We start from the raw sequence: 56,154 nt of genomic DNA, 5'->3' as shown, positions 1-56,154 counted from the left end.
AACAGGCCGCCTACGTTAAACAGCAGGCGCACATCCAACACCTCCAATCCTTTATCGACCGCTTCAAAGCCAAAGCCACCAAAGCCAAACAAGCCCAAAGCCGCGTAAAAGCCCTGGCCAAGCTCGAGCTCGTCGCCCCTGCCCACCTCGACAGCAGCTTCAGCTTCTCCTTTCCCCCGCCCGAACACCTGCCCAACCCTCTGCTCAAGCTCGAACAAGTCGATCTCGGCTACAGCGGCCACACCGTCCTGCACCAAATCACCCTCTCGCTCGAGAGCGGCGCCAGCCTCGGCCTGCTCGGCGTAAACGGCAGCGGCAAATCCACCTTGATCAAAGCCCTTTCAGGTAGCCTTGAGCCCCAAAGCGGCCAAATTATCCGCGCCGACAAACTGAAAATCGGCTATTTTGCCCAACACCAGCTCGACACCCTGCGCGCCGACCAAAGCCCACTCTGGCACATTCAGCGCCTCAGCCCCGAAGCCAAAGAGCAAGACATCCGCAACTTCCTCGGCGGCTTTGACTTCGCCGGCGACATGGCCATCCAGCCCATCACCGGCTTTTCCGGCGGTGAGAAAGCCCGTCTCGCGCTAGCCGTTATCGTGTGGCAGCAGCCCAACCTGCTCCTGCTCGACGAGCCCACCAACCACCTCGACCTCGATATGCGCCACGCCCTCACCGTGGCCCTGCAAAGTTTCCAAGGCGCGCTCATCGTCGTTTCGCACGACCGCAGCCTGCTCGAAGCCACTACCGACAGCTTCCTCCTCATCGACCAAGGCTACCTGAAAACTTTCGAAGGCGACCTCAACGACTACCGCCGCCTGCGCCTGGCCCAAAGTAACCCAGAAGCCGCCCCGCCTCCTTCTGCTGCCGGCCAAAACCGCAAAGACGAAAAACGTCTCGCCGCGCAAATCCGACAGCAACGCGCCCAGCGCGGCAAACCCCTTCAGCAGAAAATCGAGAAAGCCGAACAGCTCATGGCCAAACTCAGCGCCGAGCAAGCCGAATGCGAAGCCTTCCTCGCCGACGAAGAAGCATATAAGGAACACAATAAAGCCAAATTGCACCAATACTTAGCCAAAACAGCCGAAGTCAAAGTACAATTAGCACAAATAGAAGAAGACTGGCTCGCCCTGCAAGAGCAACTTGAAGCCGTGTATCAAGCCGTCGAACAGGAATTTTCCAGCCAGCAATCGTTAGAAAAGGGAAAATAAAATGCAGAAAACTACGCTACTTACCATTTTCGCCCTAAGCTGCCTCAGCGCAGCCGCCGGTCCCGTTTATTCCTGCGGCAACGGCAGCTACAGCAGTAAACCAGGCCCTGGCTGCCACCGCGCCGACCTGCCGACCATCGGCCGCTATAGTGCCGCCCGCCCGCGCCCCACTCCCGCACCCGTTCCGCAGCGTACTGCCTCCGCCAGCAGCCAGCAGGCGGCTGTATATCGTGCTCCCGCCCCGCAGCCTGTGGCCGCAGCCGCCTCTTCTAGCCGCACCAACAGCGGCCGGCGCATGATTCTCGAGCAAGAGCTGGCCAACGAACGCCGTGCCCTGGCCACCGCGCAAAGAGCCCTCACCGAAAGCCGCACCATGCCTAAAGGCGACGGTGCGGCCTACCAGGCGCACCAAGCCCGAGTGAGCAGCCTGCAAAGCGACGTGCTCGACCGCCAGCAAAACATCCAAGCCCTGCAGCGCGAACTCAGCCGCATGTAGGCACAGCGGCAATCCCAGCCGCATTTGCTATAATCCTTTTCAGGTAGCCTCTATCGCTTGAGGCTACCTGAAAATTATAGTGGATCAAAATAAGAATGGGACAAGGTGGCGAGCCGCAGACAGTACACATGTACAGCAAGGCCAGCCAACGCTGTAGCATTCTTAATTTTAATTCGCTATATTTGAAAGAGCCCACATGAAACCATCAGTTCTAGACAAACTTCAATCCCTCTCCGAGCGGCTCGAAGAAGTAACCGCCCTGCTCAGCACCCCCGAGGCCACGGCTGACATCAACCGCTTCCGCCAGCTCAACCAAGAGCACGCCGAGCTCACCCCGGTAGTGGAAACCTACCGCCAATACCGCCAAGCCGAAAGTGACCTTGCCGACGCTGAAGACATGCTTGCCGACCCCGAAATGAAAGACTTCGCTGCCGAAGAAATCGAGGCCGCCAAAGCCAAAATCGAAACGCTGGATACCGAGCTGCAAAAACTCCTGTTACCCAAAGACGAAGACGACGGCAAAAACATCTTCCTCGAAGTCCGTGCCGGCACCGGCGGCGACGAAGCCGCCCTGTTTGCCGCCGATTTGCTGCGCATGTACACCCGCTATGCCGAGCGCAACCGCTGGCAGGTCGAAATCGTTTCCGCCAACGAAAGCGATTTGGGCGGCTACAAAGAAGTCATCGCCCGCATCGCCGGCATCGGCGCCTATGGCCGGCTCAAATTTGAGAGCGGCGGCCACCGAGTGCAACGCGTGCCCACCACCGAAAGCCAAGGCCGCATCCACACCTCCGCCTGTACCGTGGCCGTGATGCCCGAAGCCGATGAGCTCGAAGAAATCCAGCTCAACCCCGCCGAACTGCGTATCGACACCTTCCGCGCATCCGGCGCCGGCGGCCAGCACATCAATAAAACCGATTCCGCCATCCGCATCACCCACCTGCCCACCGGCATAGTGGTGGAATGCCAAGACGGCCGCAGCCAGCACGCCAACAAAGCCCAAGCCATGAAAGTGCTCGCCGCCCGCCTGAATGACAAACAAAAACGCGAAGCCCAGGCTAAAGAAGCCGCTGAACGCAAATCCCTCATCGGCAGCGGCGACCGCAGCGAACGCATCCGCACCTACAACTACCCGCAAGGCCGCGTCACCGACCACCGCATCAACCTCACCCTGCACAAGCTCGACTTCGTGATGGACGGCGACATGGAAGAAATCACCAACGCCCTCATCGCTGAGCATCAGGCCGAACTCTTGGCCGCCATGGGCGAATAGGGTTCCGCTCCACTGAAGATTAAATTTTCAGGTAGCCTTAAACACCAAACAGGCTACCTAAAGCCGATATACAGCTTTTCAAGCAGCCTCTGCATACCGCCCCAAAGGTCACCTGAATCTCACCAAAAGAAAGCCCACATGAACACACTCGGTATCATCGGCGGCATGTCGCCCGAAAGCACCGCCACCTACTACACCCAAATCAACCGCCTTATCAACCGGCAAAAAGGCGGCAACCACAGCGCACCCATCCTGCTCGCCAGCGTGGAATTTCAAGAAATCGTGGATTGCCAGCAGTGCGGCGATTGGCATAAAGCCGGCGAAATCCTTGCCCAAGGCGCCCGCACTCTGGAGCAGGCCGGCGCAAATGCCGTCCTCCTGGCCACCAACACCATGCACAAAGTTGCCGCCCCGATACAGGCCGCCATCGGTGTGCCCTTCCTGCATATTTTAGACAGCGTGGCCGAACGCATCCGCGCCCAAGGCATCCGCACTGTCGGCCTGCTCGGCACACGCTTTACCATGCAGGACGCGTTCTACCGCGAAGGTCTGACCGAACGCGGCATCCAAACCATCGTGCCGGACGAGGACACGCAGGCCGAAATACACCGCATCATTTTTGAAGAGCTCTGCGTGGGCAAGTTTGCTGAAGGCAGCCACCGCTTTTATGTGCAAACTATCGGGCAGCTGGCTGCCCAAGGCGCACAGGGCATCATCCTCGGCTGCACTGAAATCGGCCTGCTGGTGCGCCCCGAAGACACTGCCGTGCCGTTGTTCGACACCACCGAAATCCATGTGCAGTCCGCCACCAAATTTATCTTGCAAACAGCCTGAAGCGGATACTGATTTTCAGGTAGCCTGTTACAGAAATATATCCTTCATACGAGGCCAAACAACTGTGCGAATTGCTTGCATAAGAACGCCCGTCCATCTTACCAACATCGGAGATTAGCCATGATCCTCCCTTCTCTCACCACTCTCCCCCAGCAGTTCCAATCCGCCCGCGTGCTGGTGGTGGGCGACACCATGCTCGACCGCTACTGGTTTGGCGAGGTAGAGCGCATTTCCCCCGAAGCCCCTGTGCCTGTAGCCAAAATCGAGCGCATGGATCAGCGGGCCGGCGGCGCCGGCAACGTGGCGCGCAACATCGCAGCCCTAGGCGGACAGGTAGCCCTGCTGTCGGTAGTTGGCCAGGACGAAGCTGCCAATGAGCTAGAAAAAATCGTTCAAAGCAACGGTGTACAAACCTTTTTAGAACACGATGAAACCATCGCCACCACCGTGAAATTGCGCGTACTCTCGCGCAATCAGCAGCTTTTACGTATTGATTTTGAAGAAAAACCCAGCCAAGATGTGCTGGACCGGCTCAACCATCGTTTCCGCAGCCTGCTGCCAGACTATGATGCCGTTATCCTTTCCGACTACGGCAAAGGCTGCCTGTTTCAGGTAGCCGATATGATTAATTTCGCCCGAGAGCACAACAAACCCGTGCTGATCGATCCCAAAGGCGACGACTACGAAAAATACGCCGGTGCCTACCTCATCACCCCCAACCGCAACGAACTGCGCCAAGTGGTCGGCTCGTGGGGCAACGAAGTTGAGCTCACCGAAAAAGCCGAAGCCCTGCGCCGCCACCTGCAATTAAACGCCATTCTGCTCACCCGCAGCGAAGAAGGCATGAGCCTGTATGAGCCCGACCACATCAGCCATCAGCCCACTCGCGCCCAAGAGGTGTTCGACGTATCCGGCGCCGGCGATACAGTAATCGCTACCGTAGGCCTCGGCCTGGCCGCCAAACTGGATTTGCGCCAAGCCATGCACATCGCCAATGCCGCCGCCGGCGTGGTGGTGGCCAAACTGGGCACCGCTGTGTGCAGCCAGGCCGAACTGCTCGCCGCTTTGCAGCAAGATGTCGAGGCAAGCTAAAGCCCAGCCCCATTCCCAACACAGGCTACCTGAAATTTTGTTCCACTCGTTTTCAGGTAGCCTGTTTCTTGTAGGTTGGGAACAGGTTGATAGCCATAAATCGCCAATCCCGATATGTTAAAATAATCTGGATTTAAAACGTGAACACACCCATGACCAAGCAATACTCAGAAAGCAGCATCAAAGTCCTCAAAGGCCTGGAGCCGGTTAAAGAACGCCCCGGCATGTACACCCGTACCGACAGCCCCACCCACATCTGCCAGGAAGCCATCGACAACGCTGCCGACGAAGCCCTCGGCGGCTTCGCCAGCCGCATCGATGTGGAAATCCACGAAGACGGCTCGCTTTCCGTGTCCGACAACGGGCGCGGCATCCCCGTGGGGCTGCATCCCGAAGAAAACGTGCCTGTAGTCGAGCTGGTGTTCACCCGCCTGCATGCCGGCGGCAAATTCAACAAAACCAGCGGCGACGGCGCTTATGCCTTCTCCGGCGGCCTGCACGGCGTGGGCGTATCAGTAACCAACGCCCTCTCCCGCCGCCTCGAAGTGGCCGTGCGCCGTGAAGGGCGCGAATACCGCATCGCCTTTGCCGGCGGCGACGTGGTTGAGCCTTTGGCTGAAACCGGCAAATGCCCCGCCAAAGACAGCGGCACCACCCTGCGCATCTGGCCCGATGCCCGATACTTCGAAAGCCCCAACTACGACATCGCCGAAATCGAACGCCTGCTGCGCGCCAAAGCCGTGCTGCTGCCCGGCGTAACCGTTACCCTCACCCGCCGGCGCAACGGCCTGCCCGAAACCCAAACCTGGCACTACCCCGACGGCCTAGAAGGCTACCTGAAAACCCTGCTGGCCGAGCAGGAAAACACCCTGCCCCTGCTTACGTTGCAAAACCATGTTTCAGGTAGCCACCATGGCGATTTTGCCGACGGCGAAGGCGTATCCTGCGCCCTCACCTGGCTGGAAGAAGGCCGCATCACCACCGAAAGCTATGTCAACCTCATCCCCACCCCCGCCGGCGGCACCCACGAAGCCGGGCTCAAACAAGCCCTGTTCAACGCCGTATCCAACTTCATCACCCACCACAATCTTTTGCCGCGCGGCGTGAAAATCCAAAGTGACGACGTATTCAACCGCGTTGCCTTCGTGCTTTCCGTGCGCATGCTCGACCCGCAATTCCAAGGCCAAACCAAAGACAAACTTACCAACCGCGACGCGCTCAAACTCGTGGCCGCCCTCGCCGGCGACCCCGTCGAATTGTGGCTCAACCAAAACCTCGAAGCCGGCAAGAAAATTGCCGAGCTCGCCATCAAACAAGCCCAAGAACGCATGCGTTCGGTGAAGAAAATCGAAAAACGCAAAGGCAGTGGCATTTCCGTGCTGCCCGGCAAGCTCACCGACTGCGAAAGCGAAGACATCCGCGAAAACGAGCTTTTCCTTGTGGAAGGCGATTCCGCCGGCGGCTCCGCCAAACTCGCCCGCGACCGCAACACTCAAGCCATCCTGCCCCTGCGCGGCAAAGTGCTCAACAGCTTCGAAGTGCACCGCGACCAACTCTTCGCCAACACCGAAATCCACGATATTTCCGTGGCCATCGGCGTAGACCCACATGGCGAAGGCGATAATCCCGACCTCTCCGGCCTGCGCTACGGCAAAATCGCCATCCTCTCCGATGCCGACGTTGACGGCTCGCACATCCAAGTGCTGCTGCTTACCCTTTTCTACCGCCACTTCCCCGAACTCATCCGGCGCGGCCACATCTACGTTGCCCAGCCGCCGCTGTTCCGCGTGGACGTCGCCGCCCAAGGCAGGAAAAAAACCGCCCGCAAATTCTACGCCCTAGATCAAGCCGAGCTTGAAGGCATTCTGGAGAAGCTGCGCAAAGAAGGCCTGCGCGAAAACCAATATTCCATCAGCCGCTTCAAAGGCCTAGGCGAGATGAACCCCGACCAGCTCAAAGACACCACCATGCACCCCGACACCCGCCGCCTGCTACGCGTGCACATCCCAGAACACAGCAGCGAACCCACCCGTGAAGTGTTCGTCAAACTCATGGGCAAAGGCGAATCCGCCCAGCGCCGCAGCTGGATGGAAGCCGAGGGCGACAAAGCCGAGCTGGATATTTAGAACCATAAGTAAAGGCTACCTGAAACATTACTTGCTTTTCAGGTAGCCTTCATTCTTGCCGTCAATTTGAATAAATATATAAATATCATTAAGTTACACAGATTTCCTAGCCATAAAACCGCCGGCAGGCTATAATTACGCTACCAGCATATGCCGGCAGCCTTGCCAAGCCGGCGAAACCATTTAGGGAGAATACAGTTATGATGGTCTTATACTCAGGCATCACCTGCCCGTTCAGCCACCGCTGCCGCTTCGTGCTATATGAAAAAGGCATGGATTTCGAAATCAAAGACGTAGATATCTTCAATAAACCCGAAGACCTCTCCGTGATGAACCCCTACAACCAAGTTCCCGTATTGGTTGAACGCGACCTCATCTTGTTTGAGTCCAACATCATCAACGAATACATCGACGAACGCTTTCCCCACCCGCAGCTCATGCCTGGCGATCCCGTGATGCGCGGCCGTGGCCGCTTAGTCTTGTTCCGCATGGAAAAAGAGCTGTTCAGCCACGTGCAGAAACTCGAAAACCCTGATACATCAGCCAAAGAGCAGGCCAAAGCGCGCGAAGCCATCAGCCAAGGCCTTACCCTGCTCGCTCCCGCCTTCTCTAAAAACAAATATGTACTGGGCGACGACTTCTCCGTGATCGACGTGGCCATCGCCCCCCTGCTGTGGCGGCTCGACCACTACGGCATCAAACTGGGCAAATCTGCCGCCCCCATCCTGAAATACGCCGAGCGCATTTTCCAGCGTGAATCCTTTATCGCCGCGCTCACTGCCGCCGAAAAAGCCATGCGCCGCTAGGCATATAGCTGAAATAATTATTTTTTCATACAAGGCGGCAAGCCGCAGACGGTACAGGTAGTATGGCAAGGCGAGCCAACGCAGTAGGAAGAAATAAGTATTTTAGCTATATGTTTTTCAGGTAGCCCTTCGCCACACAGGAATCTTGCTCATGAACCCCACCCTTAAACCCTACCTTGTCCGCGCCCTGCATGAATGGTGCAGCGACCAAGGACACACTCCCTACATACAAGTATGGGTGAACGAACACACCCGTGTGCCCATGCAGTTTGTGAAAGACAACCAAATCATCCTCAATATCGGCGCCACCGCCTGTGCCGGCCTCTCCATCGATAACGACTGGGTCAGCTTCACCGCCCGCTTCGGCGGCGTGGCGCATGACATTTGGATTCCAGTCAGCCATATCGGCACCCTCTATGCCCGCGAAACCGGCGAAGGCATGAATTTCGATATCACTCCCTACGAACCCGGCACTCCACCCGAACCCGAAGCTGGCGGCAGCAGAAAAGACAGCAAACCCACCGGCAAACACAAAGGCCTGAAGCTGGTGAAATAACGCCATCACGGTCAAACTAAAGGCTACCTGAAAACTGAAAATCGGTTTTCAGGTAGCCTTTAGTATATATCGCCTATTTCCCTTTACGCCGTTCAGCCTGCCGCTGGGCACGTTTGGCTTGCAGGTGAGCTTCTTCTTCGCGGGCGGCAGCGAGCCAGGCTTGCCATTGCTCAGGGGTTTCGAGGGTAATGCGGCCGATTTGGCCGTCGCGAAAATCGGTGAGGGTGTTTTCGGCGGCTTTTTGGTAGTTGATGCGACCGCCACCAAGCAGGGCGCCGCGCCGACGGCCGATCCATTCGAGCCAGTCGGTGTCTGGCCAGCTTTGGCTTTCTTCCGGGTCGGCTTGATAACGTGCTTGCAGTTGGGGCAGGTAGTGTTGGCGCAGATAATTGAGCAGCTCGAGGGCAACGGTTTCTTCATCCAGCGCATTGCGGCCTACGGCGCCGCTGGCGGCGAGGTTGTAGCCACTTTGCGGAACGATGATTTTCGGCCAAAGCATGCCTGGGGTGTCGTAGAGCCAGAAGTCGTCGGCGAGAAGCAGTCGTTGTTCGGTTTTAGTGATGCCGGGTTCGTTGCCGGTTTTAGCAGATTTTTTACCGATCATGCCGTTGATAAGGGTGGACTTGCCCACATTGGGAATGCCGCAGATAAGCACACGCAAGGGGCGATCGATTCCTTGTCGGTGAGGGACGAGAGCACGGCAGGCGGCAGTGATCTTTTGGGCGGCCTGGCGTTCGGAAGCATCAAGGGCAATGGCACTGGTGTTGGACCGGTTTTGCAATTCAGCAAGCCATATGCGGGTAAGCTCGGGGTCGGCAATGTCTTGTTTGTTTAGTAGATAAAGTTTAGGTTTGCCGCGTGAGAGTTGGGCAAGCAGGGGATTTTGGCTGGAGGCAGGCAGACGGGCATCCAGCATTTCGATGACCATATCGGTGCTTCTCAGCCGCTCAATGAGGGCTTTTTTGGTTTTGTACATATGGCCGGGAAACCATTGGATGCTCATGATGTTTTCTTTCTGTGGGTTTCAGGTAGCCTGTTTGATGTTTTAGTCTACCTGAAAACTCAAACCTTAACAGAACCAATCCTTTGTTTTTACACATGGTGAGCAGCGGTGGCGGGAAGCTGGCGATGGCGCACCCACACGGGGTAGTCGCGCAAGCGTTCGGCCACGGCTTCGGCCACGAATACAGAGCGGTGCTGGCCGCCGGTGCAGCCGATGCCGACCACAAGCATATGCACGCAGGTTTGGCGGGCGTATTCTGGCAGCCAGCGGTTTAGGTAGCCGCTGATGTCGGCCACCATCTGCTGCACGATTTTGAATTGAGCAAAATAGGCACGCACGGCTTCATCGCGGCCGGTTAGCGGGCGCAGGTTTTCATCGTAATACGGGTTGGGTAAGGCTCGGGTGTCGAAAAGGAAATCCAAATCCAGCGGTGTGCCGTATTTGAAACCGAATGATTCAATCACCACCTGCAAACCACCGTGGCTGAGGGCGAGCCATTCTTGGATGCGGAATTTCAAATCACCGATGCCGTCGTGGGAATTGTTGATACAAAAGGCGAAACTCTGCCACGGCTGGAGCATCTGCCGCTCAGCTGCTATGCTTTCGCCCAGGGTGAGGGTGTTGGCGGCAAGGGGATGACGGCGGCCATGACGGTCGAGCCGGCGGATGAGGGTGGCGGTGTCGGTATCGAGAAACAACAGGCGTAGGGGATGGCCTTGGCGGCGTATGGCGCGCAGGCAATTTTGGATGTAGTCTTGAGGATAAGGCAGGCGGATATCGAGGCTGATGGCCAGCTTACTGATTTGGCTGGCGGCAGATTGGGCTACCAATTGGGGCAGGAGCGAGGGCGGAATGTTGTCCACGCAAGTGAAGCCCATGTCATTGAGCAGTTTTAAGGCAACTGTTTTTCCCGAGCCGGTGAGCCCGCTAATCAGCACTATTCTCATGGATGCGTTCGTTTTCCCTCAGCATGGCGGTATGGCGTTCTAAAAATTCTTTGGTACTGTCTTTGCCACGCGCCTGCAGAATATAGTTGCGCACCGCTGCTTCCACTAGCACGGCGAGGTTGCGACCGACAGCCACTGGCAGAGTAACCGAACGCACGGCCACGTTGAGGACGGTTTCGGTTTCGCTCTGGATGGAAAGGCGGTCGAGCGTTTTCATGTAGTTGTCGTCGGCCAGCGTAAGATTGATGATGAGTTTGAGCTGTTTGGAGGGCAGCACGGCGGGTTCACCGAAGATGGTACGGATATTGAGCACGCCCAAGCCGCGTACTTCGAGAAAATCGCGCAACACGGCCGGGCAGCGGCCTTCCAGCGTTTCCGGGCCGGTGCGGTAAAGTTCCACCGAGTCGTCGGCCACCAGGCCGTGTCCGCGCGAAATCAGCTCCAAGGCCAGCTCACTCTTGCCCAAGCCGGACGCGCCCATCAGCAGTACGCCGATTTCAAACACATCAAGAAACACACCGTGCTTCACGGTAGAGGTAGCCAATACGCGTTGTAGGTAAATCCGCAGCACGTCCATCAAAAATGGGCTTTCGGTTTTAGAAGTAAGCAACGGCACGTTGTGCGTGTGGCAATAATCGCGCAGCATGAAGGGCACAGGCAAATCATTGGCCACAATCACCAGAGCGATGCTTAAATCGAAGAGTTCGTCCAAACTCTCTCTCACTTCGCCGCCGGCCATCTTATCCAAATAAGCCACTTCGGCCACACCCAACACCTGCACCTGATTGGGGTGGATAAAATTCAAATGCCCCACCAGCGCCAGCACGGGTTTATCGGCATCCACGCTGATGCGGTTGTCTGCGCCCGCCGTGCCGGCCGACCAAGCCAAACTCAGCTTGGCCTGGTTGTCTTGATAGAGCTTGCGCACAGAGATACTTGGCATAGGTGTCCTGTTGGTTATGCGGTGAGGATGCGGTGGGCGGCTTCGGCGTTTTCGGCAGCCAAAAGCTGCTCGAGCACGGCTTTATCCGAAAGCCTGATGGCTAAAGCAGACAACACTTCCAAATGCTCGCCAGAAGCGTTTTCCGGCACCAGCAGCACAAACACCAGCGACACCGGCTTGCCGTCGGGCGCATCGAAATCCACAGCTTCTTTCAAGCGGATAAACGCGCCGGTGGCCGCTTGCACTTCGGCATGCCGGCCATGCGGGATGGCCACGCCGTGCCCCAGCGCGGTGGTGCCGAACTTTTCGCGCGCAAACAGGCATTCAAACACAGCGGCGCGGCTCAGGCCGGATTCGCTTTCCAGCAGCAGGCCGGCTTCTTCAAACAGGCGTTTTTTGCTGCTCACTTCCAAATCCAGCACAATATGCGATACGGGCAGGATATTGCCGATTAGGCTCATGGTTACTTCTCTCGCATAAAAATACATTCAGAGTTGGAATTGTACCTGTGCTGCCACCGAAGGGCAATTTTGTGCCCGGCGGCCAAGTTTTCAGGCAGTCTTTTAGCCGCCGCTGTAATGTGCCAGCAAACCAAGCTACAAAGCTCAGCTGATTCGGTTGCTGGATTAAGGATACTTTAAAACAGGCTTCCCAGTTGCGGCTACGGATGGCGCGGTATTGGCCGCATTGGTGCCACATCACATAAACAAGCGCGAACCAATACGGCCAGCGGGCGTGAATGGCACAGCCAGTAGTGGCATCAGCAGCACAAACAACGTGTGGCATAGCCTGCAGGTATAGGCGGGCAGCTACCGCACAAGGCCAGTACTAAGAGTAGCGCTTTGCGTGTGCTCACTTTGCCGGTGGCAAATGGGCAGTTTTTGGTGCGCGCCACCGTACCGTCGAAATTACGATCGGCAAAATCATTAATCACACAGCCGGCTCTGAGTATCAGAAATGTGCCGAGCACGAAGACAAGGAATGCCGAAATCAGGCAGCCACCGGCGGCCACCCACAGAGCCCACAAGGCGGCCACGGCAAAAGCAACGTGCCAATGGGCCTTGTCGGCACGCATCACTATAAGTAAACAGCCAAGCGGGCGGCTTGGTGCAGAGTAAGAAAGGAAAGGCACAAGGGTCCTTGGGAGCATTATTTCAGGTAGCCTCTTCCACAGCCAAAAGGCTACCTGAAATAACGTCTGCTGCAACGTACTGCCCTACTCTGCCAAAAAGCGCACCAATTCCGGCACAAACCCTTCAGTCAGCACCATCTTTTCGCTGTTCAAATCGAATATCGAACGGCGCAGGCAAACGGCTTGAGCAGCTTGTCCCTGCTGCACGGGCGGCACGGCGGCGAAGGCGAGCGGGCTGCGTTCGGTGGCCAGGCGGCCACCAAATAGGCGTTTGCCCAAAGGCTGCGTGCCACAGGCCAGGATGCTTTGCCACGCCCCCTCTAAAGGGCACACGCTGCGGCCCACACCACCGGCGTATCATCCAGCAGCAGCCACACCTGGCGCACATGAAACACGTCACCGGCCACCTCTTCGCCCGGCCACAGTTGCGCCCTTTCGCCCTGAAAGGCTACCTGAACGCGGAAATCCGCACCGGTGGCCTGCAAGGCCAGGGTGAGCGAGGGTGCCTGTATCAAGCGGCGAAGGGCGGCGGAAATGGCGGGAGGTTCGTGCTGCCAAATCAGCGGCGGCAGGGTGTGTGGAAAGGCTGTCATTTGTTTGTGTTATTGAAACCATGTTTTTCAGGTAGCCTCTTCGGCTGCCAGGCATTAAGATGCGAATTGTATCAGAGAATAAGGAAGGCAAGATGAACCTGATTTTATGGCGGCACGCCGAAGCTGAAGATGGCGTACCTGATTTGGAACGCGGCCTCACCGACAAGGGCCGGCAGCAGGCTGATGCGGCTGCCAAGTGGCTGAGGCTGTATCTGAACGGCCGTGTAGAAGTGTGGGCTTCGCAGGCACTGCGCAGCCGGCAAACCGCTGAAGCGCTCGGCCTGCCCTATACCGTGAAACCCGAGCTTAATCCGATTAACCGTGTGGAAGAGCTGCCCGCGCTGATTGCTGCGCATAAAAGGGCTGATTATTTGATACTGGTGGGGCACCAGCCCTGGCTGGGGCAACTGTGCGGCTATCTGCTCAACGGCAGCTGGCTAAGCGGCCAATATTGGTCGGTGAAAAAATCCGGCATTTGGTGGTTTGGTGTGAAGGTTGATGAAGTCGGCAGGCTCTGTGCCAAACTGAAAGCCGCAATGACCCCGCAGCTGCTATTGCCGGAAGATTAAACTTGAAACCTGCCGCTGTTGCGCCTATTTGTGCCGTATCCAACGCAAAGAGTTTGCTATGAACCAAGACAACCCTGTCCGCCCCGAAGATTTCGTGCCAGAATTCCGCCGTCGCCGTTTCGAGCCGGATGGCTTTTTGCGCAAGCTGCGCCGTTTCGCACTGCGGCTGGGGCGGCCGGTGGTGGAACAGCTGTATGCGCTGTATTTCCTGTTTCAATCGCCCGCCGTGCCCAAACGCGCCAAGCTGATTATCGTGGGCGCGCTGGTGTATTTCGTCAGCCCCATCGACAGCATCCCCGACCTGCTCGGCCCACTGGGCTTCAGCGACGACATCGCCGTGATCACGCTGGTATACGCGCAGATGAAGGATTATCTAACGGAGGAAATCAAAATCCGTGCCCGTGCTGCGGCGGAGCGGCTGGTGCGGAAGTAGGCTTGCCTATACCCGGAAAGGCTACCTGAAAACCCATTTTAGGATTTTCAGGTAGCCTGCTTCATATCTGGCATATTTTTCAGGTAGCCCTCTCATGCTCAGTCTACCTGAAATTTTGAAGCACATAAGCCGCATTACATAAATACAAACAAGCCATCCACGCTCTATGCTGTACCCCATAATGAAGGCTACCTACAACTCCACCACCTGTTTTTCAGGTAGCCTCTCCCAGCATGGCGGAGTATACTGCGCCGCATTTTATTGATAGGGCAAACCAGCCATGAAAATTATCCATACCATTCAAGAACTGCGCGACTGGCGCCGCGAAGCCGGCAGCGTGGCATTCGTGCCCACCATGGGCAACCTGCATGAAGGGCATCTGGCCTTGGTGCGCGAAGCGGCCAAACGGGCAGACAAGGTGGTGGTAAGCATTTTTGTCAACCGCCTGCAATTCGGCCAGGGCGAGGATTTCGACTGCTACCCGCGCACGCTGGAGCAGGATGCCGCCAAACTGACTGGCGAAGGCGTAGCCGTACTCTTCGCACCGAGCGAACAAGAGTTGTATCCGCACGTGGCTCAGCAATACAACGTGGAGCCGCCCCATCTGCAAAACGAGCTGTGCGGCGCATTCCGCCCGGGGCATTTCCGCGGCGTAGCCACCGTGGTGACCAAGCTGTTCAATATCGTTGAACCCGATTACGCCTGCTTCGGCAAAAAAGACTACCAACAGCTGGCCATCCTGCAAGGCATGGCTGCCGATTTGAATTTCCGGGTGGAAATCGTGCCAGTGGACATCGGCCGCGCTGCCGACGGCCTGGCGCTCTCCAGCCGCAATCAATACCTGAACGAAGCCGAACGAAAACAGGCTCCGCAGCTCTACCGCGAATTGCAGGCCATTGCCCGCGCGGTGGAAAACGGCAATCGCGACTACGCCGCGCTGGAACAACAGGCAGCAACAAACCTGAAACAGACCGGCTGGCAAGTGGACTATGTGGAAATCCGCCACGCAGGCAATCTTCAGGTAGCCCATGTTGGCGATAGCGAACTGGTGGTGTTGGCCGCCGCACGTTTAGGCAACACACGCCTCATCGACAATATCGAAATCCACCTTTGATATTCCAAAGAAGTAAACCGTTTGGTTATCCCCCTCCGCCCGCAATATGCGGGCGGAGATCTTTGTAAAGCCTTAGATTTGAGCAACAATCAAAGTGCCAGCATCACAGAACGCGCAAACATATCATACAGATAGGCAGGCCATCGGGAAGCACATCACGCAGAAATGCGCCAAAGTCGAGTTTTTACCCAGGCCACAAGGTTTAATTTCGGCGGGAAACACGTTAAAATACCTACCTTTGCGCCAAATTCGGGAGCCGCTGTTTATGTTTTTAGTTTTTCTGCTGATTCTGTTGTTGGCCGGCATCGCCGTGCTCTTGTGGTGGCGTGCGCGTGAAGAGCGCGAATGGCTGCTGGAGTTTACCTATCTCAACCGGCACCAAAACAACAAGCAATCCACTGATACCGAAGCGGAAAACGCCCCGCAGCAGCAGCCTGCCCGCCCCAATGTGCTGCCGCAGCGTACACAAACCCAAGTGAAGCTGCACTATCAAAAAGTGCAAGACGAATTGCAGCGCAAAATCGAGTTGCTTGCCGGCGGCGTAAAGAAAAAAGCGCGTCGCCGCAACGTGAGCGAAAACCAAGAAGAGCTGCCGATTTTCAGTCCCACCGAAGAAGAAACAGCCGCCGCGGAAGCTGCCTTGCTGGCAGAAACCGCCGTTGATGCGACTCCTGAACAGGTTGACAACACTGATAGCTCCCACACAGCCGAAACCGAAACCAATACCGCCGCCGAGCCGGAAATCCACGATTTATCCGCTCCCGATGCCGATTTGCCGGTAATTACCGAAGCCGAAGCCACCCGCCACAGGCTACCTGAAAGCATCGAACACGAAGAAAGCCAACCCGAGCCGAGCATCATTTCCCTTTCCGAAGCCACGCGTATGCTGCACAAAAACGAAGTAGCCGAAGCCAAACCGCTGGAACCCGTGGTGCTGAACTGGCCGATTAAAGCCCCCTCCCCCACCGCCGAGCCGCGCGAAGAAATCACGTCGGCCGATCCCGCTGTGCAGTATGTGCGCGAAAAAATCCAAGCCCATCTGCCACCCGTGGCCGAGCCTGTGCCTGAAAAACCTGCCGAAGAGCGGCACACCATCAGCCCCGACGACATCCGCAACAACCTTCTGCGCCAGCGACTGCGTGCGCGCCGGCAGCCCCAGCCCGCCCCCCAACCGGCCATTGCCCCGCAGCAGCCCGATTTGCCGGTAATCAATGAAGAAGAAATCTTGGCTAATCTGGCTAAAACCGATGCCCCGGCCAATCGCCAGCGCAGCCGCTTCAAACGCCAAACCGTGCGCGAGAGCGTGATTCCCGCCGCTGCGCGCGTGAACCACAGCCAGGGCGCACAAGTGCCGACGGCTATGCCGCCCCAGCAGGCTCAGCCGCTGCCAATATCCACCCGCTTTACCCCTTTCAATCATGGCGCTGCGCCCGAAAGCCCTGACGCCCCGCCCGCTGAGGAGGAGTCGGCGCTGCCCGCCGAACAACCGCCGATTTTTTTCCCGCAAAGCACCGTTGAAGACAGCCCGCCTTGGAGCTTAACTGAAACTGTGAGCGACGATACCGCTGAAACGTATTCAGACACCGCCGACCAAGTCGGTATCCAGCATCACTTCCGCCCCGACCTCTCGCTCACCGAACAAGCACCGGCTGCCGAACCCGCCATCGAATTCGATAACAGCAACGAATGGCAGCAGGTCTTGGAGCAAGGTGCAGCCGAAACTCAGGCGCAAGCCGCGTGGGCAAACCCTACTCCCACTGCCGCGCCCGGCATCCCTCCCCTGCCCGACCTGCCGCCGCAGCCCACGCCGATTTCGGCCGTTTCCGCCATATCGTATGCCGATTTCGGCCACTATCATGTGCCGATGAACGAGCTGCTCCTGCCGCCGCAATACGATAATGAAGCCACTCTCAGCGAAGAGCAGCTGCTGGACAACAGCATCAAAATCGAAGAAAAACTGGCCGAGTTCCGCGTGAAAGTAAACGTGGTGGATGCTTATGCCGGCCCGGTGATTACCCGCTACGAAATCGAGCCCGATGTAGGCGTGCGTGGCAACTCGGTGATTAACCTGGAAAAAGACCTTGCCCGCTCGCTCGGCGTGGCTGCCATCCGCGTAGTGGAAACCATCCCGGGCAAAACTTGTATGGGCTTAGAGCTGCCTAATCCCAAACGGCAGATGATTCGCCTAAGCGAAGTATTCAACTCACCGGTGTTTGCCAAAAGCAAATCTAAGCTCACCCTCGCGCTGGGTCAGGACATCACCGGCCAGCCGGTGGTAACCGACCTCGCCAAAGCCCCGCACCTCTTGGTAGCCGGCACCACCGGCTCGGGCAAATCCGTGGGCGTGAACGCCATGATTTTATCGCTGCTGTTCAAGGCCACACCCGACGAAGTGCGCATGATCATGATCGATCCGAAAATGCTCGAGCTCTCCGTGTACGAAGGCATCCCGCACCTGCTCGCGCCGGTGGTAACCGACATGAAACTTGCTGCCAACGCGCTCACCTGGTGCGTGAACGAAATGGAAAAGCGCTACCGCCTGATGAGCCATGTGGGCGTGCGCAACCTCGCCGGCTACAACCAGAAAATCAAAGATGTCACCGTCCGCGGCGAACGGCTGGCCAACCCCTTCAGCCTCACCCCCGACAACCCCGAGCCGCTCGTCCGCCTGCCGCACATCGTCGTGATCGTGGACGAATTTGCCGACCTGATGATGACTTCCGGCAAAAAAATCGAAGAGCTGATCGCCCGCCTCGCCCAAAAAGCCCGCGCTGCCGGCATCCACCTCATCCTTGCCACCCAGCGCCCCAGCGTAGACGTGATTACCGGCCTGATTAAGGCCAACATCCCCACACGCATCGCTTTTCAGGTAGCCTCCAAAGTGGATAGCCGCACCATCATCGACCAAATGGGCGCAGAAAACCTGCTCGGTCAAGGTGATATGCTCTTCCTACCGCCCGGCACCGGCTACCCGCAGCGCGTACACGGTGCCTTCGTGGCCGACAGTGAAGTGCAGCGCGTGACCGAATACCTCAAAGGTTTCGGTGCGCCCGATTATGTGGAAGACATCCTTACCTCCGGCGTGGGCAGCGACGATTTGTTCAGCAATGCCAACAGCGGCAGCGGCAACAGCGGCCAAGACCCCCTGTTTGACGAAGCTGTCGCCATCGTTTTGCGTACGCAAAAAGCCACCATTTCCTCCATCCAACGCCACCTGCGCATCGGCTACAACAAAGCCGCCACCCTGGTGGATCAAATGGAAGCCGAAGGCATCGTCTCCCCTGCCGATACAAATGGTAAACGCACCATCCTCGCTCGGCCGGATCATTTAGACGACGGTGCATAGGGTTGAATAAGCTGAATAAAGGCTACCTGAAGTTTCAGGTAGCCTTTTTCATGTTGCGTTGAATAGATTACTTAACAATCAGCCTTTAAAACGAATAGCGGGCGTTGAAGAAGAAGTGGTTCATTGTAGGTACCGGCGGCGCGCAGGATGGTTTTATTGAACAAGTTGTTCACCCCGGCACACAGGCTGACAGTATCTCTCCAGTTGTAGCCGACGTTGAGCCCGAACACGTCGTAGCTGTCCAATTCGTGTTCCTTCAGCTTGCTGCCGCCGTTTTCGTAGTACACGTCGATGAATAGGGTGGGCCGAGAGCCGATTTTTTGGCGACTGTAGTGGGTGTAGGTGGCGTTTAAGTCCCATTCGGGAGTAATTTGCCAGTTGAGCGCGCTGTTGATGGTGTATTTGGGCACGATCGATACGGGATTACCGTAGAACTTCTCTTCATTACGCTGGAAATAGGTAAAGTTGGTGCTGAAGTTCAGCTTGTCGGCGCTGAGCGGCGGGGTTACGTTGCCTTCGAAGCCGGCGAGTACTACCTTGCCACGGTTGCCCCATTGCTGCACATCGGTGTAAGTAGATAAATGGTTTGCAGGTAGCCTTCTGTGCACTATGAGTGCTACCTGAAAATTCTGCGCTATCTTGCTTGCTGTGTTACAGCCACAGCCATGCCCATACTCGGCGGCCTTCGCTTTGCAGCAAAAGATAGGTGCGCACGACGGCGGCGGTGGGCATGCATTCCACGCCGATGCCGCTTGCAGCAGCGGCAATGCGTGGGTGTAAAAACTGTTGCCGCTCGCCGGTGCCGATGAGGATCACTTCGGGCTGGCTTGCGGCGGCGCGGGCAAGGTCTGCGGCTTGCAGTTCGGCTGCGGAGGGAAGGTTGACGGTTTGCACGCTGCCGCTGCCGTCAAGCAATACGGCTTGGCGGTAGATGTGGCCATCGATTTCGATTTGGCCGCGTTGATAGTGGCCGATGTGGCAGGCGGAAGCGGGCTGGTGTTCTTGAATCAGCATAATTTGTTTGTGTTTGAATGGGTTGGAGGCTACCTGAAAGCATAGGCTGCAAGGAGATTGAAACGCTTGGCTTTGAGGCAGTGTGGTTAAAAGTGTAAGTGTTTCTATTAAAAGGTGTAAAAAGCGGGGTTTTCAGCTAAGATAGCGGCTTTCTGTCCGCTTTCGGATTTTATTGTTTATCAGCTTGGCTGCCCGTATGGTAGGCCGGCATGTTCAGAGCAAAACGGCAAATTGGCACTCGGCACAGCCGTAATCATAACAAGGAATCAGCATGCAACCAGTCAGAATCGGCATCTTAGGGATGGGCACCGTCGGCAGTGGTACGGTCAAACTGTTGGCAGAAAACGTGCAGGAAATCACGCGTCGCCTGGGGCGGGAGGTGCGTATCAGCATGGCCGCCAGCCGCAACACTGGCTGCATCCGCAAATTATGTCCGCCAGATACCATAGTGTCAGACGATGTGTTTCAGGTAGCCCGCAGTGCGGATGTGGATATTGTGGTAGAGTTGATTGGCGGAACGGATACGGCACGCGAAGTGGTGCTGTGTGCCATCGAAAACGGCAAACACGTGGTTACCGCCAACAAAAAACTGCTGGCTGAATACGGCAATGAAATTTTCGCACTGGCGGCGGAAAAAAACGTGATGGTAATGTTTGAAGCAGCAGTGGCCGGCGGCATCCCGATTATCAAAGCCCTGCGAGAAGGCCTGGCCGCCAACCGTATCAAATCGGTGGTTGGCATCATCAACGGTACTAGTAACTTCATTCTGAGCAATATGCGCGCCCACGGCAGCCCGTTTGCCGAAGTGCTCAAACAGGCACAGGAGCTGGGCTACGCCGAAGCCGACCCGACTTTCGACATCGGAGGCCACGATGCGGCGCACAAGTTGAGCATTATGTCTGCGCTGACCTTCGGCACGCCGATTAATTTCCAACACTGCTACTTGGAAGGCATTAACAAGCTGGAAAGCCAAGACATCCGCTACGCCGAAGAGCTGGGCTACCGCATCAAGCTCTTGGCCATCACCCGCAAAACCGAAGAAGGCATTGAATTGCGTGTACATCCCACACTCGTGCCCGAATGCCGTCTGCTGGCGCAGGTGGAAGGTGTGATGAATGCTGTACTAGTGCAATCAAACATGGTGGGTGAGACCCTGTATTACGGCGCTGGCGCTGGTGCAGCCCCCACCGCCAGCGCCGTGGTGGCCGACATCATTGATACCGCCCGCCTAATTCACGCTGCCAACGAACAGCGTGTGCCGCCTTTAGCCTTCCGCAACAACGAAGAGCTGTCCGTGCTGCCGATAAACGAAATCACCAGTAACTACTACCTGCGTGTATCGGCACAAGACAGACCTGGCGTGGTGGCCGATATCGGCCGCATCCTTGCCGAACAGGGCATCTCTATCGAAGCTCTTCTACAAAAAGGTGTAATCAATCACGAAAATGCCGAAATCGTGATTCTCACCCACCAGTCTAAAGAAAAGCACATCAAGGCCGCTATCGCCAAAATCGAAGCGCTAGAGCACGTTTTCCAGCCCGTGATGATGCTGCGCATGGAAAGCCTGCATGGCTGAGATTCAAGCCGATGAATCCGACCGCCACAAACGCTGCCCCCTCATCGGTTGGAATGTGGTAACGGTGGTGTTGACACTCACCTTTGCCCTCATACTGCGCTTCTATGCGCCGGATAAGGACGGCATCAGCTGCCGCATCGTGGAAGCCTGTCCAAAATATACCCGCCGTACCGCAATGGCAAGCCAACTTGGCCAAAACGGCCTTGCCGGCCAAAGCGAGCGCGTGCTTGAACCCTACTGCTGCTGCCTGTGGGAAGAGTCGGTGCAAAAACTCAGCACGGAAGATCTCCGCAGCCTGCCGAAGCTTTCACCGAAACAGCAGTTGGACAAACTCGGCGGCAGCGAAGTCTTCCTGCAACGGCAAGAACAATGCCTGGTTATGCATACCGGGCGTTGAAAATGAGAGCTTGGCCAGATTAAAGGCTACCTAGAAGATTCAAGTAACTTTTTTAAGACGGCAAGCTGCCCTTATAAAAATGTGTTCTTAACTACAGCAGAAGGCTACCTGAAATTTTTCAGGTAGCCTTCTTACCACAAACACCCTGCACTCTACCCATCTAAAATGCAGGCTGCTTTTCCTTACATCAAAATCAACTAAACAACAATCTTACCCACAGCCCCCGCATTTCCCACATCCACTGCTGCAATCGTGTTTCGTTTTTTTCGGTTTGAACACAAACTTCCGCAGCAGGAAGAACGCGCTGGCAAGCATGATGAGGGCGACGATAATATATTGAAGCATCACAAAATCCTTGAACTAATTTGGTAAACAACGAAGGCGGCGAGGTAGGCGAGCGCGAACATATAGCCGGCGATGATGGCGGTTTGTTTCAGCGATTTGGTTTCGCGCCTAATCACGGCCAAAGTGGCGGCGCACATGGGAGCATAGACATACCAGGCCAGGAAGGCGAAGGCGGTAGGCAGGCCCCAGTTGCTGTGGACAATGGGAATCAGCGCGTTCTGCACTGCGTCTTCGGACGACGCGCCCACGGCATACACCGTGCCCAGCGCGGCGACGACCACTTCGCGTGCGGCGATGCCCGGAATCATGGCGATGCACATTTCCCAAGTGAAGCCCAGCGGTGCGAACAGCGGCTGGATGGCGTGGCCGATCATACCGGCCAGGCTGTAATCGATTGCCGCGCCGGTTGCGCCTTCGGGCGGCGCAGGCCAGCTCACCAAGCCCCACAGAATCACGGTCAGCGCGAAAATAATCGTACCCGCGCGTTTCAGGAAGGCTTTCACCCTGTCCCACAGGCTGGTCAGGATGTGTTTGAAGTTGGGTGTACGGAAGGTGGGCAGCTCCATCAAGAGCGGGAATTGCTGTACGTTGCCCTTAATCCGCGCCAGCCGTTTCATGAGGTAGGCGGCGAGTGCGGCGGACAGGATGCCTGCAATATAGAGGACGAACAGCGTCAGCCCTTGCAGATTGAATATGCCGAACACGGTTTGATTGGGGATGACGGCGGCGATAATCAGCGCATACACGGGCAGCCGCGCGGAGCAGGTGAGCAGCGGGGCGACGGCGATGGTGACCAGCCGTTCGCGCGGGTCGTGGATGGTGCGGGCGGACATCACGGCGGGCACGGCGCAGGCGAAGCTGGACAGCAGCGGGATGAACGAACGGCCGGACAAGCCGCTTTTCGCCATCACGTTATCCAGCAAAAACGCGGCGCGCGGCAGGTAGCCCGAGTCTTCCAGCAGAAGGATGAAGGCGAACAGGATGGTAATCTGCGGCAGGAACACCAGCACGCTGCCCGTGCCGGCAATCACGCCGTTCACGATTAAATCGTTCAAAATGCCCGGCTGCATATTGGCGGCCACCCATTCGCCCAGCCAACCGAAGCCGCCTTCGATGGCTTCCATAATCGGCGCGGCCCAGGTGTACACCGCTTGGAACACCATAAACAGGATAACCATCAGCAAAACCACGCCCCACACGGGGTGCAGCACGATTTCGTCCAATTTTTTGTGCCAGGCGGGCAGGGTCATTTCCGTGCGCACCACTTGCGCCAAAATGGATTCGACTTCGTGATAAAGCGCGTCGCTGTCCAATTCGTCCAACGTGCGTTCGGCGGAAGCGGGGTTGGCGGGAAACGAGCGTTTGCGCGGCAACTGCGCCACGGCTTCGCGCACCGCCTGCACGCCCGACGCGCTCACGGCCACGGTTTCCAACACGGGCACGCCCAAAAGTTCGCTCAATTTGGCCGCGTCGATATTCAACCCGCGCCGTTGCGCCACATCGCTCATGTTCAGCGACACCACCATCGGCAGTTTCAGCGTTTTCAGTTCCAAAATCATGCGCAGCGTCATGCGCAGATTGGTCGCGTCGGCCATGGCAATGATGGCATCGGGCGGAATGCCGAGTTTGCCCACGGCCACGTCTTTCGCCACCGCTTCGTCGGGGCTGGTGGTGCGCAGGCTGTATGTGCCGGGCAAATCGACAATACGCACGGCTTCGTCGTCCAAAAACGCGCCTTCGCGCTTGTCCACCGTTACGCCCGGATAGTTGGCCACTTTGGCGTGCGCGCCGGTCAGCCCGTTGAACAACACGGTTTTGCCGCAGTTCGGCGCACCGATGAGGGCGAAATAGCTCAGTTCCATCGTATTTCCTTTTTGATTTTCTCGATTTTTCTTCTGTCTGCTGCGTGCAGGCTGTTTTTCATAGCGGATGAAAATAAAAATGAGGCAAGGCGGCAACGGTTGCCGTGTACGGAGAGTACATAAAAGCGTTGGCAACGCCGTATCATGGCAATTTTAATCCGCTATATTTTCAGGTAGCCTTCAAGGTGCAGGCTGTTTTTGTTCCGCATCGACCAAATGGCACATAATCTTCCCTGCCTCATCGTGCCGCAGCGAAAACTGCGACTGGTTGCCCAAGCGCACCGCAAACGGCCCGCGCCCGAAGCCGCCCACGGCAATCACCTGCAAAGGCATGCCGCCGGAAAAACCCAAATCCGCCAAACGGCGCGATACCAAGGCATCGAGTTCGCCGAACACGGGATTGGGGACAATGGAATCAATATGCGCAACCGCGCCTTTGCGCAGCTGGGAGAGTGGAGTGGTGGACATAGTTGGGCTTTCTGGAGTGGAGTTAGGAGGCCTAGAAAGAAATTGTTTTGATTATTCCTTGCCTAGGTTTACTGTGATAATAAATCTTAATTAATATAGAACTCAAATTGGAAACTGCTATCATTCTAGTTTTATTAAGTAAATTATTGTGCCAAATCAAAAAAGAATGATTTTCCTGGTCAAGGCAAGATGATTTGATATGAAAGGCAAAGCAAAAAGGCTTCCTGAAAACGCAATGCAGCAAAATTTCTGCGAAGCTAAATTTTCAGGTAGCCTTTTTCCTATTCAAATTCCGGCTATGCTTATATCGGTTTTTTCTTCCGATAATACCGCCGATACACTATCCAGCCATACCCCACCAGCACTGGCAGCGCCGCGAAGATCAGCTTAAACGTCCAGCCCGCATACCAAGGCAGGGCTGGAACCGCAGCCGCTGCATCCTGCTGCAACAAGCCCACCGGCAGCGATTGCTCGCCGCGGGCATCGAAATACGGCCACCAGCAAGCTGCCAGCAGGCCGAGGAGGCAGGGCCACAGCCAAGCTGCGCGGTTGCGTTGCCACAGCAAAAACGCCGGCAGCAGCACAATCAGCGTGAGCACCGCCACCAGCAGCGCGGTTTGCCCCTGTGCGCCGAAATAGGATGCTGCCGCATAAGTCAGCACCACGAACAGCGCACCCAGCACTGCCATAATCACTTCTTCCGGCCTTTTCAATATCGACATGGTGTGTTCTCCGTAACAAAATCAATTTAAGCAAAATATACTGCAAAGCTGGTACAGCCGCCAGTTTCTTGCCGCGTGAATACCTTTTTTTCAATCATCAAACGGCATTTTCGCTTTATTCAAGCTTGGCGTTCAGAGCCGTATCGGCTTAATCAAAGGCTACCTGAAAATTTATGCCGAACCTCTTTCAGGTAGCCTGCTGCCCTATTCTTCTCCTTCTTTGGCCGCCAAATGCCAGCGCACGCCCGCGTCGTCCAGTTTTTTGCACAGGCTGGCGCTGGGCGGCTCGTCAGTAAACAGGGCGTGAAATTCGGTTACGTCGCCTATGCGCACCAAGGCGTTGCGGCCGAATTTGCTGTGGTCTACGGCCAGGTAGCAGTGGCGGGCGTTGGCCATCATGGCCTGCATCACGCTCACTTCTTTGTAGTCGAAATCGAGCAGCGAGCCGTCGGCTTCGATGCCGGAGGCGCCAAGGATGGCGTAATCCACTTTGAATTGATTGATGAAATCGATGGTGGCTACGCCGGTGATGCCGCCGTCCACCGGCCGCACCACGCCGGAGGTGATGATGACGGTGTAGTCCGGCCGGCCGGACACGATAGAGGCAACGTGGATATTGTTGGTGATGATGCAGAGGTTTTTATGGTTTTTCACCAGCGCCAGCGCCACGGCTTCGATGGTGGTGCCGATGCTCATAAACAGGGAAACGTTGTTGGGGATGTGCTCGGCAATCAGGTCGGCAATGTGGGCTTTTTCGCTTTGCAGCTTGTTTTTGCGCGTGTCGTAGTCTTCGTTTTGCACGCTGCTGCCGGGCGCGGCGCCACCGTGGTAGCGGCGCAGGATATTGTGTTCACACAAAACGTTGATATCGCGGCGGATGGTTTGCGGGGTCACGTTTAAGCTGCGCGCCAGCTCTTCCACCGACATAAAGCCGTGGTCGTGCACAAGCCGGGCAATTTTCTGCCGGCGGGGGTGCGGTGCAGCATGGTTGCTCTATCTTCTTTGTTGATTAAAAATTGGAATGGTTTGGCTAAGGTTTTCAGGTAGCCTTTTGGCTCAATCGCGAGGCTACCTGAAAATAATAACAAGACAATCCGAATTCAGCTTGGCAAAAGCGGCGCTGCGCTTTCAGGTAGCCTCACTTTATTTAGCCTGCCTCAAGCTGCAAAGGTATGCTCTGGCGCGGGATAGGTTTTCTCCTTCACTTCGCGCACATAAGCCGATACCGCCGCCTGAATGCTATCCCGCCCCTGCATGAAGTTTTTCACAAACTTCGCCGTTTGGCCGGGGAACACGCCGAGCATATCGTGCATCACCAGCACTTGCCCGTCGCAGTCCACTCCCGCGCCAATACCGATGGTGGGGCAGGCCAGCGTTTCGGTAATTTGTTTGCCCAAAGCAGCGGGCACGCACTCCATCAGCACCACTGCCGCGCCGGCTTTCTCGTGCGCCAGCGCATCGTTCAGCAGCGCCTGCGCCGCCACATCGCCCTTGCCCTGCACCTTATAGCCGCCAAACACATGCACCGACTGCGGCGTGAGCCCGATGTGCGCGCACACCGGAATGCCGCGCAGCTGCAGAAACTCGGTGGTTTCCGCCATCCAGGCGCCGCCTTCCAGCTTCACCATATGCGCCCCTGCCGCCATCAATTCGGCCGCAGCGGCAAAAGCCTGCTCCTTACTCTGCTGGTAGGCACCAAACGGCAAATCGCTCACGATCAGTGCATTGCTGCTGCCGCGCGCCACCGCCGCCGTGTGGTAGCACATATCGGCAAGGCTCACCGGCAGGGTGGATTTCTGCCCCTGCACCGTCATGCCCAGCGAATCGCCCACCAGCAGCATATCCACCCCCGCCGCATCCATCAGCGCGGCAAAGCTGGCTTCGTAGCAGGTGAGCATGGCGATTTTCTCGCCCTCGCGCTTCATTTTGCGCAAAGTGTTCACAGTAATCACGGCATTTCCTTTTCACGATCAGATGGCGCGCAAGGCTACCTGAAAACCTTGGCGCAGGCAAACCCGAAGTGTTTTCAGGTAGCCTTCGGCATAGCTGTTCCCTATAATCACCCTGCCCCAACCAACAGGAAAACGCTTATGAAAACAACCGCCCTCCTCCTGCCCGCGCTGCTGGCCGGACTCAGCCTGGCTCCCGCGATAGCCGAACCGCTCAACTACAACCTGCTCAAATTCAGCGAAACCGCCAGCCGCACCGTGCCCAACAACTGGATGACCGTGCGCCTGAAAGTTTCCTCCACCCACGCCAATCCCGCCCAGGCTGCCGCCGAAACCACACGCCGCTTAAACATCCTGCAAAGCCGCGCCCGCCGCCTCTCCGGCGCAGAAGTGGAGCTGGAAGGCCGCCACGCCTACCAAAGCTACCGCAACGGCGCACGCCCTTGGGAAGACATCGCCATCTTGCGCGTTTCCGGCAGCGATTTCCAAGCCATCGGCAAGCTGATTGCCGAAAGCAGCAACGAAGCCGCCATCAACGGCATCGGCTTCTCGCTCAAGCCGGAAAGCCGCCGCCAAATTGAAGAAAGCCTCGCCATCGAAGCCCTGCAAAACTTCCGCAAACGCGCCGACACCCTCAGCCGCAGCATGGGCGGTAGCGGCTACCGCGTGGTGGAAGTATCGTTGCAGCAAAACGAACAATCCCTGGCCGTTCCCGCGATGGCACGCGCCGCTGCCTATGAAAAAGCAGGCAGCCCCGAGCCCGTGTTCGACAGCCCGGGCAGCAGCACCGTGCAGCAAACCGCCAACGGCACGATTCAGTATTAAATACCAATAGACCCTAGCCAGCGTGTGCCTAAAACGATCAGGCTACCTGAAAACCAAACCGCACCGTATTGCCACGGTGCGGTTTGCTTTATCCGGCTCGGTTTCACAACGGCCACTGCAAGCCGCCGTGTTGTTCCACCAGGGTTTTGAACTGCGCCTGTATCCGCGCCAGCGCGGCCGGGTTGTCACCCTCGAAGCGCAACACCAACACCGGCGTGGTGTTGGAAGCGCGCAGCAGGCCGAAACCGTCAGCAAATTCGGCGCGCAGGCCGTCGATGGTAATCAGCTCTTGCAGGCCGTCGAACCGGGCGGCCTGAGCCAAATCGGCAATCAATGCGTGGCCATCAGCGCCTTCGGGCAGGGCGATATTCAATTCTGGGGTGGACACGCCTTCCGGCAAGGCTTCCAGCACGGCGCTGGGATTGGGGCTGGCTGAAAGGATTTCCAGCAGGCGCGCACCAGCGTAGAGGCCGTCGTCGAAGCCGAACCAGCGTTCTTTGAAAAACACATGCCCGCTCATTTCGCCCGCCAAAAGCGCGCCGTGTTGCTTGATGGCGGCTTTGATGAAGCTGTGGCCGGTTTTGCTCATCACCGCTTCGCCGCCGTGCTGCTTAATCCACGGCGCCAGCAGGCGAGTGGATTTCACGTCGTAAATCACTTTAGCGCCGGGGTTGCGCCCGAGCACGTCTTGCGCAAACAGCATCAGCTGGCGGTCGGGATAGATGATGCTGCCGCTGCGGGTAACCACGCCGAGGCGGTCGCCGTCGCCGTCGAAAGCAAGGCCGACTTCGGCTGCACCGGCCTGCACGGCACGGATAAGGTCTTGCAGATTGGCGGGCTTGGCGGGGTCGGGATGGTGGCTGGGGAAATGGCCGTCCACTTCGCAAAACAGCTCCTCCACTTCGCAACCCAGCGCACGATACAGCCGCCCGGCAAACGCTCCGGCCACGCCATTGCCGGCATCGACGGCGACTTTCATCGGCCGCTGCAGTCGGATATGGCCGGCGATGTGCTGGATATATTCGTCTGCCACATCCAAACGGCGCACGCTGCCTTGCGGGCTACCTAAAACAAAATCCTGCGCTTGAATGATGCCGCGCAACTCTTGAATGCTTTCCCCGGCCAGGGTATTGCCGCCAAGCATCATTTTGAAGCCGTTGTAATCGGGCGGGTTGTGGCTGCCGGTAATCATCACGCCACTGCCGGAGCAATGCTGCACGGCGGCGAAATACAGCATGGGCGTGGCCACCATGCCCACATCGGCCACCTCCAGCCCGCCAGCGGTGAGCCCGCGCATCAGCGCCGCTTGCAATGCCGGGCCGCTGAGCCGGCCGTCACACCCTACGGCAATCTGCCGCAGGCCTTGCCTGGCAGCACGCGTGGCGATGGCGCGGCCGATTTGCTCGGCAGTCTCTTCGGTGAGGGTTTGGCCGACGATACCGCGGATGTCGTATGCTTTGAAAATGTTTGGGGAAATGGGCATGGGGGTTCCTTTGGGGTTGGAGTAAGAGGCTACCTGAAAATATAGGAGCAAACAGAAAATCGCCCTACAACATGCTTGCAGGGCATGAGTATTCAACCTACCAGTTTTAATTTTCAGGTAGCCTTTCCAACCAGGCAAAGGCTACCTGAAACCTTACTGCGGCTTGCTGCTCAGCTGTTGTGCTTTTTCAATCAGCTGTACAAACTGGCGGCGCAGGCCGTGGCGGTCGGGGGATTGGGCGTTGCGAGCGAGCTCAAGGGTTTGCGGCCAGCCGAAGTTGCCGCTGTATTTGCCGCCGCGCAAGAGTTCGCCGAAGGCGGCTGCAGCCACGGCTTGGCGGGTGGCGTTGCTGCCTTGGGCGAGCGGTTTGCTGCCCACGACCACGGGGCGGTTGATGAGGATGCTGTTGCTTTGGCCGGGCAGTTTGTAGCGCAGGTTGATGAAGGCGTATTCGCTGGCGGCTTTATCGTTGGCGGCGGGCGCGGCTTGGTAGCGGCTTTCCGGCAGCCAGCCGGTTTGCCCGGCGGGGATGATTTCATACAACGCGGTAACGTTGTGGCCGGCGCCGATGTCGCCTGCGTCCACTTGGTCGTTATTGAAGTCTTCGCGGGCGAGCATGCGGTTTTCATAGCCGATCAGGCGGTATTCCTTCACAGTGGCGGGGTTGAATTCCACTTGGATTTTCACATCTTGCGCCACGGTGGCAAGCGTGGAGGAGAGCTGGCGGTGCAGCACTTTCTGCGCTTCTTCGGGGCTGTCGATGTAGCTATAGTTGCCGTCGCCGGCATCGGCCAGCTGTTCCATCAGCCGTTCGTTGTAGTTGCCGCTGCTGAAGCCGAGCGTGGTAAGCGAAATGCCGCTTTTGCGTTTTTCAGCCACCATGCTGCGCAGGGTGCTGAAATCGGTGATGCCCACGTTGAAATCGCCGTCGGTGGCGAGCAGGATGCGGTTGATGCCGTTGCGGATATAGGCGCGCTGGGCGGCTTGGTAGGCCTGTTGGATGGCATTTTCGCCGGCGGTGGAGCCGCCTGCCTTCAGGCTGTCGAGCGCGGCGAGGATTTTCTGCCGCTGGTTGCCCGGGGTGGGCGGCAGCACGACTTTGTTGCCGTCGGCATAGGTAACGAGAGTGATGCGGTCTTGGGCGCGGGTTTGGTGCGCGAGGGTGCAGAGGGTGTATTTCACCATCGGCAGTTTGTCGCGGCTATACATGGAACCGGACACGTCCACCAGGAACACAAGATTGGCCGGCGGCAATGCAGCTTGGCTCACCTCTTTGGCCTGAATGCCGATGCGGATCAGCTTGGCGCCGCTGCGGAAGGGGGAATCCACGGTTTCGGTGTGCACGGCGAAAGGTTTGCCGTCGGCAGGCTTGGCGTAGCCGTAGTCGAAATAGTTGATGATTTCTTCAATGCGCACGGCATCGGCGGGCGGCAGGCGGCCGCTTTGGGTGAGGAAGCGGCGGATGTTGGCGTAGCTGCCGGTGTCCACATCAATGCTGAAGGTGGAAACGGGCTGCTCGGCCACGGCGTGCACGGGGTTGGGCTCATAATGGCCGTAGCGCTCGGTGTTTTGGCGTGACGGGGCAGCCGCGCCCGCATTCACCATCCTCTTCTCGCTATTAATTATGCTATATGAGCCTTCGGAGCCTAAATCGGCTGTCGCCTGCACTGCGGGCGCAGCTGAAGGCGCTGCTTCATATGAAGTCACAGAATGGTTCTTCACCGCTGCCTGCGGCATGGCGCGTAAGCTGAAGCGGGCACTTCGGGATTCATAATAATCCGGCTGTTCGTCCAAATAACGCGAACAGGTCTGATGAAGGCGCTGGGCATTGTCTGCCAGCGCGGGCAGGGCGGATACGGATAATAAGGCGAGCAAAATGGTGCGGGCAAACGGCGGTTTGTGCATGGCAACCTCCTTAAGTAAGCAGACATAGAAAACAGCTGCCATTATATAGACGCCCACGCCGCCTGCAAACCAAGTGCTGTGCCCTGCCGCCGCTCTATTTTCAGGTAGCCTCCAAGCTGTTTGAGCCCAGCATTCAGGCGTGGAATTTGGTATCATTCCCCCCTGTGAGCAAAAGGCTACCTGAAACCGGCTTGCCTAAGCTTAACGGAGGAGAAAATCATGTCTTTCAGAGAAATGAAGCACGCAAACCAGCAGCTATCCAACAAAGAAGCCATCGCCATTTTGCAGCGCGGCAAATCCGGCGTACTTGCGCTGCACGGCGACAACGGTTATCCCTATGCCGTGCCGATCAGCTATGTTTACCACGAAGGCAAAATTATCCTGCACGGCGCGCCCGCAGGCCATAAACACGAACTGCTTGCGCACGACAACCACGTTTCCTTCTGCGTGGTGGATCTCAACGACATCGTGCCGCAGGAATTCACCACTTATTTCCGCAGCGCCATCGTGTTCGGCACGGTACGCACCGTTACCGACCCCGCCGAAAAACAGGCCGCACTCGAAGCCGTGGGGCACAAATACTCCCCCGACCAAAACGGCCTCCTACCCTATATCGGCAAACATTTTGATTACGTGAAAGTGATGGTTTTAGAAATCGACCACCTCACTGCCAAAGAATCCATCGAGCTCGTCCGAGCCAAACCAAACCATTCATAATCAAGGAAAACCATGTCAAACCAAGCCCCCTTCCCCACCCTTGCCCCCGGCCTGTTTGTTTCTCCGCAAATCAGCCGCCAAGACATTCTCGCCGCCGCTGCCGCCGGCGTGCAAACCATCATCTGCAACCGCCCCGACGGCGAAGAGCCCGGCCAGCCCAGCTTTGATCAAATCCGCCACTGGGCGGCCGAAGCCGGTATCTGGCACGTTATTCACCAGCCCATGCTGATGCCGCAAATCGATGCCGCCGCTGCCGCACAGTTTGCCAAACACCTGGCCGACCACCCCGCGCCTGCCCTCGCCTACTGCCGCAGCGGCACCCGCAGCAGCTTCTTGTGGGCCATGGGGCAAGCCGCCCAAGGCGCAGACCCGCGCCAACTGGTGCAAACCGCCGCCGCTGCCGGCATCGACCTTACTGCCGCCCTGCCCCGTTTGCAGGAAGTACAGGCATAGGCTGAGCTGGTCTGTACAATATTAACTTCGGTGCAGCTGAGCTTTTCAGGTAGCCTTACCAACCATCCAAAGGCTACCCGAAACGAGTGAAACAGCGTTTCTACAAAGCCAACGCCTCTGCTTCAACGAAAAGTTGAAACCCGGCCAAAAGTAATAAAAACTTTGAGCAGGCCGTTTTCAGGTAGCCTCATCCGGCAGGCTAAAGGCTACCTGAAACTACCTTAAACAATGTCTTGGTATAGCCCAAGCAGAGTTTCAGCAAAGCTCAAGCCCCAACCACACAAGAAAGGAGCAGCTCATGCGCTATTGGTATTGGTTTATCGCCGCAGCCGCCCTGTTCGTTCTCGAAATGTTCAGCGGCACGTTCTACCTGCTGGTGGCCAGCATCGCCCTGCTCGGCGCAGGCGTGGCCGCCTGGTTCGGCGCGGGCAGCGGCGTATCGCTGCTGGTGGCCGTGCTGCTTTCCGCGGCCGGTATCGCCGCCGTATACCGCATCCGGCGCAACCGCCGCGCCCACGCCGCCGATGCTGAAGGCGATTTGGACATCGGCAACACCGTGCTGCTGCACCAGCCCCAATCCGGCAGCCTGTGGCTCGTGCAATATCGCGGCACCTATTGGCAGGCCGAAGCCCCCTTCCCTGCGCAGGCCGGGCAAGCCGCGCGCATCGCCGGGAAATCCGGCAATATCTTGATTTTGCAACCTCTGGAGGAAAACTGATGGATATCGTTACCCTGGCAATCCTATTTGCCGTTATCGTTGTATTCGGCTTTAAAGCCTTCACCGTCGTGCCGCAGCAGGAAGCCTATGTGGTGGAGCGGCTCGGCCGCTTCCATGCCGTGCTCAACCCCGGCCTCAACTTCCTCATCCCCTTCCTCGACCGTGTGGCCTACAAACACCTGCTCAAAGAAATCCCTCTCGATGTGCCCAGCCAGGTGTGTATCACCCGCGACAACACCCAGCTCACCGTAGACGGCATCATCTACTTCCAAGTAACCGACGCCAAACTCGCCTCCTACGGCTCCAGCAACTACATCACCGCCATCACCCAGCTTGCCCAAACCACCCTGCGCTCCGTCATCGGCCGAATGGAACTGGACAAGACCTTTGAAGAGCGCGACGACATCAACCGCACCGTGGTCGCCTCGCTCGACGAAGCCGCCGTATCTTGGGGCGTGAAAGTATTGCGCTACGAAATCAAAGATCTCGTGCCGCCGCAGGAAATCCTGCGCGCCATGCAGGCGCAAATCACCGCCGAACGCGAAAAACGCGCCCGCATCGCCCAATCCGAAGGCTTGAAAATCGAGCAAATCAACCTTGCTTCGGGCGAGCGCGAAGCCGAAATCAAAAAATCCGAAGGTGAAGCCCAAGCCGCCGTCAACGCCTCGCAAGGCGAAAAAGTGGCCCGCATCAACCGCGCCCAAGGCGAAGCCGAAGCCCTGAAACTGGTGGCGCAAGCCAGCGCCGACGCCATCCGCCTGGTGGCCGACGCCATCAACCAGCCCGGCGGCAACGAAGCGGTTAATCTGAAAGTGGCCGAACAATACGTAGACGCCTTCGCCAAACTGGCCAAAGAAGGCAACACCCTGATTATGCCCGCCAACGTGGCCGACATCGGCAGCCTCGTCTCCGCCGGCATGAGCATCATCAAAGGCCAACAAGGCAAAACGCCTGCGGCTTGATTGGTACGGAATGTACAAAGGCTACCTGAAATAGTTTTAGGTAGCCTTTGTTTGCAGAATAAAGTTGCTCGGTATTAGCTTTGGTAAGCCTCCAAACCATCCAGACATAGTTTCAGGTAGCCTGTATTCACTTCCGCGCAGGCAATATGTTATTCAAGCTACACGCTACCTGAAACCCAAAAGGCTACCTGAAAAAACGGCTGTTGCCGGCGATGGGTTTTCCATCCGCCGGCAACAGCCGTTATGGGCTTTGGCCTGCCTTAGTTCAGCTGGTCGATTTTCAGCTGTATGAACTCGCGCCCTTGGTCGTCTTGGGGCAGTTTGTCCATCGCCTGTTTGTAGGCGGCGGCGGCTTCGCTGCGTTTGCCTTGGGCGGCGTAAACATCGCCTTTGGTTTCCAACAAGATACCAGCGTAGGCTTCATCGGTATTCATGCCGAGGGTGGCGATGGCTGCGTCGTATTTCTGCTGTTGCAGCTGAACGGTGGCCAGGCGCTGGATGGCCATGGCGCGGATGAGCGGTTCTTGGTGGTATTTGAGCACCCAGTTCAGGTGGCCGGCGGCTTCGTCGTATTTGCCTTGGTCGAAGGCGGCACCGGCCTGCATCAGGGTGGCTTGGGCGGAGGAAACGCTGGTCGGATATTGGCTTTGCAGTTGAGTGAGCAGTTTGGCGGCTTCGGCAGGTTTGCCGGCCTGCTGATTTTCTGCCCACTGGTCAAACACGGCCACAGCTTCGTTGCTCACGTTGCGCTGGTGGCTGCGGTACATCACCCAGCCAAAGTAGCCGATGGCGGCCACCACGAGCAGGGCAAACAGCCAGCGCCCCCAGCTGCGCCAGAAATATTTGAAGTTTTCAATTTCTTCTTGGTCTTTTAAATCGTAAACAGCCATTTAGCGTATCCATTCGTTTAATTGTTGAAGCAAATCGGCAGCAAGCACGCTCACTTGGCCGCGCCCTTGCTGCATATCTTTGAGGCTGGCTTTGCCTTCGGCCAGCTCGCCTTCGCCCACGATCAGCGCCACTTTGGCGCCGAAAGCGTCGGCTTTTTTCATTTGGGCGGCCAGTTTCTGACTGCCGGAATGTTGCAGCACGCTGAAGCCGGCGGCGCGGGCAGCGGCGGCATACTGCATGCTGGGCAGCAAGGTATCGCCGCCTTGGTGTATCACATAAATATCGGGTGCGGCATCGGCTTGCAGACTGCCGTATTCGTGTACCAACAGCAGCAGCCGCTCCACGCCCATGGCAAAGCCGATGGAGGGGGCGGGTTTGCCGCCGAGCTCTTCAATCAGGCCGTCGTAGCGGCCGCCGCCGCACACGGTGGCTTGGGCGCCGAGTTTGTCGGTGGTCCATTCGAACACGGTTTGGTTGTAGTAGTCCAGCCCGCGCACGAGGCGGTGGTTTTCCACATAGGCAATGCCCAAACCGTCGAGCAGGGCTTTGAAACCGGCGTAGTGGGCGCGGGAGGCTTCGCCGAGATAATCGGCCAAGCGCGGGGCGGCATTGCAGATTTCCTGCAAATCGGGGTTTTTGCTGTCCAGCACGCGCAACGGATTGGTGTGCATACGGCGGCGGCTGTCTTCATCCAGCGCGGCTTCGTGCTGTTTCAGGTAGCCTACCAAGGCGGCGCGGTGGGCGGCGCGTTCTTCGCGGTTGCCCAGGCTGTTGATTTCCAAAGTCAGATATTGGCTGATGCCGAGCTCGCGCCACAAATCGGCGCACATGGCGATGATTTCGGCATCGATATCGGGGCCTTCAAAGCCCAGCGCTTCCACACCCACTTGGTGGAATTGGCGGTAGCGCCCCTTCTGCGGGCGTTCGCGGCGGAACATGGGGCCCATATACCACAGCTTCTGGCCGCCGTTGTACAGCAGATTGTGCTCCACCACGGCGCGCAGGCAGGAGGCGGTGCCTTCGGGGCGCAGGCTGAGGCTGAGGGTGTCGTTGGAGTCGGCAAAGGTATACATTTCTTTGTCCACCACATCGGTGTCTTCACCAATGGAGCGCACGAAAAGGCCGGTTTGCTCCACGATCGGGGTGCGGATTTGGCGGTAGCCGAAGCGGTGCGCCCATTGGCCGATGCGGTTTTCAAAGGCCTGCCAGAAGGCGGCGGTGAGCTTGAAATCTTTCTGCTCCACCGGCAAGAGGTCGTTCATGCCTTTTACGGCTTGGATTTTTTGTCCCATGATTCGGTTTGGGGAGAGGGGTAAACGAAAATGCGGATTATAGCGGATATGTGGGGGTTCGGGCTAAAGCTGTGTGCAAGGCTACCTGAAAAATGCTGCGAACGGTTTTCAGGTAGCCTCTGCCAACACCGTCCATTCCGCCTCGGGGAAATGCTGCTGCAGATAATCACGCAAATAGCGTTCGGTTTCCGCGCCGATTACGGGGTCGGGCGCGGGATAGCAGTTGTACACCAGCCGGTGCACCGGCAGGCCGGCATGGCGGGCAGCGGCAAGGCTGAGCAGGGTGTGGTTGATGCTGCCCAGGCGGCCGGATGTAACCAACACCAGCGGATAGCCGCGTTCGGCGGCAAAATCGAGCAGGGTTTGCTCGCGGTTTAGCGGCACCATCAGCCCGCCCGCCCCTTCGAGCAGCACGGTGTCGTAGCTTTGCAGCAGGGTTTGGGTGGCTGCATCGATGGTTTTCAAATCAATGGGGCGCTGTTCCTGCTCGGCAGCCAAGTGCGGCGAGCAGGGGTAGGCAAACACATAGGGGCAGGTGCTGCCGTTGCGGTCGTGTTCGGTGAGCCCGATGCCTTGCAGGCGGCGGTGGGTTTGGATGTCTTCGGCGATGCCTTGACAGCCGGTTTGCACGATTTTTTGGGTAATCACACGGCGGCCGGCAGCGGCCAGCTCTTTGGCATACAGGCTGGTGGCGATGCTTTTGCCGATGCCGGTGTCGATGCCGCTAACAAAATAAACCAGTTTCTGCATACTGTTCTCCTCTCTGCAAACAGGCTACCTGAAAATTTCAGGTAGCCTTCAGTGCGTGTAGCATTATTCGGACTGCGGCCATGCTTCGCCGTATTCCTCCGCCACTGCCGCCAAGGTCTGTTCGGCCAAGAAATCCAATTCCTGCTGGCTGATCACAAACGGCGGCATCAGATACACCAGCCGCCCGAACGGCCGCACCCACACGCCCTTTTCCACCAGCTGCGGCTGCAGGGAAGCCGTGTTGACCGGCTGCGCCATCTCCAATACCCCAATCGCGCCAAGCGCCCGCACTTCGCGCACGCAACGCCATTGCGCCGCCGCAGCCAGCTTACGCCGCAGCGTTTGCTCGATATTGGCCACCCGCTGCCGCCACGGGCTTTCCCGCAGCATCGCTACGCTCTCTGCCGCCACCGCGCAGGCCAGCGGGTTGGCCATAAAGGTGGGGCCGTGCATAAATGCGCCCGCTTGGCCCCGGCTGATGGCCGCGGAAATTTCCTCGGTGCATACCGCCGCCGACAAGGTGAGATACCCGCCGGTGAGCCCCTTGCCCAGCAAGATAATGTCCGGCACCACGTCGGCATGCTCCAAAGCAAACATTTCGCCGCTGCGGCCAAAGCCGGTGGCGATTTCGTCAAAAATCAGCAGCACGCCGTATCGGCTGCACAATGCCCGCGCCTGCCGCAGGTATTCGGGATGGTAGAAATACATTCCGCCCGCCCCCTGCACCACCGGCTCTAAAATCAGCGCCGCCAATTCATCATGTTTTTCTGCCAACAAGTTTTCCAACGGGCGGATACTTTCCGGCTGCCATTTGCCGTGGAACGGGCTGGCCGGTTGCGGCAGGAAGTACTGCACCGGCAGGCTGCTCGAAAACAGGCCGTGCATGCCTTCTTCCGGATCGCATACCGACATGGCATGCCAGGTGTCGCCGTGATAACCGGCGCGGATGGTGGCGAAACGGCAGCGTTTACCCCGCCCCACGGCCTGCTGGTATTGCAGCGCCATCTTCATCGCCACTTCCACCGCCACCGAACCGCTGTCGGCATAAAATACTTGGTTGAGGGCCGTCGGCAACAATTCCAGCAGCAACTGCGTGAGCCGCACCGCCGGCTCGTGGGTGAGCCCGCCGAACATCACATGGCTCATCTTCGCCAATTGTGCGACGGCCGCAGCGTTGAGGCGCGGGTGGTTGTAGCCGTGCAGCGCCGCCCACCAAGAAGAGGTGCCGTCCACCAGCCGTTTGCCATCGGCCAGCTCGATGCTGCAACCTTCCGCCCGTGCCACGGCGTACACCGGCTGGGTGTTGGGCATGGCGGCGTAGGGATGCCAAATGTGGCGGCGGTCGATTTGCGTGAGGGTTTCCCAATTCATGATGAGGCTACCTGAAAAATATCGGGCTGGCTTGCCCGCTTATGACATCGAATCAAATCCTTCAAACACGGCCTGGCGCGGCGCGGCACGCAGGGCGGCGGTGGCAGCGGATTCGCGGGTGAGGTTGAACCAGACTTCGTCTAGCGAGCGGCCGATTAAGAAGGGCTCTTCCCTGAAATCGAAAGCATAAATATCGAATTCGTCTTGGCTCGGTCGGCTTTCAATATCCCAAAACAGATAAGTGCCGGATTCGCTTTTGGCAAAAAACTCCATCCTGGCCATCAGGCAAACGTGCTGCGCGGAGAAAAAGCCTTCGTATTCGTCTAAATCAGCGATATAGGTAGATTTCACGGCTGCACTGGCCTGCTGCCAGGAATCGCAATATTGCGGATTGGCTGGAATGTGGACGAGATAGTTGCCCAGCGAACGACCCCAGCCATATTGCGTGGCAAAGCGCTGGTAGGATGCGGAGAAGCCCCGGCCGTTGGCAAAGCGGAAGTTGGCCAACTCGTTGGGATCGCCGAATATTTTGGCCGGTTTTAACACCAGCAGCTTGGTTTCCATACCCTATCTCCGTTTTCGCCATGATTGAGGCTACCTGAAAGTATTCAGCTTCTACATTCTCACGGCATTGAAGCGGATACTTTCAGGTAGCCTTATATTGCCCGACAGTCTAGCCCAGCACCTTCCGTGCCGTAGCAAACATCCGATACCAGCCGGCCAATTCGCTGTCGCGCCACTCTTCCGGCAGCCAGCTCATTTGCGCGCTGCGGTACACCCGCTCCGGATGCGGCATCATGATGGTTACGCGGCCGTCGGCGGTGGTGACGGCGGCGATGGCATCGGGCGAGCCGTTGGGGTTGAGTGGGTAGGTTTGGGTGGGCTTGCCCTGGCCATCGATATATTGCATGGCGGTTTTCAGGCTGCCTGAAACTTGGTTTTCAGCTCGCCCCAAGTGGGCGAAATCGGCGCGGCCTTCGCCGTGGCTAACCACCACCGGCAGGCTGCTGCCCATCATATCGGCCAAAATCAGCGAGGGCGATTGCGGCACGCGCACCATGCTCAGGCGTGCTTCAAACTGTTCGGATTCGTTGCGGCGGAACTTCGGCCAACCCTCCGCGCCTGGGATGATTTCGGCCAAGTTCGCCATCATCTGGCAGCCGTTGCACACGCCGAGTGAGAGTGTGTCCGGCCTAGCGAAGAATTCGGCAAACTGGTCGCGCAGTTTGCTGTGGAACAGGATAGATTTCGCCCAGCCTTCGCCCGCGCCCAGCACGTCGCCGTAGCTGAACCCGCCGCAGGCGGCCAGCATTTGGAAGGTTTCCAGCTTCACGCGGCCTGCCATCATGTCGGACATATGCACATCGTAGGCATCAAAACCGGCGCGGGTGAAGGCGGCGGCCATTTCCACTTGGCCGTTCACGCCCTGTTCTCGCAGGATGGCGATTTTGGGTTTTGCCCCGCTGTTGATAAACGGTGCGGCAATATCCTGTTTCACATCAAAGCTTAAATCGGCAAACAGCCGGCTGCGTTCTTTATCGGCCAGCAAGGCGAATTCGCTGTCGGCGCAGGCGGGGTTGTCTCGCAGGCGCTGGATTTGGTGGGAGGTGGACTGCCAGGCGCGTTGCAGGTCTAAGCTGTTTTCACGGAAGAGCTCATCATTTTGGCAAGTAATGATGATATTTTGATGCTGGGTGCTAAAACCGATTTCTGCAATCATGTGTTGCACCAAAGCAATACCACATTCAGGGCTGTATCGGGTTACCTTTCCTAAACCTTGCTCTTCAAACAATTCATACAAATAAGCTTTATCTTGTGTACGCACTTGCAGCACTGCACCCAACTCTTCATTGAACAACAATTTGTTTACCAAGCAAGCAAACTCGTCGTCAGGCATAGTATCCTGCTGTTTATCCAACCAATTCAGCATTTGTTCAGACTGGTAAGCAAGCTCGCCTATATCAATATCCAATCCGCACCGCCCCGCAAACGCCATTTCCGCCAGTGTGGCAAACAGGCCGCCGTCGCTGCGGTCGTGGTAGGCAAGCAGTTTGCCTTCCTGCACCAGCCGCTGAATCACATCGTAAAACTTTTTCAGGCGGCCTGCTTCGATGTCGGGCGCTTCGCCGCCCAATTCGCCACACACCTGCGTTAAGGCCGAGCCGCCCATGCGGGCTTTGCCCTGCCCCAAATCCACCAGCAGCAGCACGCTGTCCGCCACCTGCTTGATGTCGGGCGTAACCGTTTTGCGCACGTCCTGCACAGGGGCGAAGGCGGTGGCAATCAGGCTCAACGGCGACACCACGGATTTTTTCTCCGCGCCGTCCTGCCACACGGTTTTCATGGAAAGGCTGTCTTTGCCCACGGGGATGCTCACGCCGATTTCCCGGCACATCTGCGACACGGCTTCCACCGTGCGGTAGAGTTTCTCGTCTTCGCCCGTATTGCCGCAGGCGGCCATCCAGTTGGCGGAGAATTTGATGTTGCCGATATCGCCGATATTAACCGCCGCGATATTGGTAATGGCTTCGCCGATACACATCCTGCCCGAAGCGGGCGCGTCAAACAGCGCAACGGCAGGTTTTTCACCCATGGCCATCGCTTCGCCGCGATGCGTATCGAAGCCCATGATGGTCACGGCGCAGTCGGCCACGGGGGTTTGCCAGCGGCCGACCATCTGGTCGCGGTGGGTCAAGCCGCCCACGCTGCGGTCGCCGATATTGATAAGGAAGTTTTTCGCGGCCACGGCCGGCAGTTGCAACACGCGGTAGGCGGCTTCCTTCAAATCGATATGGCTACCTGAAAACGGTTTTTCAGGCTGCTGTTGCGTTTTATCGGTGCGCGTGGTTTTGGGCGGTTTGCCGAGCAATACGTTCAGCGGCAAATCCACGGGCTTGTTGGCAAACAAATCGTCGCGCACCTGCAAATGCCCGTCGTCGGTAGCCGTGCCGACCACGGCAAACGGGCAGCGCTCGCGTTCGCAAATGGCGCGGAAAGTGTCCAAATCTTTTTCCAGAATCGACAACACATAACGCTCCTGCGCCTCGTTGCACCAGATTTGCAGCGGCGTCAGGCCGTGCTCTTCCAGCGGCACATCGCGCAGCTTAAATACCGCGCCGCGCCCCGCATCGTTGACCAATTCGGGAAAAGCGTTGGACAGGCCGCCCGCGCCCACGTCGTGAATAGCGATAATCGGGTTGGCCGCACCGAGCTGCCAGCAGCGGTCGATCACTTCTTGCGCGCGCCGTTCGATTTCGGGATTGCCGCGCTGCACAGAGTTGAAATCGAGCGAAGCATCGTTCGCACCTGTGTCCATCGACGAAGCGGCGCCGCCGCCCAAGCCGATGAGCATGCCCGGCCCGCCGAGCTGCACCAACAGCGCGCCTTCGGGGATTTCGTGTTTATGCGTTTGTTCTGCCTGAATATTACCCAAACCGCCGGCAATCATAATCGGCTTGTGGTAGCCGCGCATTTGGCCGTCGAACTCGGCTTCGAAGGTGCGGAAATAGCCCAGCAGGTTCGGGCGGCCGAATTCGTTGTTGAACGCCGCGCCGCCGATGGGGGCTTCAATCATGATGTCGAGCGGGGAGGCAATGTGGGCGGGCTTGCCGTAGCCGCCTTCCCAAGGCTGTTTCAAATCGGGGATATTGAGGTTGGAAACCGTATAGCCGGTGAGGCCGGCTTTGGGGCGAGCGCCGCGTCCCGTTGCGCCTTCGTCGCGGATTTCGCCGCCCGCACCGGTGGCCGCACCGGCAAACGGTGCAATCGCCGTGGGGTGGTTGTGCGTTTCCACCTTCATCAGGATATGCGTATCTTCTTCGTGGAAACGGTAGCCCTGATTGGCCGCCGCATCGGGATAAAAACGGGCGATTTTCGCGCCTTCGATTACCGAGGCGTTGTCCTTATACGCCACCACCGTGCCGGCCGGCGCGGCTTCGTGCGTGTCGCGAATCATGCGGAACAGCGATTTGGGCTGCTTTTCTCCATTTAAGATGAAATCGGCATTGAAGATTTTGTGGCGGCAGTGTTCACTGTTGGCCTGCGCGAACATCATCAGTTCCACATCAGACGGATTGCGTTTTAAAGCCTGATAATTATCCAGCAGATAATCGATTTCGTCGGGCGAGAGTGCCAAGCCTAAGTCGGTATTGGCTTTTTCTAGTGCAGCACGGCCGCCGGAGAGCACATCCACCGTATCGAAGGTGTGCGCTTCGGGGTGGGTGAACAATTTGGCGGCTACCTGAAAATCGGGCAACACAGATTCGGTCATGCGGTCGTGCAGCAAAGCTGCCCATTGCTGTTTCTGCGCTTCGGAAAGGCTACCTGAAAGCCACACTGCCATGCCGCGTTCGATGCGCTGGATTTGGGTGAAGCCGCAGTTTTTCGCAATTTCTGTGGCTTTGGAAGCCCAAGGCGAAATCGTGCCGATACGCGGTGTGATGAGAAACAGATGCAGGCTACCTGAAGACTGCGGCAACTCTGATGCCACTTGCCCCGCCAGCAAGGCTTCCAACTTTTCCGCATCTGCTACATTCAAGCCTTCGGCACAATCGGCAAAATACCAATACTCACTGCGGATTTCAGCTTCAGGTAGCCCCAAAGCAGCAGCTTTTTGCAGCAGTTTTTCAACACGGAAACCAGACAGGGCGCGCTCGCCGCGCAGGAAGAGGATAGGCATGAGCAGACTCGCATGAGAGAGGGTTGGGGAGGCGTAATTATACGCCAAGTCTGCCCTAATCTGTCGGAGGAGTAAGCCGATTGAAAGCACTGCTGCCTTGTGGTAGCGTTACAGCTAAACCACTTATTTCTTCATACTGCGTTGGCTCGCCTTGCCGTACTACTACTGTCTGCGGCTTACCGCCTGGTATGAAGAAATAATTGTTTCAGCTATAAACCCATCCAGACCTTAATATACCAACCCACCCGAGGAACCCATGAAAAAAATCGAAGCCATCATCAAACCATTCAAACTCGACGATGTGCGCGACGCGCTCACCGATATCGGTGTAAATGGCATGACCGTAACCGAAGTGAAAGGCTTCGGTCGCCAAAAAGGCCACACCGAAATCTATCGCGGTGCGGAATACGCGGTGGATTTCCTGCCCAAAATCCGGCTGGAAATCGTGCTGGAAGACAGCATGGTCGAGCAGGCGGTGGAAGCCATCGTGCAGGCGGCCAACTCCGGCAAAATCGGCGACGGCAAAATCTTCATCCTGCCGGTGGAAGGCGTGGTGCGCATCCGCACCGGCGAGCGGGACGAAGCCGCGCTGTAGGCTTGGCAACATCTAAACACGCTGTTTCCTTCCAGCCAGCTGCCGCGTAAACTGCAATCAAACAGTATGCCGGCCGTGCCAGCCAAGGCTACCTGAAAATATCGGCTGGCACGAAACTGCTATTTTTCAGGTAGCCTCATCCGGCCAAATAGTTTTTCTCCCATCATGTTCCGCCTGTGCAAACATTATTTCGACGGCATTGATGCTGCCGGCAACGCATTGATTGCCTATGCGGCCGAGCTGCATTACCACGGCATCAAGCTGCCCTATTCCGCCCTGATTTTCAGCCCGGCCCACGGCTGCACCATCGAACGCAGCTGCCTGAGCGCATCGCAACTATCCCCCAACAGCATCCGACAACCCAAGCTTGGCCTCGAAGGCCGCTGGCAGGCTTTGTCCGACGGTGTCCGGCTTACCTTGCCGGCCGGCGGCAAACATCGGCTCGTTTGGCATGCCCACACGCCCAATGCCCGTTTTCAGGTAGCCTTAAACGGGCAGGAATACGGCGGCTTGGGTTATGCCGAAACGCTGGAAATGGATTTTTGGCCGCAACAGCTGCCGTTATGCAAGCTGTATTGGGGGCGTTTCGTATCGGAGCAGCACTATGTGGTGTGGATCGAATGGCGCGGCGAAGTGCCGCTAAAACGTTTGTACTACAACGGCGTGCTAACTGAAGATTTCGTGCTGGAAGCCGGTGGGCTGAAAGCGCCGGCATTCGGCCTGCATCTGGCGTTTGCTGCACCGGAAACGATAAAAGACGAGCCGCTGCTGGCTATTGCAGCACGCAACCCATTGTTGCGGCTACTATTCAGCCGCAGATTTTTATCCAGCCGCGAACAAAAATGGAAAAGCCACGCCACCTTGAGGCTACCTGAAAATATTGCCGTGGAAGGCTGGGCCTTATACGAGAGGGTGTTATGGCAAAAATAAGCGTTACCCTGCAAAAAATTGTTTATGCCTTGGTGTTCTGCCTGCTGTTGCCGCTGCTGCTGCAATATTGGGCACGGCACACTTCGGAGGTGGTGCGGCTGCCGGTACCGCCCTACCCGCTGGCCGGCGCACTGCTGGCGGCGGCCGGACTCTCATTAATCCTGTGGGCGATGCACAACCTGTGGTACCGCGGCGGCGGCCTGCCGATGAATGCGTTTCCGCCACAGCATTTTGTGGCTTCCGGCGCCTACCGCCTGTGCCGCCACCCGATTTATACCGGCGCCGTCATGCTTTGCACGGGCACGGCACTGTATGCGCAGTCGCCCGGCGGGCTGTGGCTGGTATCGCCGCTGTTTGCATTGCTCATTGTGGCTTATGTGGCTGGCTTCGAGCGCGAGGTGATGGCCAAGCAGTTTGGCGCCCGGCCGATGCTGCACTACGGTCTGTTCAGCCTGCCGCCGGATAACGGGCATGAGGCGGCTTTCTCCAGGCGGCTGTTGCTCGGACTGAAGGTTTGGCTGGTATGGCTGCTGCTGTATGAAGTGTTTGTGTGGCCGGGGGTGCCGCCCGATGCGTGGTATAGCAACGGCGCTTGGGATAAGGCCGTGCCGCTGTGGGGCTTCAGTGTGGTGTTTTATGTACTGCTTTACCCGTGGGCCGGGCTGCTGCCGCTGTGGTTGCGGCAAAACCGCCAGCTGCGCGGCTTTACCCTAGACGCATTCTGGGGCATGGCACTGATTTTCTATTGTTATCTGATTATTCCGGCTGCCGTGCGCTACGGCAGACTACCTGAAAATACGTTGTGGCTACGTTGGATTGCCCTGGGGCGGGAGTATGATAGCGCCGCCGCAGCGCTGCCTTCGTTTCATGTATTTTGGGCGCTATTGGCTGCACGATATTCTTGCCTATGCCGCCCGCAGTGGCGTATGGTATGGGCTTTGTTGGCGGTGCTGGTGATTGTCAGCTGTCTGACCACGCAACCATACCTTGGCCGATGTGTTGGCCGGGATGGCCGCTTATTGGGCAATCCGACACCGGCAACCGATCTACCGCGCTCTGTTGCGTGCCGCCGAATATATTGCCAACTCGTGGCACGAATGGCGCTTCGGCCGCCTGCGGCTGATTAACCACGGCTTCTATGCCGCATTGGGCGGCGTGTGCGGTTTTCTGGTGTTGGCTTATCTGCTACCGCAGTATTTGTGGGTAGTGTGGCTGCTGGGAGTTGCCGGATTTATTGGCGCGGGCTTATGGGCGCAATGGGTGGAAGGCTCATCGGCGCTGCTGCGCCCGTTTGGCTACTACGGCAGCGTGTTCGGCATCGTGCTGGTCGGCTGTCTGATTGCTGCCGGTTCGAATTTGGGCAGTTGGACGCTGTTGGGCGCGGCCGCGCTGGCTGCCTGCCCCATCCAGCTGTTTGGCCGCTGCCGCTGCCTGATTCAGGGCTGCTGCCACGGTATCCCCACCGATATGCCGGGTATCCGCTTTTTCCATGATAAATCGCGTGTGTGCAAACTGGCTGGCTGGCAGGGGAAAAATCTGCACCCCACCCAGTTTTATTCCATCGCCGCCAATTTTCTGAGCTTTTTTCTGCTGTGGCGCTTATACCGGCTGCAAATGCCTGCTTCGTTTATCGCCGGTATGTATTTGATTCTCAGCGGTGCGTTCCGCTTTGTGGAAGAATCGCTGCGTGGCGAACCGCAAACGCCGTATTTTCTCGGCATGCGCGTATACCAATGGCTGGCTCTGGCATCGGTGCTGGCGGGCATCTTGTTTACCTGTCTACCTTCGGCTCCGCTGTTTTCAGGTAGCCTTCCTGCCAACTGGCCGCTGCATGCCATTTCCTATTTCGTATTGATCTGGTGCGTGTACGGCTTGGATTACCCAAACAGTACATTGCGTTTTTCCCGGCTAACCCAAGAATAACCCTCTGCAAAGGAATACCCCATGATGTCCGAACCTTCCGGCCAACACCCCTATAAAGACGCGCCGCTCTTCGACGACGTTGCCTTCCTCACCGGCGCGCTGCAAACCGTGCTAGCCGAGCAAACCGACTGCCCCGTGCAGGAAGCCGTGGCCGCGCTGCTGGGCGGCGAAGCACCGCAAGACGTGGTAACGCGCAGCCTGCCGCAGCTCAACGACCAACAGCTGGAAGACCTCATCCGCGCCTGCGGCCTGTTTGCACAAATCCTCAATATTGCCGAAGATGCACATCACCAACGCCGCCGCCTGGCACACAGCCAAACCCGCGACAACGCCAAATCCACCTTCGGCCACACCCTTGATTTGCTGCAACAGCAAGGCGTAAGCGCCGAAGCCTTACAGCAGCAGCTGAATCACACCGAAGTGGCCGCCGTGCTCACCGCGCACCCCACCGAAGTGCAGCGCCAAACCACCCTCACCCTGCACCGCCAAATCCGCAACCTGCTCGACCAACGCGCCAACCTGGCCGGGCAGAACGAAGAACGCTTGCAGCAGCAGGTGCAAACCATGCTATGGACGCTGTGGCAAACCAATGAAAACCGTCATTTCAAAATCACCGTGGCCGACGAAATCAGCAACGGCATCATGTATTTCCCGCTCAGCTTCTTCAGCGCCGTGCCCGGCGTATACCGCAAGCTGGAGGCCGCCCTTCAGGTAGCCTTCCCACACACCCGCCTGTCCAATGTGTTGCACATCGGCGGCTGGATCGGCGGCGACCGCGACGGCAACCCTTTCGTTTCCGCCGACACCCTGCGCACAGCTTTCTCCCAGCAGGCCAGCGCCGTGTTCCGCTTCTACCGCAGCCAGCTCTACAAACTGTATGAAGAGCTGCCGATGTCGGTCCGGCGCGTGAACGTGAGCCCAGAGGTGCTGGCTTTGTCAGCCCAATCACCCGACACCGAACGCGCCCACGAAGAAGAGCCCTATCGCCGCGCCCTGGCCTATATTCTCGCCCGCACCGTGGCCACCGCCCACCGTTTCGGCAGCGGCTTGGGCAGCCAGTTTGGCCTGCTCGAACCGTATGACACGGTGGAAGAATTTTTAGCCGACCTGCACACCGTGCACACTTCCTTATGCGCCAACGGCAGCCGCCTGCTGGCCGACGGCCGCTTGGCCGACCTGATCCGTGCCGCTTCCGTGTTCCGCTTTTATCTGATGCCGCTAGATTTGCGCCAACACGCCCAAAAGCATATCGACGTGGTAGCCGAGCTCTTTGCCGCTGCCGGCTTGGAAAACTTCGCCGCGCTGAACGAAGCCGAGCGCGAACGTGTGCTGCTGCGCGAACTGTCTTCCCCGCGCCCGCTCCACAGCCCGTTTGCCCAATACAGCGAAGATACCGAACACGAGCTGGCTATCTTCCGTGCCGCTGCCGAAATTAAAGCCAGCTTCGGCGAGGAAGCTATCCGCCAAAGCATCATTTCCAATGCCGAAAACGTGAGCGAAATGCTTGCCTTGGCCTTGATTATGAAAGAAACCGGCCTGTTGCTCCTGAATGCCGAAGGGCTACCTGAAAGCCGGCTCAATATCGTGCCACTGTTTGAAACCATCGAAGCGCTGCAAGACTGCATCGGCGTGATGGATCATCTTTTCTCCCTGCCTTGGTACCGCCACCTGCTCGCCGGCCGCAGCAATATTCAGGAAATCATGCTCGGCTATTCCGACAGCAACAAAGACGGCGGCTATGTAACCAGCCAATGGGTGCTGTATCAGGCCGAGCAGGCTTTGGTGAAACTGTTTGCCAAACATCAAGTGCGCCTGCGCCTGTTCCACGGGCGCGGCGGCAGCGTGGGGCGCGGCGGCGGCCCCTCCTACGAAGCCGTGCTGGCCCAACCCGCCGGCAGCGTGGCCGGGCAAATCCGCATCACCGAGCAAGGCGAAGTCATCACCGCCAAATACGCCGATGCCGACAACGCCGAGCGCAACCTCGAAACCTTGGTGGCCGCCGCGCTGGAAGCCAGCCTGCTGCCGCACCGCACCGAAGAGCCCGATGCCGCGCTGATGCAGTCGCTCTCCGATGCCGCCTTCGCCTACTACCGCGAACTCATCACCCACCCCGATTTCGTGGGCTACTTCCTGCAAACCAGCCCAATCAACGAAATCGCCAGCCTCAACATCGGCAGCCGCCCTGCCAGCCGCAAAACCCTGGCGCGGATACAGGATTTGCGCGCCATTCCCTGGGTGTTCTCTTGGACGCAAAACCGCCTGATGCTGCCTGCTTGGTACGGCTTCGGCAGCGCGGTCGAGCAGCTCTTGCGCGACAACCCCGCCAACCTCGAGCGCCTGCGCCATATGGTGCGGCACAGCGCCTTCTTCCAAGCCATGCTCTCCAATATGGAACAAGTGATGGCTAAAGCGGATTTGGATATCGCCCGTGCTTACGTTGGCCTGGCCGCCCAGCCGCAGGCCGCCCAAGCCATGTTTGAGCGCATTGCAGGCGAGTTCGAACGCAGCCGCCGCGCCCTGTTGCAGTTAATCGAGCAAGACCACCTGCTCACCGACAACCGCAGTCTCGCCCGCTCCCTGGCCCTACGCATTCCCTACTTGAACGCGCTCAACTGGCTTCAGGTAGCCCTGCTCGCCCGCTTGCGCCAGCACCCGGGCAACCCGCAGCTCATCCACCTGATCCACCTCACCATCAACGGCGTGGCACAAGGCTTGCGCAATACGGGCTAACCCCCCTTTCCTGCAAACGGCAGGCAAGAAAAAGGCTACCTGAAAATTTCAGGTAGCCTTTTCGTCATGGCCCCGCCGACAGGAATCGAACCTGTATTTTACGCTTAGGAGGCATACGTTCTATCCGTTGAACTACGGCGAGAAATAATCAAACTTTCCAATCGAGCTTTTCCGACAATAAGCGACAAAATCCCCGCGGCAATCAGCGGCCCCACCGGGATGCCGCCCAAAAACGCCACGCCGATAATCGTGCCCAACAGCAGGCCGGTTACCAACACTGGCCGCTCGCTCATCAGCGGCACGCTGCGCCTGGCCAGCCAAGCCACCAATATGCCCACCAAAACCGCCGCCAGCATTTTCCAGCTCATCAAACCGGCCAAACCGGGAAACTGGATTCTGCCCGACACCAGCGGACTGAGCACGCCGATGGTGAGCAGAATAATGCCGGCTTGAATGCCGTATTGTTCGGCCAGCGGAATATAGCGCGCCAGCACAGTTTACTGCATCAGGAGCAACACGGTGGCCGAGATGGTGATGGATTGGTTGTTGCTGAGCACGCCCAGCAAAATCAGCAGCACCAAAAATAACGGGATAACATTCAGATGCAATTATATATTCCCGAAAAAAGGCCGCTAGGATACACGCGCCAGCGATTCTTCGGCAAGCTGCCGCATGGCCTGCGACACCTCGTTGTCCGGCAACGCGACCAAGCATGACAAGGCCTCGTCCACTGCTTTACGCGCCTCGTTCACGCAATAGGCCAGTGCATCGAATTGCGCCACATAGGCATGAATTTGCTTGAAGTAGCTCCGGTCCGAGTGCTCTAGTGCGTAGCGCACAGCTTCGGCCACCGGTTGCTCAGCGTTTTGCATCAGGTAAATCAGCGGCAGGGTTGACTTGCCTTCGGCCAAATCATCGCCCACGTTTTTGCCGGTTTCTTCGATGTTGCCGGAATAATCCAGTACGTCGTCAATAATCTGGAAGGCGGTGCCGATATGGCAGCCGTAGCATTTCAGCGCAATTTCCTGCTCGGGCGTGGCGCCGGCCAAAATCGCGCCCACTTGTGCGGCGGCTTCAAACAGTTTGGCGGTTTTATATTGGATCACCTGCGCATATTCGGCTTCGGTGATGTTGGTGTTGCCGATATTCATCAGCTGCAACACTTCACCCTCGGCGATGATGTTGGTGGCATCGGCCATCACGTCTAAAATCTTCAGGCTGCCTGAAGACACCATCAGCTGGAAGGCACGGGTGTAGAGGAAATCACCCACCAGCACGGCAGCGGCGTTGCCGAACATATTGTTTGCCGTTTTCCGGCCGCGCCGCAGCTCGCTTTCATCCACCACATCGTCGTGTAGCAGAGTGGAGGTGTGGATGAATTCCACCATCGCCGCCAGCGCGTAGAGCGGGTCTTCATCGTAGTCCAGCACCTTGCCGGAAAGAATGGTAAGTACCGGCCGCAGCCGCTTGCCGCCGGCGCTGATGATGTAGCGCCCGATTTGCGAAATCAGCGCCACTTCCGATTGCACCGCGCGCTCAATCACCGCATTAACGCGGCTCAAATCGCGGGGCAGATGTTGCTGGAAATAAGGCAGGTGTTCAAGCATGGTGATGTGCAGCTTTTTTGTATGGTTATCAGCATAACACTAAAGCACTTATTCCTTCCTAGCTGCGTGAAGAAATAACCGCTTTAGCTATACAGCCGGCCAAACAGGGGCGGCATTATAGCAGCCTTATGGGCAAACTGCCTATTTCCGCCCTACCCCGCAGGCTACCTGAAAACGCAGCTTCAACAAAGTGTCACAATATTTTGGCTCAGCCGAAGCCGTGCTTCTGCCCGGCTACCATCCCGTGCTGCCGTTTTCAGCCCGCTTCAAATCGCCTATTAGGCTACCTGAAACCCCAAACCGCAGCTTTCAGGTAGCCTTCTATGTTAAAATCCGCCGATTTTAATCTAACGGCATTTAAGGAACACACATGAGCATGAAATGCGGCATCGTCGGCCTGCCCAACGTCGGCAAATCCACCCTCTTTAACGCGCTGACCCAATCGGGCATCGAAGCGGCGAACTATCCCTTCTGCACCATCGAGCCCAACGTCGGCATCGTCGAAGTGCCCGACCCGCGCATGGCGGAGCTGGCGAAAATCGTTAATCCGCAAAAAATGCAGCCCGCCATTGTGGAATTTGTGGACATCGCAGGTTTGGTCGCCGGCGCAAGCAAAGGCGAAGGCTTGGGCAACCAGTTCCTCGCCAACATCCGCGAAACCGACGCCATCGTGAACGTCGTACGCTGTTTCGACGACGATAACATCGTGCACGTTTCCGGCAAAGTCGATCCGATTGCCGACATCGAAACCATCGGCACCGAACTAGCGCTTGCCGACCTCGCCAGCGTCGAAAAAGCCATCGTCCGCGAAGAAAAACGCGCCCGCTCAGGCGACAAAGACGCACAAAAACTGGTGGAACTGTGCAAAAAAATCCTGCCGCACCTCAACGAAGGCAAACCCGTGCGCTCCTTCGGCTTAGACGCAGACGAGCTCGCCATGCTCAAACCGCTGTTCCTGCTCACCGCCAAGCCCGCCATGTATGTCGGCAACGTTGCCGAAGACGGTTTTGAAAACAATCCGCACCTCGACCGCCTGAAAGAATTGGCTGAAAAAGAAAACGCCCCTGTTGTTGCCGTTTGCGCCGCGATGGAGAGCGAAATCGCCGAATTGGAAGACGACGAAAAAGCCGAATTCCTCGCCGAAATGGGCTTGGAAGAACCCGGCCTGAACCGCCTGATTCGCGCGGGCTACGACCTCTTGGGCCTGCAAACCTACTTCACCGCCGGCGTCAAAGAAGTCCGCGCCTGGACCATCCACAAAGGCGACACTGCGCCGCAAGCCGCTGGCGTGATCCACACCGACTTCGAACGCGGCTTCATCCGCGCCCAAGTGATTTCCTACAACGATTTCGTGTCGCTCGGCGGCGAAGCCAAAGCCAAAGAAGCCGGCAAAATGCGCGTGGAAGGCAAGGAATACGTGGTACAGGATGGCGATGTGATGCACTTCTTGTTTAACGTGTAAACCGCTAGGCTACCTGAAAAATATGTTTCAGGTAGCCTCATCACCTGTTTGAATTTAGCCTAGCTATATGATTATGCGAAAACTGTTTTTCCCCATCCTGCTTTTAGCGGCCGTCGGCAGCTTCGCACAAACATTGCCGCAAGTAAAAACATTCTCCTCATACCGCAGGTTTATCAAAGCTGCACCCCAACCGCAAACGCCACAACAAATTGTGCAGCGCTACTATCGGCAATATTCGCAGCAACACCGTTGCTACCGTGTCGATATCGATGCGTTAAACGTAACCGAAACCAGCTTCGGCGGCGAATACTGTATGCGCCAAATCAAAAGCGAAATCCGCCAAACCGCGCAAGGCAAGCTGATGTATCTGCTCTACACCGGCGACAACTTTGATTTTAATCGGGGCGAAAGCATCGGAGGCCGGGTTCAATCGGGTTTGGCGGGCATATTCGTGTTGAAACAGGTATCCGGAGGCTGGCAACCGCTGGCAGTGCGCGCCTACAATCAAATTGGCACATACGGCTATGCCCCTGAGGCTAAATATTGGTCGTTCCTCCGCTTCGGCAAAGACCGTTGGGGCTTCATGACGCCTATGTCGTATCTAAGTGACGGTTACAGCAGCTCGGAATATATACTTTTCACCCACAACGGCGCAGGGAAGATTGGTCGAAGCACTATCACAAGCAATACAACCAACGGATATGGTTTAAATAATTGCCAAACCAATCCTGATTCGGGTAAGCCGCTTACCGCCGCCGAACGCCGCGAATGCCGCGCGAAGTGGTATCGATTAACCACTTCTTCTTTCCGCATCCTAACCCACGCCCGCCCCAATGCAGGCTTCTACCCCCTGCGGCTGAGTGTGTCGGGCTTTAACGGCTTCAAACACTACCGCAACCAAGCTTTTATCATCCACTATGATGCCGCTGCAGGAGAATACACCATGCCAACCGATTATCCGCTGGCCAATAAATAAAACTTTTCAACCCAGAGGCTACCTGAAAACTTTCAGCTAGCATTCCCACCATCCATTTTTAGAGAGCAAATATGAAAATCAGCAGCTTCGGCGAAGTATTGTGGGACGACTTCCCCGGCGGCGCGCCGCTCAATGTGTTGGTGCGCCTGGCCTCGTTTGGCGCGGACTGCAGCATCATCAGCCGGCGCGGCCGCGATGCCGACGGCGAAGAACTGCTGCGCCAGATTGCCGCGCGCAACGTAGCTGCCGATTTGGTGCAAACCGATGAAGAACACGCCACCAGCCTGGTGAAAGTGCTGCTCAAGCCCGACGGCAGCGCCAGCTACGACATCGTCTACCCCTGCGCCTGGGATAAAATCAGCGCAACCGATGCAGCACTCGCGCGCGTGGCCGAATCCGACGTGCTCGTGTATGGCAGCCTCTCCGGCCGAGATCCCGTATCCCGTGCCGCGTTGGAGCAAATCCTGCCCGCCGCCCGTTTCCGCGTGCTCGATGTCAATCTGCGCAAGCCGCATTACGAGCCCGAACGCGTGCTCAGCCTCATGCGCCATGCCGACCTCATCAAGCTCAACGACGAGGAACTCTACGAACTCTCCGCCGCCTTCGGCTCGCCCTACCACAGCCTCGAACAAAACCTGCGCTACCTCGCCGGCCACACCGACACCGCCCACATCTGCATTACCCTCGGCCAGCATGGTGCAGTGTATTTCCGCCACGGCAAAATCCTCGCCCACCACGGCTTCCGCGTGAGCATGGCCGATTCCGTGGGCGCAGGCGACAGCTTCCTTGCCGGTTTCCTGTTCCAAATGCTCTCCGGCGCCAGCCCCGAAGACACACTGGCCTTCGCCTGCGCCATCGGTGCGCTCAACGTTACCCGCCACGGCGCCGTGCCCGATATTTCCCTAGCTGAAATCCAGGCACTGATGCACCCGGAATAAGGCGGCACAGGCAACAGCCTGGGTTTGTGCCTTACCTGCACCAGCTTTGACAAATCAGGCTGAAGCCCTCCTTCCATACCCGGCAGCAATATGGCCGTATGAAATGAAGTGCTTCAGCCCGGTCTTTTTTCAGGTAGCCTCACATAAACATGAATACGACCCGCCCCAAAACCATATTCGTAGATGTTGACGACACCCTCGTCCGTAGCGTTGGCCAAACGCGCATCCCCATGGCCGCCGTAATCGCCCACATCCGCCGCCTGCACGATGCCGGCCACCTGCTCTACTTGTGGAGCAGCGGCGGTGCCGACTACACCCGCGCCAGTGCCGAAGAGCTGGGGATAGCCCACTGTTTTCAAGCCTTCCTGCCCAAACCGCAAGCCTATATCGACGACCAAGCCGTTGCCGACTGGCGTTTCTGCCGCCATATCCTGCCTGCCAACAGCGGGGAAATCGAATAATTTGCTGCTTTCCTCGCCATTCAGCCACAATTAACAAAATTTATCCGTAACCTACAAGACGGCGACGGCTAAAACCATTATCATGCCGCCGTTCTTAACCATTCAAGGAAACTCACATGGCATTACGTGACGAATTCAAAGCCTTCATCATGCGCGGTAACGTGATTGACCTTGCCGTCGGTATGGTAGTCGGCACCGCCTTCTCCGGCATCGTCAAATCATTGGTGGACGACGTGATCATGCCCCCTATCGGCCTGATTTTGGGCGGCGTGGACTTCTCCAACCTGTTCATCACCCTGAAAGCAGGTGCAGATGCCCCTGCCAACGGTTACGCCACCCTGGCCGCCGCCCAAGCCGCCGGCGCGGTTACCCTGAATATCGGCCTGTTTATCAACACCGTGATCAGCTTCCTAATTATCGCCACCGCTATCTTCGCCGTGATCAAAAGTATCAGCAAACTGCAAAAAACCGCTCCGGAAGAAGCTCCTGCCGAGCCATCCGAAGAAATCTTGCTGTTGCGCGAAATCCGTGATTCGCTGAAGAAATAATCGCCGCACAGCACAAAAGGCTATCTGAAAACAGCTTCAGGTAGCCTTTTCTCTTGCTGTATCGCCAAACCATGTAAATCCTTCCCATAACCAAAAAGCTAGCTAAAAAATTTTAGTTAGCAGCAACTTGCCGTGCTGTGTTTTCAGCTAGCTTTTTTCTTATCCAACCCCATCACAACAGCACAATATCAAACTGCTCCTGCATGTAGCTGTTTTCCACCATCAGGGAAATGGGTTTGCCGATGAAGTCGATCAGCAGCGCGAGCGATTGCGATTCTTCATCCAAAAACAAATCGATAACGGCCGGTGCGGCGAGGATGCGGAATTCGCGAGCATCGAAGCGGCGGGATTCGCGCACGATTTCGCGTTGGATTTCGTAGCACACGGTTTGCGGGGTTTTCAGGTAGCCCCTGCCCTGGCAGGTGGGGCAGGGTTCGCACAGGATGTGGTTAAGGTTTTCGCGCGAACGTTTGCGGGTGAGCTCCACCAGCCCCAGGCTGGTGAAGCCGTTGAGGGTAACGCGGGTGCGGTCGAAGCGCAGGGCTTTGGCCATCTCGCCCAATACGGCCTGGCGGTGCTCTTCGCTCACCATATCGATGAAATCCACAATAATCATGCCGCCGAGGTTGCGCAGGCGCAGCTCGCGGGCGATGGCGTGGCAGGCATCGAGGTTGGTTTTGAAGATGGTTTCGTCGAAATTGCGTGCGCCCACGAAGCCGCCGGTGTTCACGTCGATAGTGGTCATGGCTTCGGTGCTCTCGATAATCAGGTAGCCGCCGAAGTTTAAATCCACACGCGGCTTGAGCGACTGGTTAATTTCCTGCTCCACATGATGGAGCTCGAACAAGGGTTTTTCGCCCTGATAGTGTTGGATACGTTCCACCGCGCCCTGCACGTATTGCCGGGCAAATTCCTGCATCAGGCGGTAATTATTGGCGGAATCGACGAAGATTTTCTGGGTGTTGCCGTTGAACATATCGCGCAGCACGCGCAGGCTCAGGGGCAAATCCTGATACAGCATGGTTTCGGCCGGGCTGGTTTTGGAGCGGGCGAGGATGTCTTGCCACAACTTGGACAGGTAATCGATGTCAGCCTGCAATTCTTCGTCGCGGGCGTTTTCGGCGCTGGTGCG

At 57.4% G+C, this 56,154-nt stretch carries 54 protein-coding genes, 1 tRNA gene and 2 pseudogenes (2 of these 57 only partly in view); 30 read left to right on the top strand and 27 right to left on the bottom strand.

All coding sequences use genetic code 11. The annotated features are described in order from the left end of the window. The 8 genes from A7Q03_RS01960 to A7Q03_RS01925 all read left to right on the top strand — a co-directional run. On the top strand, nucleotides 1–1,211 hold the 3' portion of the coding sequence (locus A7Q03_RS01960; RefSeq protein ID WP_067446855.1) for an ATP-binding cassette domain-containing protein. 733 nt of this gene lie to the left of the window's left edge; the window shows 1,211 of its 1,944 coding nt (coding positions 734–1,944); the start codon falls outside the window, past its left edge; its stop codon occupies nucleotides 1,209–1,211. A 1-nt stretch (nucleotide 1,212) separates the two neighbouring features. Further along, complete coding sequence (locus A7Q03_RS01955; protein WP_067446853.1) at nucleotides 1,213–1,707, top strand: hypothetical protein; 495 nt, start codon at nucleotides 1,213–1,215, stop codon at nucleotides 1,705–1,707. Between the two features lie 196 nt (nucleotides 1,708–1,903). Further along, entirely contained in the window at nucleotides 1,904–2,980 is a 1,077-nt protein-coding gene (gene prfA, locus A7Q03_RS01950) for a peptide chain release factor 1 (RefSeq protein ID WP_067446851.1), read from the top strand. A gap of 138 nt (nucleotides 2,981–3,118) precedes the next feature. Further along, the gene (locus tag A7Q03_RS01945) at nucleotides 3,119–3,814 is read left to right on the top strand and encodes an aspartate/glutamate racemase family protein (RefSeq protein WP_067446849.1); all 696 of its coding nucleotides are present in this window, start codon (nucleotides 3,119–3,121) and stop codon (nucleotides 3,812–3,814) included. A 120-nt stretch (nucleotides 3,815–3,934) separates the two neighbouring features. Then, nucleotides 3,935–4,906 (top strand): D-glycero-beta-D-manno-heptose-7-phosphate kinase, encoded by a 972-nt coding sequence (gene rfaE1, locus A7Q03_RS01940; protein ID WP_067446846.1) that lies wholly within the window; start codon nucleotides 3,935–3,937, stop codon nucleotides 4,904–4,906. A 152-nt stretch (nucleotides 4,907–5,058) separates the two neighbouring features. Beyond that, complete coding sequence (gene parE / locus A7Q03_RS01935) at nucleotides 5,059–7,032, top strand: DNA topoisomerase IV subunit B (RefSeq protein WP_067446844.1); 1,974 nt, start codon at nucleotides 5,059–5,061, stop codon at nucleotides 7,030–7,032. Between the two features lie 200 nt (nucleotides 7,033–7,232). Beyond that, the gene (locus A7Q03_RS01930; protein WP_067439104.1) at nucleotides 7,233–7,838 is read left to right on the top strand and encodes a glutathione S-transferase N-terminal domain-containing protein; all 606 of its coding nucleotides are present in this window, start codon (nucleotides 7,233–7,235) and stop codon (nucleotides 7,836–7,838) included. Nucleotides 7,839–7,989: 151 nt separating this feature from the next. Then, nucleotides 7,990–8,394, top strand: coding sequence for a ClpXP protease specificity-enhancing factor (locus tag A7Q03_RS01925; protein WP_067439107.1), 405 nt, complete (start codon nucleotides 7,990–7,992; stop codon nucleotides 8,392–8,394). Between the two features lie 73 nt (nucleotides 8,395–8,467). On the opposite strand, the gene ylqF is transcribed toward A7Q03_RS01925, so the two are convergent. From ylqF to A7Q03_RS09670, 7 genes and pseudogenes are all read right to left on the bottom strand, one after another. Further along, nucleotides 8,468–9,397 carry a ribosome biogenesis GTPase YlqF gene (gene ylqF, locus A7Q03_RS01920; RefSeq protein WP_067446842.1) on the bottom strand — a complete coding sequence of 310 codons (930 nt, stop codon included), beginning with the start codon at nucleotides 9,395–9,397 and terminating at the stop codon, nucleotides 8,468–8,470. Between the two features lie 89 nt (nucleotides 9,398–9,486). After that, nucleotides 9,487–10,344: an RNase adapter RapZ gene (rapZ, locus tag A7Q03_RS01915; protein ID WP_067439113.1), complete on the bottom strand. Its 858-nt coding sequence runs from the start codon at nucleotides 10,342–10,344 to the stop codon at nucleotides 9,487–9,489. Continuing rightward, complete coding sequence (hprK, locus tag A7Q03_RS01910) at nucleotides 10,325–11,287, bottom strand: HPr(Ser) kinase/phosphatase (RefSeq protein ID WP_067446840.1); 963 nt, start codon at nucleotides 11,285–11,287, stop codon at nucleotides 10,325–10,327. Before hprK ends, rapZ begins: the two co-directional genes overlap by 20 nt. Before the next feature lie 14 nt (nucleotides 11,288–11,301). Next, the gene (gene ptsN, locus A7Q03_RS01905; protein ID WP_067446838.1) at nucleotides 11,302–11,748 is read right to left on the bottom strand and encodes a PTS IIA-like nitrogen regulatory protein PtsN; all 447 of its coding nucleotides are present in this window, start codon (nucleotides 11,746–11,748) and stop codon (nucleotides 11,302–11,304) included. Nucleotides 11,749–12,101: 353 nt separating this feature from the next. Beyond that, nucleotides 12,102–12,362, bottom strand: a pseudogene (locus tag A7Q03_RS10530) (UbiA family prenyltransferase); the annotation flags it as partial. Nucleotides 12,363–12,503: 141 nt separating this feature from the next. Then, complete coding sequence (locus A7Q03_RS09675; protein ID WP_153705446.1) at nucleotides 12,504–12,752, bottom strand: hypothetical protein; 249 nt, start codon at nucleotides 12,750–12,752, stop codon at nucleotides 12,504–12,506. Next, nucleotides 12,740–13,012 carry a hypothetical protein gene (locus tag A7Q03_RS09670; protein WP_067527673.1) on the bottom strand — a complete coding sequence of 91 codons (273 nt, stop codon included), beginning with the start codon at nucleotides 13,010–13,012 and terminating at the stop codon, nucleotides 12,740–12,742. The genes A7Q03_RS09675 and A7Q03_RS09670 overlap by 13 nt, the downstream gene beginning before the upstream one ends. A 92-nt stretch (nucleotides 13,013–13,104) precedes the next feature. Here A7Q03_RS09670 and A7Q03_RS01890 point away from each other — a divergent pair, with 92 nt between their 5' ends. From A7Q03_RS01890 to A7Q03_RS01875, 4 genes are all read left to right on the top strand, one after another. Next, nucleotides 13,105–13,581, top strand: coding sequence for a histidine phosphatase family protein (locus A7Q03_RS01890; RefSeq protein WP_067446834.1), 477 nt, complete (start codon nucleotides 13,105–13,107; stop codon nucleotides 13,579–13,581). Nucleotides 13,582–13,639: 58 nt separating this feature from the next. After that, nucleotides 13,640–14,014 (top strand): YkvA family protein, encoded by a 375-nt coding sequence (locus A7Q03_RS01885; RefSeq protein ID WP_064084895.1) that lies wholly within the window; start codon nucleotides 13,640–13,642, stop codon nucleotides 14,012–14,014. 280 nt (nucleotides 14,015–14,294) lie between these two features. After that, a complete protein-coding gene (gene panC, locus A7Q03_RS01880) occupies nucleotides 14,295–15,128 on the top strand; it encodes a pantoate--beta-alanine ligase (protein WP_067446832.1) in 834 nt (277 codons plus the stop codon). A gap of 265 nt (nucleotides 15,129–15,393) precedes the next feature. Then, entirely contained in the window at nucleotides 15,394–18,474 is a 3,081-nt protein-coding gene (locus A7Q03_RS01875) for a DNA translocase FtsK (RefSeq protein ID WP_082880644.1), read from the top strand. A 71-nt stretch (nucleotides 18,475–18,545) separates the two neighbouring features. On the opposite strand, the gene A7Q03_RS01870 is transcribed toward A7Q03_RS01875, so the two are convergent. Then, nucleotides 18,546–19,082 (bottom strand): TonB-dependent receptor domain-containing protein, encoded by a 537-nt coding sequence (locus tag A7Q03_RS01870; RefSeq protein ID WP_231863700.1) that lies wholly within the window; start codon nucleotides 19,080–19,082, stop codon nucleotides 18,546–18,548. 43 nt (nucleotides 19,083–19,125) lie between these two features. Then, nucleotides 19,126–19,488 (bottom strand): Mth938-like domain-containing protein, encoded by a 363-nt coding sequence (locus A7Q03_RS01865; protein ID WP_067446826.1) that lies wholly within the window; start codon nucleotides 19,486–19,488, stop codon nucleotides 19,126–19,128. 271 nt (nucleotides 19,489–19,759) lie between these two features. On the opposite strand from A7Q03_RS01865, the gene A7Q03_RS01860 reads away from it, so the two are divergent. Both A7Q03_RS01860 and A7Q03_RS01855 read left to right on the top strand, forming a co-directional pair. Beyond that, entirely contained in the window at nucleotides 19,760–21,064 is a 1,305-nt protein-coding gene (locus tag A7Q03_RS01860; RefSeq protein WP_067446824.1) for a homoserine dehydrogenase, read from the top strand. Then, nucleotides 21,057–21,461, top strand: a complete 405-nt coding sequence (locus A7Q03_RS01855) for a hypothetical protein (RefSeq protein ID WP_067446822.1) — start codon at nucleotides 21,057–21,059, stop codon at nucleotides 21,459–21,461. The genes A7Q03_RS01860 and A7Q03_RS01855 overlap by 8 nt, the downstream gene beginning before the upstream one ends. A gap of 210 nt (nucleotides 21,462–21,671) precedes the next feature. On the opposite strand, the gene A7Q03_RS09665 is transcribed toward A7Q03_RS01855, so the two are convergent. From A7Q03_RS09665 to panB, 6 genes are all read right to left on the bottom strand, one after another. Further along, the gene (locus tag A7Q03_RS09665; protein WP_003783835.1) at nucleotides 21,672–21,806 is read right to left on the bottom strand and encodes a FeoB-associated Cys-rich membrane protein; all 135 of its coding nucleotides are present in this window, start codon (nucleotides 21,804–21,806) and stop codon (nucleotides 21,672–21,674) included. Continuing rightward, entirely contained in the window at nucleotides 21,806–23,668 is a 1,863-nt protein-coding gene (locus tag A7Q03_RS01850) for a ferrous iron transporter B (RefSeq protein ID WP_067446820.1), read from the bottom strand. The genes A7Q03_RS09665 and A7Q03_RS01850 overlap by 1 nt, the downstream gene beginning before the upstream one ends. 180 nt (nucleotides 23,669–23,848) lie before the next feature. Continuing rightward, entirely contained in the window at nucleotides 23,849–24,136 is a 288-nt protein-coding gene (locus tag A7Q03_RS01845) for a FeoA family protein (RefSeq protein ID WP_067446818.1), read from the bottom strand. Between the two features lie 302 nt (nucleotides 24,137–24,438). Continuing rightward, nucleotides 24,439–24,858 carry a hypothetical protein gene (locus A7Q03_RS01840; RefSeq protein ID WP_082880643.1) on the bottom strand — a complete coding sequence of 140 codons (420 nt, stop codon included), beginning with the start codon at nucleotides 24,856–24,858 and terminating at the stop codon, nucleotides 24,439–24,441. 204 nt (nucleotides 24,859–25,062) lie between these two features. After that, nucleotides 25,063–25,785: a DeoR/GlpR family DNA-binding transcription regulator gene (locus A7Q03_RS01835; RefSeq protein ID WP_067446816.1), complete on the bottom strand. Its 723-nt coding sequence runs from the start codon at nucleotides 25,783–25,785 to the stop codon at nucleotides 25,063–25,065. Between the two features lie 230 nt (nucleotides 25,786–26,015). After that, nucleotides 26,016–26,810: a 3-methyl-2-oxobutanoate hydroxymethyltransferase gene (panB, locus tag A7Q03_RS01830; protein WP_067446814.1), complete on the bottom strand. Its 795-nt coding sequence runs from the start codon at nucleotides 26,808–26,810 to the stop codon at nucleotides 26,016–26,018. A gap of 138 nt (nucleotides 26,811–26,948) precedes the next feature. Here panB and A7Q03_RS01825 point away from each other — a divergent pair, with 138 nt between their 5' ends. Beyond that, nucleotides 26,949–27,632, top strand: coding sequence for an SIMPL domain-containing protein (locus tag A7Q03_RS01825; protein WP_067446812.1), 684 nt, complete (start codon nucleotides 26,949–26,951; stop codon nucleotides 27,630–27,632). Between the two features lie 103 nt (nucleotides 27,633–27,735). Here A7Q03_RS01825 and A7Q03_RS01820 read toward each other — a convergent pair whose 3' ends face one another. Continuing rightward, entirely contained in the window at nucleotides 27,736–29,115 is a 1,380-nt protein-coding gene (locus A7Q03_RS01820) for a phosphomannomutase/phosphoglucomutase (protein ID WP_067446810.1), read from the bottom strand. Between the two features lie 153 nt (nucleotides 29,116–29,268). After that, entirely contained in the window at nucleotides 29,269–31,020 is a 1,752-nt protein-coding gene (locus tag A7Q03_RS01815; RefSeq protein WP_231881753.1) for a VWA domain-containing protein, read from the bottom strand. Nucleotides 31,021–31,239: 219 nt separating this feature from the next. On the opposite strand from A7Q03_RS01815, the gene A7Q03_RS01810 reads away from it, so the two are divergent. The 4 genes from A7Q03_RS01810 to A7Q03_RS01795 all read left to right on the top strand — a co-directional run bounded on the left by A7Q03_RS01810 (nucleotide 31,240) and on the right by A7Q03_RS01795 (nucleotide 33,870). Continuing rightward, nucleotides 31,240–31,737, top strand: coding sequence for a pyridoxamine 5'-phosphate oxidase family protein (locus A7Q03_RS01810; protein ID WP_067446807.1), 498 nt, complete (start codon nucleotides 31,240–31,242; stop codon nucleotides 31,735–31,737). A gap of 12 nt (nucleotides 31,738–31,749) precedes the next feature. Further along, nucleotides 31,750–32,190, top strand: a complete 441-nt coding sequence (locus A7Q03_RS01805; RefSeq protein ID WP_067446805.1) for a TIGR01244 family sulfur transferase — start codon at nucleotides 31,750–31,752, stop codon at nucleotides 32,188–32,190. A gap of 298 nt (nucleotides 32,191–32,488) precedes the next feature. Then, entirely contained in the window at nucleotides 32,489–32,908 is a 420-nt protein-coding gene (locus tag A7Q03_RS01800) for an NfeD family protein (protein WP_067446803.1), read from the top strand. Beyond that, on the top strand, nucleotides 32,908–33,870 hold the full coding sequence (locus A7Q03_RS01795; protein WP_023886699.1) for an SPFH domain-containing protein: 963 nt from the start codon (nucleotides 32,908–32,910) through the stop codon (nucleotides 33,868–33,870). The genes A7Q03_RS01800 and A7Q03_RS01795 overlap by 1 nt, the downstream gene beginning before the upstream one ends. Nucleotides 33,871–34,130: 260 nt before the next feature. Here A7Q03_RS01795 and A7Q03_RS01790 read toward each other — a convergent pair whose 3' ends face one another. From A7Q03_RS01790 to purL, 6 genes are all read right to left on the bottom strand, one after another. Beyond that, on the bottom strand, nucleotides 34,131–34,760 hold the full coding sequence (locus A7Q03_RS01790; RefSeq protein ID WP_067446800.1) for a tetratricopeptide repeat protein: 630 nt from the start codon (nucleotides 34,758–34,760) through the stop codon (nucleotides 34,131–34,133). Further along, on the bottom strand, nucleotides 34,761–36,053 hold the full coding sequence (hisS, locus tag A7Q03_RS01785; protein WP_067446798.1) for a histidine--tRNA ligase: 1,293 nt from the start codon (nucleotides 36,051–36,053) through the stop codon (nucleotides 34,761–34,763). It abuts the gene before it with no gap. Between the two features lie 108 nt (nucleotides 36,054–36,161). Then, complete coding sequence (gene bioD, locus A7Q03_RS01780; protein ID WP_067446796.1) at nucleotides 36,162–36,803, bottom strand: dethiobiotin synthase; 642 nt, start codon at nucleotides 36,801–36,803, stop codon at nucleotides 36,162–36,164. A 63-nt stretch (nucleotides 36,804–36,866) separates the two neighbouring features. Further along, complete coding sequence (bioA, locus tag A7Q03_RS01775; RefSeq protein WP_067446794.1) at nucleotides 36,867–38,174, bottom strand: adenosylmethionine--8-amino-7-oxononanoate transaminase; 1,308 nt, start codon at nucleotides 38,172–38,174, stop codon at nucleotides 36,867–36,869. A gap of 39 nt (nucleotides 38,175–38,213) precedes the next feature. Then, the gene (locus A7Q03_RS01770) at nucleotides 38,214–38,738 is read right to left on the bottom strand and encodes a hypothetical protein (RefSeq protein WP_156499661.1); all 525 of its coding nucleotides are present in this window, start codon (nucleotides 38,736–38,738) and stop codon (nucleotides 38,214–38,216) included. A 109-nt stretch (nucleotides 38,739–38,847) separates the two neighbouring features. Further along, entirely contained in the window at nucleotides 38,848–42,852 is a 4,005-nt protein-coding gene (gene purL, locus A7Q03_RS01765) for a phosphoribosylformylglycinamidine synthase (RefSeq protein WP_067446792.1), read from the bottom strand. A 256-nt stretch (nucleotides 42,853–43,108) separates the two neighbouring features. On the opposite strand from purL, the gene A7Q03_RS01760 reads away from it, so the two are divergent. The 5 genes from A7Q03_RS01760 (at nucleotide 43,109) to ppc (ending at nucleotide 49,030) form a co-directional block, all read left to right on the top strand. Next, nucleotides 43,109–43,447, top strand: a complete 339-nt coding sequence (locus tag A7Q03_RS01760) for a P-II family nitrogen regulator (RefSeq protein ID WP_003823108.1) — start codon at nucleotides 43,109–43,111, stop codon at nucleotides 43,445–43,447. Nucleotides 43,448–43,612: 165 nt separating this feature from the next. Then, entirely contained in the window at nucleotides 43,613–44,377 is a 765-nt protein-coding gene (locus tag A7Q03_RS01755; protein ID WP_067446790.1) for a hypothetical protein, read from the top strand. Beyond that, nucleotides 44,365–45,504: an isoprenylcysteine carboxylmethyltransferase family protein gene (locus A7Q03_RS10525; RefSeq protein WP_231881752.1), complete on the top strand. Its 1,140-nt coding sequence runs from the start codon at nucleotides 44,365–44,367 to the stop codon at nucleotides 45,502–45,504. Before A7Q03_RS01755 ends, A7Q03_RS10525 begins: the two co-directional genes overlap by 13 nt. Beyond that, nucleotides 45,437–46,300, top strand: a complete 864-nt coding sequence (locus A7Q03_RS10520) for a prolipoprotein diacylglyceryl transferase family protein (RefSeq protein ID WP_231866507.1) — start codon at nucleotides 45,437–45,439, stop codon at nucleotides 46,298–46,300. The genes A7Q03_RS10525 and A7Q03_RS10520 overlap by 68 nt, the downstream gene beginning before the upstream one ends. Nucleotides 46,301–46,321: 21 nt before the next feature. Continuing rightward, a complete protein-coding gene (gene ppc, locus A7Q03_RS01745) occupies nucleotides 46,322–49,030 on the top strand; it encodes a phosphoenolpyruvate carboxylase (RefSeq protein WP_067446788.1) in 2,709 nt (902 codons plus the stop codon). Nucleotides 49,031–49,097: 67 nt separating this feature from the next. On the opposite strand, the gene A7Q03_RS01740 is transcribed toward ppc, so the two are convergent. The 3 genes and pseudogenes from A7Q03_RS01740 to A7Q03_RS01730 form a co-directional block, all read right to left on the bottom strand. Then, nucleotides 49,098–49,172, bottom strand: a tRNA-Arg gene (locus A7Q03_RS01740). A gap of 25 nt (nucleotides 49,173–49,197) precedes the next feature. Continuing rightward, nucleotides 49,198–49,638 (bottom strand): annotated as a pseudogene (locus A7Q03_RS01735) (DUF441 domain-containing protein); the annotation flags it as partial. Nucleotides 49,639–49,662: 24 nt separating this feature from the next. Further along, on the bottom strand, nucleotides 49,663–50,637 hold the full coding sequence (locus A7Q03_RS01730; RefSeq protein ID WP_067446786.1) for a polyprenyl synthetase family protein: 975 nt from the start codon (nucleotides 50,635–50,637) through the stop codon (nucleotides 49,663–49,665). A 190-nt stretch (nucleotides 50,638–50,827) separates the two neighbouring features. Between A7Q03_RS01730 and A7Q03_RS10065 the strand changes: the two genes are divergently transcribed. From A7Q03_RS10065 to mscL, 6 genes are all read left to right on the top strand, one after another. Next, a complete protein-coding gene (locus A7Q03_RS10065; protein WP_153705451.1) occupies nucleotides 50,828–50,983 on the top strand; it encodes a hypothetical protein in 156 nt (51 codons plus the stop codon). Nucleotides 50,984–51,007: 24 nt separating this feature from the next. After that, nucleotides 51,008–52,099, top strand: coding sequence for a redox-regulated ATPase YchF (gene ychF / locus A7Q03_RS01725; RefSeq protein WP_067446783.1), 1,092 nt, complete (start codon nucleotides 51,008–51,010; stop codon nucleotides 52,097–52,099). 73 nt (nucleotides 52,100–52,172) lie between these two features. Further along, nucleotides 52,173–53,075, top strand: coding sequence for a hypothetical protein (locus tag A7Q03_RS01720; RefSeq protein ID WP_231863696.1), 903 nt, complete (start codon nucleotides 52,173–52,175; stop codon nucleotides 53,073–53,075). A gap of 71 nt (nucleotides 53,076–53,146) precedes the next feature. Then, a complete protein-coding gene (locus A7Q03_RS01715) occupies nucleotides 53,147–54,013 on the top strand; it encodes a carbohydrate kinase family protein (RefSeq protein WP_067446781.1) in 867 nt (288 codons plus the stop codon). 149 nt (nucleotides 54,014–54,162) lie between these two features. Further along, on the top strand, nucleotides 54,163–54,474 hold the full coding sequence (locus A7Q03_RS01710) for an HAD family hydrolase (RefSeq protein ID WP_067446779.1): 312 nt from the start codon (nucleotides 54,163–54,165) through the stop codon (nucleotides 54,472–54,474). A gap of 116 nt (nucleotides 54,475–54,590) precedes the next feature. Next, a complete protein-coding gene (gene mscL, locus A7Q03_RS01705; RefSeq protein WP_067444724.1) occupies nucleotides 54,591–55,022 on the top strand; it encodes a large conductance mechanosensitive channel protein MscL in 432 nt (143 codons plus the stop codon). Between the two features lie 172 nt (nucleotides 55,023–55,194). On the opposite strand, the gene rng is transcribed toward mscL, so the two are convergent. Next, nucleotides 55,195–56,154, bottom strand: partial view of a ribonuclease G gene (gene rng / locus A7Q03_RS01700; RefSeq protein ID WP_067447360.1) — the 3' portion only. The gene runs 540 nt beyond the window's last position; 960 of the gene's 1,500 nt are visible here — the last part of the coding sequence; its start codon lies off the right edge, out of view; it ends in the stop codon at nucleotides 55,195–55,197.

The sequence above is a fragment of the Eikenella sp. NML99-0057 genome (assembly GCF_001648535.1).
Lineage (GTDB): Bacteria > Pseudomonadota > Gammaproteobacteria > Burkholderiales > Neisseriaceae > Eikenella > Eikenella exigua.
This window is presented reverse-complemented; position numbering and strand designations above follow the sequence as displayed.

What these genes read in the sequence shown, in the direction of transcription:
- A7Q03_RS01955 (WP_067446853.1), top strand. Translation starts at nt 1,213, where the DNA reads ATGCAGAAAACTACGCTACTTACCATTTTCGCCCTAAGCTGCCTCAGC.
- ychF (WP_067446783.1), top strand. Translation starts at nt 51,008, where the DNA reads ATGAGCATGAAATGCGGCATCGTCGGCCTGCCCAACGTCGGCAAATCC.
- A7Q03_RS01840 (WP_082880643.1), bottom strand. Translation starts at nt 24,858, where the DNA reads ATGTCGATATTGAAAAGGCCGGAAGAAGTGATTATGGCAGTGCTGGGT.
- mscL (WP_067444724.1), top strand. Translation starts at nt 54,591, where the DNA reads ATGGCATTACGTGACGAATTCAAAGCCTTCATCATGCGCGGTAACGTG.
- A7Q03_RS01770 (WP_156499661.1), bottom strand. Translation starts at nt 38,738, where the DNA reads ATGGAAACCAAGCTGCTGGTGTTAAAACCGGCCAAAATATTCGGCGAT.
- A7Q03_RS01850 (WP_067446820.1), bottom strand. Translation starts at nt 23,668, where the DNA reads ATGGAACTGAGCTATTTCGCCCTCATCGGTGCGCCGAACTGCGGCAAA.
- A7Q03_RS01795 (WP_023886699.1), top strand. Translation starts at nt 32,908, where the DNA reads ATGGATATCGTTACCCTGGCAATCCTATTTGCCGTTATCGTTGTATTC.
- bioA (WP_067446794.1), bottom strand. Translation starts at nt 38,174, where the DNA reads ATGAATTGGGAAACCCTCACGCAAATCGACCGCCGCCACATTTGGCAT.
- A7Q03_RS09665 (WP_003783835.1), bottom strand. Translation starts at nt 21,806, where the DNA reads ATGCTTCAATATATTATCGTCGCCCTCATCATGCTTGCCAGCGCGTTC.
- ptsN (WP_067446838.1), bottom strand. Translation starts at nt 11,748, where the DNA reads ATGAGCCTAATCGGCAATATCCTGCCCGTATCGCATATTGTGCTGGAT.
- A7Q03_RS01815 (WP_231881753.1), bottom strand. Translation starts at nt 31,020, where the DNA reads ATGCACAAACCGCCGTTTGCCCGCACCATTTTGCTCGCCTTATTATCC.
- A7Q03_RS01860 (WP_067446824.1), top strand. Translation starts at nt 19,760, where the DNA reads ATGCAACCAGTCAGAATCGGCATCTTAGGGATGGGCACCGTCGGCAGT.
- A7Q03_RS10525 (WP_231881752.1), top strand. Translation starts at nt 44,365, where the DNA reads ATGGCAAAAATAAGCGTTACCCTGCAAAAAATTGTTTATGCCTTGGTG.
- A7Q03_RS01890 (WP_067446834.1), top strand. Translation starts at nt 13,105, where the DNA reads ATGAACCTGATTTTATGGCGGCACGCCGAAGCTGAAGATGGCGTACCT.
- A7Q03_RS01945 (WP_067446849.1), top strand. Translation starts at nt 3,119, where the DNA reads ATGAACACACTCGGTATCATCGGCGGCATGTCGCCCGAAAGCACCGCC.
- A7Q03_RS01760 (WP_003823108.1), top strand. Translation starts at nt 43,109, where the DNA reads ATGAAAAAAATCGAAGCCATCATCAAACCATTCAAACTCGACGATGTG.
- panC (WP_067446832.1), top strand. Translation starts at nt 14,295, where the DNA reads ATGAAAATTATCCATACCATTCAAGAACTGCGCGACTGGCGCCGCGAA.
- A7Q03_RS01825 (WP_067446812.1), top strand. Translation starts at nt 26,949, where the DNA reads ATGAAAACAACCGCCCTCCTCCTGCCCGCGCTGCTGGCCGGACTCAGC.
- A7Q03_RS01800 (WP_067446803.1), top strand. Translation starts at nt 32,489, where the DNA reads ATGCGCTATTGGTATTGGTTTATCGCCGCAGCCGCCCTGTTCGTTCTC.
- rfaE1 (WP_067446846.1), top strand. Translation starts at nt 3,935, where the DNA reads ATGATCCTCCCTTCTCTCACCACTCTCCCCCAGCAGTTCCAATCCGCC.
- hprK (WP_067446840.1), bottom strand. Translation starts at nt 11,287, where the DNA reads ATGCCAAGTATCTCTGTGCGCAAGCTCTATCAAGACAACCAGGCCAAG.
- A7Q03_RS01875 (WP_082880644.1), top strand. Translation starts at nt 15,394, where the DNA reads ATGTTTTTAGTTTTTCTGCTGATTCTGTTGTTGGCCGGCATCGCCGTG.
- A7Q03_RS01855 (WP_067446822.1), top strand. Translation starts at nt 21,057, where the DNA reads ATGGCTGAGATTCAAGCCGATGAATCCGACCGCCACAAACGCTGCCCC.
- bioD (WP_067446796.1), bottom strand. Translation starts at nt 36,803, where the DNA reads ATGCAGAAACTGGTTTATTTTGTTAGCGGCATCGACACCGGCATCGGC.
- A7Q03_RS01790 (WP_067446800.1), bottom strand. Translation starts at nt 34,760, where the DNA reads ATGGCTGTTTACGATTTAAAAGACCAAGAAGAAATTGAAAACTTCAAA.
- parE (WP_067446844.1), top strand. Translation starts at nt 5,059, where the DNA reads ATGACCAAGCAATACTCAGAAAGCAGCATCAAAGTCCTCAAAGGCCTG.
- A7Q03_RS01835 (WP_067446816.1), bottom strand. Translation starts at nt 25,785, where the DNA reads ATGTCGGTGGAAGAGCTGGCGCGCAGCTTAAACGTGACCCCGCAAACC.
- A7Q03_RS01730 (WP_067446786.1), bottom strand. Translation starts at nt 50,637, where the DNA reads ATGCTTGAACACCTGCCTTATTTCCAGCAACATCTGCCCCGCGATTTG.
- ppc (WP_067446788.1), top strand. Translation starts at nt 46,322, where the DNA reads ATGATGTCCGAACCTTCCGGCCAACACCCCTATAAAGACGCGCCGCTC.
- A7Q03_RS01810 (WP_067446807.1), top strand. Translation starts at nt 31,240, where the DNA reads ATGTCTTTCAGAGAAATGAAGCACGCAAACCAGCAGCTATCCAACAAA.
- A7Q03_RS01885 (WP_064084895.1), top strand. Translation starts at nt 13,640, where the DNA reads ATGAACCAAGACAACCCTGTCCGCCCCGAAGATTTCGTGCCAGAATTC.
- ylqF (WP_067446842.1), bottom strand. Translation starts at nt 9,397, where the DNA reads ATGAGCATCCAATGGTTTCCCGGCCATATGTACAAAACCAAAAAAGCC.
- A7Q03_RS01710 (WP_067446779.1), top strand. Translation starts at nt 54,163, where the DNA reads ATGAATACGACCCGCCCCAAAACCATATTCGTAGATGTTGACGACACC.
- A7Q03_RS01720 (WP_231863696.1), top strand. Translation starts at nt 52,173, where the DNA reads ATGCGAAAACTGTTTTTCCCCATCCTGCTTTTAGCGGCCGTCGGCAGC.
- A7Q03_RS01805 (WP_067446805.1), top strand. Translation starts at nt 31,750, where the DNA reads ATGTCAAACCAAGCCCCCTTCCCCACCCTTGCCCCCGGCCTGTTTGTT.
- A7Q03_RS01930 (WP_067439104.1), top strand. Translation starts at nt 7,233, where the DNA reads ATGATGGTCTTATACTCAGGCATCACCTGCCCGTTCAGCCACCGCTGC.
- A7Q03_RS01845 (WP_067446818.1), bottom strand. Translation starts at nt 24,136, where the DNA reads ATGTCCACCACTCCACTCTCCCAGCTGCGCAAAGGCGCGGTTGCGCAT.
- hisS (WP_067446798.1), bottom strand. Translation starts at nt 36,053, where the DNA reads ATGGGACAAAAAATCCAAGCCGTAAAAGGCATGAACGACCTCTTGCCG.
- purL (WP_067446792.1), bottom strand. Translation starts at nt 42,852, where the DNA reads ATGCCTATCCTCTTCCTGCGCGGCGAGCGCGCCCTGTCTGGTTTCCGT.
- A7Q03_RS01715 (WP_067446781.1), top strand. Translation starts at nt 53,147, where the DNA reads ATGAAAATCAGCAGCTTCGGCGAAGTATTGTGGGACGACTTCCCCGGC.
- prfA (WP_067446851.1), top strand. Translation starts at nt 1,904, where the DNA reads ATGAAACCATCAGTTCTAGACAAACTTCAATCCCTCTCCGAGCGGCTC.
- A7Q03_RS01755 (WP_067446790.1), top strand. Translation starts at nt 43,613, where the DNA reads ATGTTCCGCCTGTGCAAACATTATTTCGACGGCATTGATGCTGCCGGC.
- A7Q03_RS01925 (WP_067439107.1), top strand. Translation starts at nt 7,990, where the DNA reads ATGAACCCCACCCTTAAACCCTACCTTGTCCGCGCCCTGCATGAATGG.
- rapZ (WP_067439113.1), bottom strand. Translation starts at nt 10,344, where the DNA reads ATGAGAATAGTGCTGATTAGCGGGCTCACCGGCTCGGGAAAAACAGTT.
- A7Q03_RS09670 (WP_067527673.1), bottom strand. Translation starts at nt 13,012, where the DNA reads ATGACAGCCTTTCCACACACCCTGCCGCCGCTGATTTGGCAGCACGAA.
- A7Q03_RS01865 (WP_067446826.1), bottom strand. Translation starts at nt 19,488, where the DNA reads ATGCTGATTCAAGAACACCAGCCCGCTTCCGCCTGCCACATCGGCCAC.
- A7Q03_RS01820 (WP_067446810.1), bottom strand. Translation starts at nt 29,115, where the DNA reads ATGCCCATTTCCCCAAACATTTTCAAAGCATACGACATCCGCGGTATC.